This is a genomic window from Bacillus sp. CDB3 (genome assembly GCF_002081505.1).
Lineage (GTDB): Bacteria > Bacillota > Bacilli > Bacillales > Bacillaceae_G > Bacillus_A > Bacillus_A cereus_AT.
Genome location: NZ_ALBR01000068.1, coordinates 1 through 57,671 on the forward strand (window position 1 = coordinate 1; position 57,671 = coordinate 57,671).

Sequence of the window (57,671 nt, forward strand, 5' to 3'; positions counted from 1 at the left end):
GATGCTTGCTTTCCTTTTTCAGCGTCATCTACATACCAAATGAATTTGCCTGTATATCCGTAAATAACTGCCAAAATTAATGAAACAAAGCTTAACCACATAAACGGAACGTATGAGAACGTTGCTACACCTAAAATACCAGCCATAAAAATACCATTATCCGACCACGGAACCATACCAGATGTTAACGTTCCACCTACTTCTGAGTTACGCGCTAATACACGGCGGTCTATTTTTAATTTATCATAGCTATCTTCCATAATTTTCGGTGTTAAAATAAGTGAAACGTACATCGCACAACCAAATATATTAGCTAAGAATGCCACGATTAATGTAGACAATGTTACATTACCTGCAGAATTTAATTTCTTCTCAAATTTTGATACGATTACTTTTAAAACACCTAGCTTTTCAAGTAGTCCACCAAAACCTAACCCGAAAATAATAACGGCTACTGAACCAAGCATACCGTTAATTCCACCACGGTTTAATAACTTATCGACAAACTCGACACCAGATTGAATTGAGAATCCGTTATACGCTGTTCCAATCGCCTCTCCTAAGTTCATTCCTTGGAAAAGAGTTGCCCAAATTGCACCAATTAAAGCTCCCATTGCAATTGTTGGCATAGAAGGTTTCTTCATCGCTAATAGTGCGATAACAATGACGGCCGGAACAAGCATCCATATTTTAATATCAAATTCCTTTAATAAAGCTTCTTTTAAAAACTCTACTCGATTCAAATCTACATTATCGCCGCCATACATCCAACCAGCTACAGTAAACATAATGCTAGTAATAATGTAAGCCGGAACATCTAATACGAGCATAGCTCGAACGTGAGCAATAACATCTACTTTCGCCATAGAAGCTGCAAGAACTGTACTATCAGAAAGTGGTGATAATTTATCGCCGAAATAAGCTCCTGAAAGAACTGCACCAGCAACAAGTGGAAGTGGTAAGCCAAGTCCTTCACCAATCGCCATCATAGCAATACCTGCTGTTCCTACTGTTCCCCATGATGTTCCTGTTGCGATAGAAGTTATCGAACAAATAATTAATGTTGCTAATAAGAATATGCTAGGGTGAATAAACTCTAATCCATAATAGATTAATGTTGGTACAACGCCACCAGCAATCCAAGTTCCAATTAAAGCACCTACTGCAACTAAAATCAGTATTGCTTCTAATCCGTTAGAAATCCCTTTCGTAATTGCATCTTGCAATTCTTGATAACGAAATCCTAATCTTAATCCAAGCGCAATTACTAAAAACCATGAAATAAATAGCGCTAATTGAATTGGGAGATCAAAAATCGTTTGGAAGGAAAAGACAACAGCAAGAAATAGTAATAAAAGAACTATGATTTCTAGCATCGATGGTAATCTTACACTTTTCATTTTTTCTCTCCTTACAAGTCGATAACATGACGTATGTCGTCTTACATGTATGTAATATACAATTAGCGAAGACAAAACAAAATTTTCATATTATTTCGATTTATTTTTCCAGTATAATATATTGGACACCTTTTCTATTGTAAAAGTAGATGTTACTTTTCGCAATGGAAAATATAAAAAATGTTACATTTTTATTTAGATAGAACAATTCAAGAATAACTTTTTTAATATTTGCCACAATAAGATTTTTTACTATTATCCTCACCTTTTAAGGACTACCATTTTTCTCCACAAAAAAAAGCACACATCATTAAAATGATGCATGCTCCACTTTTATTTATACATATTTTGTATTTCGTCTTTATTTTTAAGTATTTCAACAAACTTATCGCTACAACCTTTCGGAAATAACACTCCGAGTCCATATGAATGCTCAAACTGAAAATGAGGGTGCTTCGCTTTAACTTCTTCCCAAAATTTATACACGCCGAAGTCTCGAGTTTTAACTTCAATATCATGAAATAAAACGATACCGTTATCCGCAAGTTTCGGTAACCATGTTTTATAATCATGAGAAACTGCTTCGTACGTATGATAGCCATCAATATGCAACAAATTTATCATTCCATCTTGAAATCGATCCACAGCCTCGTCAAAAGTAGAGCGAATTAAATTACCTATATTAGGATAACTCATATCTACTACTTTATTTACTATTTGAAAAACACCTTCCCCATATGGACCTGTATGCTCATCTCCTGTCCAAGTATCTACAGCAAAACATTTTGTATCTAATCCTTCATCTTTTGCCCCTTGACAAAAACTGAAAAAGGAAGCCCCTAAATGTGTACCTAACTCAACTAATACTTCTGGCTTTTCAAACCTTACTAAATCATATGCGAAATCTAAATGCCCAACCCACGCCGTATTCGCCCGAATAAAATGACTATAATTATCAAATTCAAATGTTGGTTTATGGGTAACCCAGCTCATCACATATCTCCTTCTACATATATTTTTAGCAAATCAAATTACTCTTATCTTTATTTTTTTATCCTCTTGATTATGATTTAATTTTATAATTTTACCTTGCTTTATTTAACGTACTTCCTTGTATTGTAGACCTAACTACACCTTATACAATTTCCACTTAATAAAATCAGAAATTTCAATTTATAATTCCCCCATTCTGTGATATATTGCATATTGTATCCAATATATACTTTGGGAAGGAGGACTATATACCTTATGGATCCAAATCGATTAAAAGGAATTATAATGGTCATAATCGGCGCTTGTTTATGGGGGTTGTCAGGAACAGCAGCGCAACAACTTTTTCAATCCGAAAACGTTTCTACTGAATGGTTAGTTACCATTCGTCTGCTTATATCCGGCGTCATATTGCTCATTATTTCATCACTCGGAACGAGTAGAAAAGAGATATTCGGCATCTGGAAACAAAAATCTGATGCTAATAAAATGATTTTGTTTGGCCTATTCGGTATGCTTGCTGTACAGTACACGTATTTTGCTTCTATTAAAGAAGGAAATGCCGCCGTTGCAACATTATTGCAATATTTAGCTCCTATATTTATTTCTGTATACTTACTTTTCAAATGGAACGTTCGTCCATCAAAAATTGATTTTATTTCAATTACACTTTCATTAGTAGGGACTTTTCTATTACTAACAAACGGGTCTGTTCATAATTTGGCTGTTTCTACACCAGCTATCGTTTGGGGCATTTTATCTGGATTATCTCTCGCATTTTATAGCTTATATTCAAAGGAATTGTTAGAAAGATGGTCTTCATCCGTTATCGTTGGATGGGGCATGATTATTGGGGGTATTGGTGTAACGATTCTACACTTTATTTCTACAAACGAATTCATTTTATTATCGACTATGAAATATGTAAAACTAAGTACCCTACCGCTCATCACATTTGTCGTCATTTTCGGGACACTCATCGCATTTTATTTATACTTAGACAGCATACGATACCTTACTCCGAAAGAAACGACATTATTCGGTTGTACTGAACCACTCGCAGCTATTATTTCTTCTGTACTTATATTGCACGTACCGTTTCAATCTTTTCAGCTATTAGGGGCTTTTTGTGTCATTGTAATGGTGCTCATATTAAGCCAAAAACCGGATGAAGGGAAACCGAAATTAAAGCTTGTGAATGCGAAAAAGAAAAATATACAGTGAAAGGATTGAATTCACTATGCCTGTCCCTCAAAATTATAAAAAACCAGGAAGAGTTTCAGCAAAATCAATCGTTTTAAATCAACTACAAGATTGGATTATTGAAGGTGTTTTACAACCTGATGAAAAAATAAATGATGGGGAATTGGCGGAAGCACTAGGGGTTAGCAGAACACCTGTTAGAGAAGCTTTGCAAATATTAGAGCTTTCTGGGTTAGTCGAAATGATTCCCGGTCAAAAAACGAAAATTACTCCTATTAAATTTGAAGATGTATCTATCATTTATGAGACGATGGCTGGTCTTCACTCACTTATAGGAAAACAAGCACTACAAAAAATTACTGATGCTGATATTACACTACTTTCCGGGATAAATGATGCTTTTCAAAAATCTATCAATGAAAAAGATTCAAAACAAGCTTTAGATCTAGATATTCAATTTCACAATACCATCACCTCTATTGCTAAAAATCGATATATTGAACCTTTTCTAGAAAATATGCAGCTGCACGTTTTACGCCTTGAATATTTGTTTTTCCAAAACTTTGTTCCTGCGAGTCAGTCTATTGCAGAACATCACTCCATAATTCAAGCCCTACAAAAGCAAGATGAAAAACAAATGGAACAAATGATGTCTCAAAACTGGCTCCGTCCAATGAAAGAAATACAAAAAATGATTTCTATGAAATAATAATAGAGCTGGTTACACAAAAACGTAACCAGCTCATCTTTTAGTAATCTATATAGCTATGCCTGAATATCTGCATAATCTTCCATGTCTTCGTACTCTTTTTCCAGTTCCTCTAAAGACAGCTCGTATAATTGTCGGTCACGAATCTTAAACACACCTGCTCCAATTAACTCATCAATTAAATGCCTCTTACGATTTTCAACAGCAAAACGGAGTTGACTACTCATCTTTTAAAAAACTCCTTTCTACGATCATTGAAAATGATAATCTTTATCAATTACCACTTTTGATTATAAAAGATGACTCTTTATAAGTAAAGTAATTTCATGAAATATTTACCTTACAAAGTATTTGTGGCCACATTATATATATGTATGTCGTGCGAAAAATGTTATGACACTTTTTCTTATCCTTTTTCTTTCATACTTTGCAAGTTGTCTCACTATGATTAAATTCACCATCCATTTCTACTTGAATGGTGACATGTTCTACATGAAACTTCTCTTTTAATACATCCGTAGCCTCTTTTAATACACTTTGCGTTTCACTACCTTTAATAATCAAGTGGCAAGTTAATACTTGAAAATCCGATGTAACAGACCATATGTGCAAATCATGAACTTCTTTTACAATCGTAATATTTAATAAAGTACTTTTTACCTCTTCAACATTTATGTGTTGTGGTACACCTTCCATTAATATATGAACCGTATCACGTGTTACACGCCATCCACTAATAATGACTAAAATAGACACAAGAATACTAGCAATCGCATCTGCAGCAGTCCATCCGAAAAATTTAATAAATAGCGCAGCGATAATCGCTCCGACCGATCCTAATAGATCGCCTAATACGTGTAAGAAAGCACTTCTTAAATTCAAATTCCCCTTCACATCTCCGCCTCTCATTAATATCCAGGCTGATAAAATATTAATAAGTAGACCAAGTACTGCAATAATAAGCATCCCATTACTAGCAATCTCAACTGGTTCTTTAAAACGGCGAATTGCTTCAATAAAGATGTATACTGAAATAACAATAAGAACGACACCGTTACATAATGCCGCTAACATTTCGACTCGCTTATACCCGTATGTTTTTGCCGTTGTTGCTGTTTTTTCTCCAAGCTTGAACGCAAGTAAACTTAACGCTAAGGATACTGCATCACTTAACATATGTCCCGCGTCAGATAATAGTGCTAAGCTATTTGTTACAAATCCGCCAATAACTTCAGCAATCATAAAGCTTGTCGTTAATAGGAAGGCAATTAATAACGCTTTTTTATTTTTTGAATGACCGTGATCATGTGAATGTCCCATACTTATACTCCTTTAAGTGCAATATCTGTATGTTAGTATGAAACAAACTCCCCATCTTTATCCCGAATTAACGGGCAGTAAGACTCCCACTTCAAAATTCTGCTAGAGCAAAGAAGTTAGGTGGGAGCCCTGCTGCCCGTAAACGCCCGATTGGTGAAGGCTAATAATCAGTGGGGAAGAACAATACCCCCACCGATTAAAGTTTCACTTTATCCCGCTTCCTCTGTATACACACTTCGCTACTTTTCAAACAAGTCCTTTTTCTCAACAAAAAATAAGACTACTTCTTTTTCAGCTTCATATTGTTTACTAATGAAAGAATTTTTAAGGAGGTTACTAAAATGAAACGTTTATTTCTCTGTATGGAGCGTGAACTTGTTGTAGTGAAAGAACAATATGGTCACTTTGAAACAGCGTATCACTTACAAAATATGCAACCTACTTGTATCGCTGTTGATCCATTTCAAAAGAATCGTGTATATTGCGGCACATTTGGACGAGGCTTATGGTTAAGCGACGATGGCGGAGATTCGTGGAAACCGATTGGAGATTCATATCGTTACTTTGATTTCCCTAAAGAAGATGGTATTTTACATTCTTCGATTACTTCCATAACGATAAGCTCAAATGAACAAGTTAACGGCTATGGCGTCGTTTATGTCGGCACAGAACCGAGCGCTTTATTCCGTTCAGAAAATGGCGGTGAAACGTGGACTGAACTTAAAAATATGAAATCATTATTATCTTCTTATACGTGGGCTTTCCCACCTAGACCTTTTACCCATCACGTACGCTGGATTACAGTGGATCCAAACAATCCAAATACAATCCATGTTTCAATTGAAGCTGGTGCTGTTATTCAAAGTAATGATAGAGGGCATACTTGGATTGATAAAAAATTCGGTGCTCCTATCGATGCTCATCAATTACTCATGCACCCTGAAGCTCCAAATCGCCTTTATGCATCATGTGGTGACGGATTTATGGGTGGACCTGATCGTGCATACCTTGAAAGTTATAACAGTGGAAACAGTTGGATCTCATGCAGTGAAGGACTTGAACACCATTATTTATACAGCATGGCTATCGATCCGGCTGATTGCGATACAATTCTCGTTTCTGCCGCACCGAGTGCTGATCTCGCTCATCACCGTATCCCTTATGAATCTTATATTTATCGTAAAACGAAAGATACTCAGTTCCAGCAAGTACAGCAAGGACTACCATCTGCAATCGGTACAGTCATTTCAATGTTTGCAACAAATCAAGCAGAACCACATACGTTTTACACTTTAAATAACAATGGCGTGTTTCAATCCAATGATAGCGGTGAAACGTGGGAACAACTAAACATTACATGGAAAGAGGAATATAAAACGCAGCATCCGCATGCATTGCTCGTTACTAGTTCTTAACAAAAAGAGACTGCCTTCATTTAAGGCAGTCTCTTTATTTATTTCTTTAAATCAATGACAATATCATCTAACACTATATCTTTACTCTTCGCTTCTTTTTTCGGTACTTCTATTTTCTTCTCTTTCCCATTCACATACTCCACTCCACCATGATTTTCAGGTGTATGAACTTGCAAGTGCACGTGAGGTGTAATGATAAGCTTTGTGGCATTTTCGTTTAACTTTTGGAATGTAGCACTCCATCGAATATTGTAAGGATCTTTGCCACTTCCCCCATTTCCTTCACCCGAATAATCATTCCCTAAATCATCCTTAACCGTCAATTCAACATCTACACTATCCCATTCTTTCCTCGCACCCTTAGAAACTTCTTGATTGTAATAAAGAATAAATGAAACCGGCGACATTGCGACCTTTTCCATATTTACTTTTATACCTTCTTTTTCCGAACTTCCACCAATTGTTCTTTCTTTACTATCCACTGATTTTACAGTTAACGCAAAATTCCAATTTCCTTGTATTGATTTTTTCTTATCTGGCATTTCTATTCTCTCTATATTCCATCTAAAGTTTACTTTGTCCTTTTTATTACTATCATGATGCGTCGTTGTTACCATACCTACATACTTTTTTTCAGTAACTTTAGTCATTTTTCCACTTCCTGAACTACCATGAGCGTCCATTATATCCAATCCGCCTAATATGATAGGATCATTCCCTAAGTCTTGTTCACTTTCTAGTGAATACGTTATAGATACTGTTCTGCCATCAGAAATTACATCATTAATTGTAACCTTAACCCCATTACTCTCTCTCGTCATATTCAATTCAGTCGAAAACTCTTTATAATTTTCATATAATCCTGTTCTACCGTTATCTAAAAAGCGGAATATGTCACCTACAATTGGCAATCCTCCAGCATATGTAGGAAATCCGATACCGAGCGTTGCAACTGATAACCCTACTAAAATAGATGCAGCAGCAACACCCTTCTTCCAACTTTTCATCTTTTTCTTCGTACGTATCGATTGTTTTAAATTACGCTTCACTTTTTCTTTTTCAATTTCAGAAGCCTCAATTTCCTCAAGTTCTTTTTCATCTATATCAATATCATTTAATAGTTCATAAATGTCTTTCATATTGCACTACCTCCAAAACTAATATTCGTAGCATTTTGTTGTAGTTTCTTTTTCCCCCGGTACACTCGATTATCGATCGCTGCTCGAGTTAACCCTAACTTGTCACCTATTTCTTCTGTCTTCATACCGAGGAGATATTTCATAACGAACACCTTTTGATCTAAAGGTTCCAATTGATTAATAAGCTTCAATAACTCTTCCCTATCTTCCATAAGAATTAATTCGTCTTCTGCCGATTTTTCCGTAGTTATATGAAACTCATCTGAAATGATTTCTACTTTTTTAGTCGCTTTCCGGTAATAATCAATTGCCTTAAACTTTGCAATCGCTGCAATCCATTTTTTAAAATCACTCGGCTCTCCATGAAACTTATTTGCGTTATTCCAAATGGAAAGAAATATATCATTTACACATTCCTCTATCAATCCATCATTTTGAACTGGAAGAAGTACTTTGTGCGTTATCCCCTTTATGAGCGGTAAGTATGTATCGACAACAAATTCTAGCGCATCTTCTTTTTGCCGCTGTAATCTTTTTATAAAATTTTTCTCATTTGATTTCATGTAGCGATTCCCCTTATTTTTTTGTAAAAGCTTTTACACCCTATATAACGTTTTGGAAATTTTTTTCTCTCATCTTTTTTTATTTTTTGTATGTAATGGGATACTTTTCCTTAGCCATTGTCTCATATAAATATAAGCTTGAAGAAAATTTTCTCAAGTCTGTAATTCAATTAGTGTAGTACACTATTTATGCAGACACTCTTTAACCTGGTGTACATTTCATTTAATTAATCTACTTTTATAATTTTAAATTAGGAGATGAGATATGTATGTGTGGAATTACAGGTTGGGTAAATTGGAATAAGGATCTTTCCAATGAACATGTTATTTTAGAAAAGATGGCAAATAGTATTCAGCATCGCGGTCCGGATGCTGAAGGATTTTGGTTTTCACCTCGTGCGGCTTTTGCACACCGGCGTTTAATTGTTATTGATCCAGAAGGTGGGACACAGCCGAAGACATTTCGTGCTGGTGATTATACGTATGCTCTTACTTATAATGGAGAAATTTATAATTTCCGTGAGCTGAGAGAACAACTTCAAAAATGTGGTCATGCATTTGAAACGCATTCGGATACAGAGGTGTTACTACATGCTTATTTAGAATGGAAAGAAGACTGTGTACAACATTTAAACGGCATTTTCGCTTTCGCCTTATGGGATGATCAGAAGCAACAACTGTTTTTAGCACGCGATCATTTAGGCGTAAAGCCACTCTTTTATACAGAAAGAAATGACAGTATTATTTTCGGATCTGAAATTAAAGCATTATTAGCGCACCCATCTGTCCCTGCTGAAATTGATGCGGATGGCATAAATGAAATATTTGGATTAGGTTTATTTCGAACTCCAGGATGTGGTGTCTTTAAGCATATTCAAGAAGTTCGTGCTGGACATTCTATAACATTTACACGTGATAAAAAAGTAGTTAAGAAGTATTGGAATTTAGAAAGTAAGATTCATACAGACTCTACCAGAGACACATCTTCGCATATTTTATCTATTTTACAAGATACAGTGAAAAGACAATTAATTGCCGATGTTCCTCTCGTTTGTATGTTATCAGGCGGATTAGACTCTAGCGGTATTACTGCACTAGCGGGTAAAGAATTTGCAGTGGAAAATAAAACACTTCATACGTATTCCGTTGACTTTGTAAATAGCGCAAAAGATTTCGAGCTGACATTTGCTCGCACTGGTTTAGACGCTCCTTGGGTAAAACGTGTTTCTGAACATGTAGGGACATCGCATCATGATATTATTGTGAATGCTGAAGAATTAGCAAATCACTTATTCGTTCCCCTCCGTGCAAAAGATTTACCAAGTGCTGGCGAAATGGAAACTTCACTATATTTACTATTTTGCGAAATGAAAAAAGATGCAACTGTTGCTTTATCTGGAGAATCTGCTGATGAAGTATTCGGGGGATATCCTTGGTTTCATCAAGAAGAACTATTATATGTAGATAAGTTTCCATGGTTAACAAACTGGAAAAACACATCTTCTCTATTATTAAGCGACGTAACAACTCAATGTAATCCTGAGCATTATATTAATAAAAGATTCCATGAAGCTGTTCTTGAAGTCCCTACTCTTAAAGGTGAAAATAAAAAAGCAGCGAAACAACGTCAAATGTTTTATTTATTTTTAACCCGATTCCTTCCGTTCTTACTCGACCGTAAAGACCGCATGAGTATGGCTGTAGGATTTGAAGTTCGTGTACCGTTTTGCGATTATAGATTAGTTGAATATTTATGGAACGTTCCTTTCAACATAAAGAGCATTGATAATATTGAAAAAGGCATTTTACGTAGAGCACTGAAACCTGCTTTACCTGACGATGTACGCAATAGAAGAAAAAGTGCTTATCCAACTTCACAAGACCCACATTATTTACAAACGATCCGTAATTTATCACTCGACATGTGCAGTAATAAAAACAATCCTATTTTCTCACTTATTAATCATTCCACATTACTTGCCATTGCCGATCAAAGTAATAAAGAAATTAACAATTTTGAAGCAAGAAGTGCTATGGAATACATGCTTCAAGTAAATGAATGGTTAAAAACGTATCACATCCATATCGCGTAACAAAAAGGAGTTCAAGGATAAAAACCTTGAACTCCTTTTATATTAATTAGCGCATTGTTTATTTTCAGTGTCAATGGACCATCCAATAATTGTGGCACAATCTCTACCTTTCCACTGCAGTACATTTGTTAATACTGGTTCAATCTGCAAGCTATTTCCGTCGTGCAATATTTCTACTAAAGATTGATCATCATCAAACCTTCGTTTATCACACTCTAAAATACCGTCCGTTGCCATTACAATGTGATTCATTCCTTTTTCTAATCCCCTTACACCTGACGTAAAGCAAGGTGTATTCGCTGCAAAAATATTTTTCCTACCAATATATTCATAATTCTTCCGTTTATTTAATCGCTCTTTTCCATTCTTCGTTTTCTCAGAATGGAATAAATATGCGAAACAATCACCAACTGATAGCCAATATAAAAATTCGCCTTTTCGTAAACAAATTAAGCATGCAAGTTCCTCATCATCTTGATCACATTTTTCAATAAACAGCTCATCTGTAAATAACGCTAATAAATACATATGCGTATGATGAAAAGCTAAATGTATAGGATATGAAAACAACTCTTTTAGTTTTTCTTTTCTTTCTGAAATCGCTTCTATTATATAATGTATATTTTTCGTTTTGTGATGTGTATCAAAAATCATAACAAATTCAAATTGTAATTCAGGATCCCACCAAGCAAGCACTGCATCTCCTCGTTCATATGCATCACTCTCTTGATTTCCCCCATATACGCCGACTGAAAGAGGACCACATTTTTCAACATGTATTTCATCTACATACATCTGTTCATGACTCATCCATTTGAATGTATTCACAGCTATCATCCTCTCTCTTGCTAAATGTATACCTTTACACATAGATTACCTTATATTTCAATAAAAATAAACTTTTGCAACATTTTTTATCCAAATAAAAGGATTTTATTTCTATATCCACGAATATATCTTGTTATACGATATAAAAATAGGGGGATTTATCATTATGAAAGACATCAATCAATACTGGGAGAGCATTTATTATCACTTACGATATGAATATGAAGACAACCTTTCCCACCAAGCTATTCGTATTTTACAAATCGTTTCTCGTGAGAAAGATATAACAATTGGAAAAACTGCTTCTGAACTTGGTTTATCTCATAACACAGCGTCCGAACATGTAAAACGCCTTATTCAAAAAGGATTTATCATTAAAGAAAGAAACAAACAAGATGAAAGAGTTGTGAACCTTACATTAACGAAAGAAGGCATTGAAATATTAAAAAAGCATACTTTACTAGATAAAGAAAAGATAAAAATATTAGAATCACAGTTATCGAAAGAAGAACAACAATTAATTGAAAAAGCTTTTTCGTTATTAGCGAAGGAGGCAAAATATGCATTTCCTCGTTAAAGTAATCGTTTCGGCACTTATTATCGGCGTTATTACTGAAGTCGCTAAACATTATAGTACGATAGGTGGCTTTATTGCTGCCCTTCCTCTCGTAAGTTTACTGAGCCTATTTTGGATTTCTTTCGAAGGCGGGAATAAACAAGAATTGAGTCAATTTGCTTTAGGTGTATTATATGGATTTCCTGCATCCGCACTACTATTATTTATTGTTTATATCGGTTTAAAGAACTCCTTTTCACTTAGTACATCTATACTCTTCGGCATATGTGCCTGGTGTATCGTCTTTACTTGCCAAAAAGTATTTCAAGCTTAGGGGGAATTACTATTAATAGATCAGTAGAGATATTTGGACAAACTATAGAAGTATATAGGAGAGGTAGCAGTAAACAAACTGTAGTCATTCAAACAGGAATGGGATGCTCATTTTATGATTGGCTTCCTATTATAGAAAAGCTTTCACAAAAATTTACAGTCATTTCATATCATCGCCCAGGTTACGGAAAAAGTGAGCTAGGAACTAATCCACGTACAACAATGCAAGTCGTAAAAGAACTACATATGTTACTACATGAACTAGATATTTATGAGCCAATCATTTTAATCGGTCATTCCTATGGAGGTTTATGCGCACAACATTTTGCAATGTTACATGAAGATAGGCTGCAAGCAATTCTTTTAGTTGATTCTACTTCCATGAACTTACACCGATTAGATGAACTGCATTTACCGGTTTCTGATCAAACTGATTCTGATGATATGTGGCTACAAAAATATCATACTTACTCCAACATGGATGCAGAAGCACTTTATAATGAGCTAAAATCTATGCTCGTCAATACAACAAAACAGCATATCAAATTTTCTACATCTCCTTCCTTATATAAAGCGATAGCTTCTGAACTATCCGAGTGGAAAAATTGTTCTCGCTCAATAAAAAAACAACATAAAACATTAGAAATACCATTAATCGTTATCGGTAGAGATCCTCAATATTCTATTGCCCAATTGATTGAGGGCGGTATGCCAAAAGAAGAAGCTACACAACTTGAAGATATGTGGCAAGAACTTATTCGTGAACAATTAAATCTCTCAATAAACAGCCAGTACATTTTGGCTGAAGATGCTGGTCACGGTATAGAAAATGATCGCCCAGATACTATCATTGACGCCATTCACTCATTGTAAATAAAAAAGGAAGCAACTGAAGTTGCTTCCTTACTTATCTATTCATAGTCTTCTTCGTCATCATCAACTTCTTCATAATACGAACTCCCATTGCTTACATATATAGGACCATTCGCAACATCAATACGTAATACCCATGCCCATGGCACAGCTAAACGTTTATGTATTGCTCTCCAAAAATTCATTGATTTTCTTTCGTACTCCTGGAACTCCTGAAGTAATTCTTTATAGGAGGAACCGTCTAACTGAATATTTGCTTCTAATAAACGAGAATGGGCATAGTACTGTAACTCTAGTTCAGCAGCAATCTCCATTTCTTCTTCCGTTGCCATACCTATAATTGCTCCATCTGCTGGTGCGATTTCATATACGTTGTGAACTTCAATAAGCCCTTCTTTCTCTTTCTCAAACATGTAAACAGCCTCCTTTAACATATATTTTTTATGTTACAAAGTCATACTTCTACAATACCTTCTCTCTTTCCTCTTTTTTTGATAAACTTTTACAAAATATTTATCCGATGACCTGTTTTCTCTATTCTTTCAGCAGAAATGAAACGATTATTATCAAAAGTTAATTTATACACATCAGGCATGTGAAGTGCTTTCCAAAACTGAAAATCATATTTCGAATCAAAAAAATTCATCAGTAAAACCATAATATTCCCATGAGTACCTATTACAATATTCTTCCCCCTATATTTTTTCAATATATTTTGCATACATATTACAGCACGCCTTTGCGCTATATTACTTGATTCCCCGCCTTCGTATGCAAAAGTCCAGTCTTCCCACACTTTCTGAATAGCATCATTAAAATCATGTACCGGCTCTGTACTTAATAATCTTTCACGTAAATCTTCTTCTATTTGTATCGACAAAGTATATGTATTCGCAATTCCTTGCACAGTTTGAATCGCTCTTTTATATGGACTAGAAATCACAACATCAACCTTCTCATCTTTTAACAAGCTTGTTATGTTTTGTGCATCTAACCAGCCCTTCTCAGATAAGGGGCGTTTCCTTTCTTCCTTTGTATATGTAGAGTGAGCATGCCGCACGAAATATACTGTAGTCATTATTCAACTTCCTTTCTTAGTTTCAATCTATATTCCATGCAGTAAATAGGAAATCCTGTATCATGAATAGAAAAGAGCGCCTTTTAAAAAGCGCTCTTTTGTTTACATAATAAAATTATTCCGTTATAATTTATTTCTAAATTCTTCGCTTATGACAATATCTCGAATAAAGTAATCCATATTACTTAGAAGTTTTTCAAATTCTTTCTCACTTAAATTGTTCATCATAAAGACAATCTCAATCTTATTCCCTTTTTTATCAGTACCATAAAAACTATTTGCTAATACAAATGCCGTAGAACCACCTTTCTGTCCGGCATATTCGAACATTCCACCCCCTACTGTTCCTTTAAATATATTTTCAATCTCACTTTGCATTTGTTGTGTAAAATAGTTTCTGTTATTTATCTTTTCCATTAAACTCATGTAATCTTTCGCATTTGCACCTACTAACCGATCTGACCAAATACGTTGGGAGTCCATATCGGCTTTTAACAATATCTCCCGTTTCCCCCATTCTTTCTCGTCTTTCATCCATTCATGTATTTGCCATACATGCTTAACATATTCATCATTAGACATATTACGTAGCTTGTCCAATGCTTTATTTTGAGGAATATGCATTTCTTTTTCAGCATACCCCCTCATATACAATGCCGCTGTATACGCCGGATAAAATTCCTCGTGACTATTTAAGCCTAACTCTTTCAAACTTTCATTCACACGTGCTGTTCCAAGCTTGTCCAATAAATATGATGCGTTCGCATTCGAACTATATTGAATCATTCCTTTAACTACTTCCTCTAAAGAAGTTTGCCCATTGTTCACTAACCCTCTAGCTTTTACATCATCTAGCCATACAGGGTGTGCACCACCATCAGTATTCTTCACGTAGTATTTTTCTAATTCTTTCAATGAAATCTGCTCGTCTTTTCTTACCTTTCCTTCGGCCACTTGCTTAGCATATTCAATTGCTATAACGATTTTCGACATACTTGCTAGTGGTAATTTTTCATTTTCATTTAGTGATGTTAATATCTCACCATTTCTTTTAACGATTAAAGAAGCTGTTTTATCATCCTTATGTTCTTTTATATAATTTAGCACATAATTAGGATCTTCTTTTGAATTGACATATTCCTTCACTGAAAAGAAAGCTATATAGCCTACTATAGTAATTCCAGCTATAATTCCAACAACTTTTAACCCTCTCATAATACTCCCCCTAAAATAAACATATTATATATTATACTAAATAAATTTCCCTTTTTAAGTAAGAATTAGAGTATTTATACAAAAACGTTTCTTTTCTTAAAAAACAAAAAACATGCCTTCATTACGAGAGCATGTTTTGTGATATTTTTCACATTGTTTAGTTAAAAAATAAACTTTTTACTTACCATGATGTAACATTAAATCACTGAGTTCTTCTTCAATGTGATTTAATTTCGCAACGCCTTCTTTCCATTTATGAATATAACGTGAAACCCCAACGAAAAATAAAATAATAATTGTGGAAAGAATAATACCATACACGATAGCTACAGTACTCATAGTTACACTTCCTTGTAATTAGTTATGTTTTTATTATAAACCCTTTTCTTTTAAAATACTTCGATTTCAACTTTTTGTAACAAAATTGATTTTTCTAACATTTCGTTCATAAAAATGGCATATTTTTCACAAATTATACAAAACTTCACCATATGTACTATTACCATATGAGTTATATTGTTAAATAGGATAAAGTGAAATTTTAGTCAGTAAGGGGTATCTATCCCACACTGATTATTAGCCCGCACCAACCAGGCTTTTACGGACCGTTACTGTGAGATAAAGGGGATGAAATACTATGACAACTTGGTTTATTGTAATGTTAGTTGTATTTGGGGCATTTAAAATTATCGTTTCTAGCCTTCCTAACTCTGTTATTGAATCCATTATTAGCAAGTACGAAACACATCCACAACTTGAAGAAGAGAATGTGACTGTTACAATCAATGGAAATAACTTAGAAGGCGAAAAGAAATCCAAAATTATTCATGATTTTAACGAAGGTTTATTTTTAGATCGCTATTATGCACCACCACACAATGAGGGCACTCCTTTAATTATCAATGCAAAACGTGGCAAAAAAGATTTTATCTTTTATATTTATAGTCATGAAGAACATGTCGACGTTGTAAAGCAATATAAAAAGAAGGTAGTTGCTTATAGTTTACGCTCTAAAAACCTTCAAAATAATGATATGTTCGTATCAGCTGATTTAGCTTAATACTCATATATTAGAAAAAGGAATCCATATGTCTACGGATTCCTTTTTTCCTATACATGTTAAGTCAATTCTACACATTCCATTGCAAGTGAATATACATTTTCATATCCTGCTATGCTAAGCTTTTTCTGTAATCGATCCGTATCCTCTTTCAAGGCGTGTACTAGCACCGTATGTTCTGGTAATAATTTATTTAACATCGCCTTAACATCACTTATACTTTGATGAACCTTATACGGAACTCGTCCCACTCTACATCCTATACCTACCTGCTCTTTCATAACCTTTTCTGCAAAACTCCCTTTAGCAATATGTCCCGTAAAGATAATAGAATTTCGTTCTTCATGCCGAAGTTGTTCATAATATAACTGCGCTCGTTTCGTTTGCATATTCGCATCACTCATTACAACTATTCCGTAACTATTTTGCATACAAATGTCATTATCCATAACTATTATGTTTTCTTTTAAACTTTCCATAATCCACTCAAGTTCTTCATTATTTTTCATCCAACTTTTATATGTGAACATCTCTTCAAATCCAACCAATATTTCTTTATCTACTATAATTGGAAGTTCTTTATATCTTTCATATAAATACAATACGATATCTTGCGCCCTACCTAGTGGGGGCAATGGTAGTAATGCTATCCCTTTATTTTGTGCAACTCGTTCAATTTCCGCACATAGTTCGTCTACCCGTTCATTTTGCGAAACATCATCAGTGTGATAAGCAGCATCTACGATTGCAATTTTTATATCGCGATACAATTTCTCAGGTAAATTAGCTCGTAGTATATTAGACTCTGCTGAATAATCACCAGAATAAAATACGTATGTATTACACATATCCACTAAAAACCAAACAGCTCCTAATACATGCCCACTATAGCCCCATTGAAACCGCAATGTAGGAGTAACCTGTATCCATTCATTTGGATTACTCATCTCATCAATACATACATAATTTAAATCTTTAATATTTTGATCGTTATAAGGTAAATTCCGCCCTTGTGTCAGATTGTAGTCTCTCCATTTCCCATAATAAGTTGGAAGTTGCTCCTTCGTATAACGAGTCGTCCAAATTTTTTTCTTATATCCATACTTCGCTAATAAAGGTAAACCCATCGTATGATCTTCATGAATATGTGATAAAAATACCGCATCTAAAAATGGAACAATTTCTCTCTCTATTTTTGGATAACTATCCACATATGATCGATTAATACCACAATCAAATAATATTTTTGTCTCTTTATTTTTTATAAAATAACAAGAGCGGCCGTATTCTCCTGCTCCTCCCCATACTTCCATCCTCATCATGCTACCCCTTTTCGTTTTTGCTCCATATGTTGCAGAAGTAATAAGCACATTGTTGTAAGTCCAACAGAAACAACGGCCATCGCCATTCCTATAGATACTTCCCCTTGTTCAAATTGAGCAAAAATAAACGTTGCTGACGTTTCTACTGATGGAGGTAGTACGAGAAGCGACGCTACTAACTCTCTTATCGAAATCGTAAATGTCATCGCCCACCCAGCAAGAATTCCTGGAATAATAAGAGGCAATATTATTTTTCTAAAAATATAAATATAATTTCCAGAAAAAACGCTTCCCGCCTGTATAAGAGAATCATCAATTTGTCCGAGCGAAGCTTTTACATACTGCACCGTATAAGGTAGAAAAAGAACCACATACGTTACGATAACCATGACAGGTGTATTGTAAATTGATATAGGCATATATGGTGAATTCCAAAATAAAATAAGCCCTACAACCATCACTATTCCTGGTACCATATTCGGTAACATACCGCACATATCAAGCCCTTTTTCAGAGGGATTTTTCCCCTTTCGAATCATAAGTGCCAAAAAGACCCCAACAATTACAGCAACAATCGCTGTTACGAGTGAAAAAAGAAAACTGTTCCATAAAGCTTCTAGTCCTGGAGACCCAATTGTAAACAATGCCTCATAATGGCTTGTTGTAAAGTTATTTACATGTAAGCCACCGCCTCTTAATTTTGATAACGAAGCAATCAGTATAGAAAAGTATGGGATTCCAATTGATACTATTAATAAACCAATTACATAAACCCACGCTACAACACGTGTAACTATAGACAAAGTATATCTTTTAGATTTCACACCTTTTCCACTAACCATTGCATATGAGTACTTTCGGTTCAATACATTTTGCATATACCAAATGAGCATACAAGCACTAAGTAATAAAGATGATAATGCTGTTGCACTACTAAAATCAATTGGCCAACTCGAAATAAATTTATGGATTTCTGATGTTAGCACATGAAATCCTATTCTACGTCCGAATGTAGCCGGTGTTCCAAATTCTGCAATCGTCTTTACGAAAACAAGTAAAGCACCCATTACATAACTTGATACTAATCACGGTAATATTATTTTTCTTAAACGATAGAAAAAACTTCCGCCATGAACCGCTGCCGCTTCCTCTTTACTACTCCCAATCTGAAGTAACGTGTTTTTCAGCATGAAATAAAGGAATGGGAATAAATGCAGACTCATAATTAAAACCATACCTCCTAAACTAAAAAACGATGATGAAATCGTCTTTAGCATCGGAAAAAATTGTTCAAAGTAGCCGTTAGGTTGCATAAACAAAATCCAGCCCATCGATCCGATATAAGGCGGCGTCATAAATGGAATCATAAAAACAATATCCAACTTACTATACTTTCCTACATCTGTTTTGCTCATAATGAACGCTAATGGAAATGCAAATATGGTAGCTCCTATTACAACGAGTACACCTAGAACCATCGAATTCAGAAAAACCCCAGCTAATCCACCACTCTGCATCACTTCAAAAGGCTTTAAAAAATTCCAACTGCTATTTTCATATACACTAGAAAATAAAATGAGAAAAAGCGGAATGACGATTAACATCGCCACAAGTAACAACGCTACCGTCATTCCAACTTGTCTTACTGATACGAATCGATTTACCATGTAATCACCATCTTATTGAAATACTTTCTTAAATTGTTTTCCTATTTCATCTTGTTCTTTCTCAACTGTTTTCCAATCAATATTTAATACTGGGATTTCTTCCACATTCGGTCTATTTTCAGCTTTTATATCTGCTCTACCAGGCAATAAATATGCTTTAGAAACTTGTTTCTGTACATCATCTGATAATAAATAATCAATAAACTCTTTTGCACCTTCTACATTTTTACTATCCTTCATAATCCCCGCTGCACGTGGACTAATGACTGTTCCGCTTTTCGGATAGACAATATCAACCGGTTCGCCCTTTGCTTTTGCACTGTACGTCATATAATCAACGCCAGCAATTACCATATCTTTCGCACCTGTTACAACTGGATCTAACGCTTCTTGGTTTGCCCCTGCTACTGTAACTTCATTTTTCTTAAGCTGTTCAAATAAATTCCATCCATCTTTTCCATTCTTTTTCACGTATCCTGTTACAAAGTCTAAAGCCGATCCTGAAAGTGCTGGATCTGGAAGATTCACTTTCCCTTTCCATTCTCCTTTCGTTATATCGCTCCAATCTTCCGGCGCTGTCTTCACATTTTTTGTGTTGTACACAATTCCTAATGCTGAAGCACTATACCCGAAATAATGTCCTTTATCATCCGACCATTCTGGACGAAGCTTATCAGCTTGTTTCGCTTCTTTATAAGCTAACGTTTGACCATCTTTCTTTAATCCTTCCATCGCTGGTAAAGAAGCGAGTACGACAATGTCAACGACTGGATTTTTCTTTTCAGCTTCCATTCTCGCTAAAATCTTACCAGTTGTTCCTTGAAACATTTCTACTTTTATACCGCTTTTCTTTTCAAAGTCCTTTTGAATTTTTTCTGCTAATCCTTTTGGCCCTGCACTATATACAACAATTTTCTTTTCATTAGTATTTTTACTTTTTGCATCTGCATTACCTGTCTTTGAACTACAACCTGTTACTACTGCAGAAAATAGTAAAGTGCATACAAATAAAGACTTAAGCGAACTGAATTTCTTCATACGATTCTCCCCCTATATGATGAATACATTTTTTTGGTACATGTAACGATACCAGTTTACCGACGCTTAGCTTACTGTTGTGATAAGCTGTCCATACACCTAATGTCCCCATATTTACTTTTACTTCATAACGTTCTCCTACATAAGTAACGTGCTGAATTTCACCTGTATACGTATCGCACACTTCATTTTTTGTCCAGTTCACGTGCTCTGGACGAATCATTTGTTTATTCTCTACAAGCCAATTTGCCTTACCAACAAATTTTGCAACAAATTCATGAGACGGTTTCACATAAATATCTTCTGGTGTTCCTTTTTGTAATACTTCTCCTTGTTTCATAACAATAATTTGATCTGACATTGACATAGCTTCTGTTTGATCGTGAGTTACATACAATGCCGTTAAACCAATGGAATGAACGATATCCATAAGTTCTAATCGCATTTCTTCTCGCAAAATTGCATCAAGTGCACTAAGCGGTTCATCGAACAAAATAAAATGAGGTTTTGTTACAATTGCTCTAGCAAATGCGACACGTTGCTGCTGTCCACCAGAAAGTTCATGTGGATATCTTTTCTCCATACCTTGCAGGCGAACTCGCTTTATCGCATCCTCTACCTTTTCTCTTAATTGTTTCGTTTGCTTTGTAGCCCTTAAACCAAATGCAACATTTTCAAATACAGTCATATGCGGCCATAAAGCAAAATCTTGAAATACCATACCGATATTCCGTTCATGAGGAGATGTTTTTATTTTTTTTGTCGAAGAATACATGCACTTATCTCCAAAATATATTTCACCTTTATCTGGTTCTTCAAGCCCTGCAATCATTCTAAGTAAAGTCGTTTTCCCGCATCCCGAAGGTCCTAAAAGTGTAGTGAATTCTCCTTTTTTCATTACAATCTGTAACGGCTTTAACGCCTGCGTTTTTCCAAATGCCTTTTCTAATCCATGAATTTTAATATCCATCGTTTCACCTCTATCCCCTCATTCTTAACCTGCTTTCATTCTATCTGGAAGATTTATACTGAATGTTAATGTACTGTAAAGATTAAATTAAAAAATCTCTAATAAACTATTTATTTCTATAGATTTTTTCTATAGTTAGAAGAAAAAGGGGTCAATTTATCATGAATCTCTTAAAATTAGAAATTGTAGTGCTTATTAAGAAATACAAAAAGCTTACGATTGTTGCAGAAAAACTTGGTGTTAAACAACCTACTATTACCTTTCATATAAAAAGCTTAGAAGAGGAACTCGGTGTGTCTTTATTTGAATTACGTTCTGGAAGATATTTCTTAACAGAGGCTGGAGAAGCATTGCATCATTATGCTTGTAAAATAGATGCACTTATGAAAGAAGCTAGGCGGGTCACACAAGAGTTTAAGGATTTTAATAAAGGCGCTATAACAATTGGTGCTAGTTATGTACCAGCGACTTATCTTTTACCAGAAGTTGTACACCAATTTCAATGCGAATTTCCCAATATAAAAATAACACTCATGGTAAAAACAGCTCCTGAAATTCGAACGATGCTACAAAATCATGAAATTGATCTCGGGATAATTTCTGCTGCACCATTTGATGAACCACTTTTAAAACAAACGAATATAATACCTGATACACTTGTTCTTGCTTTTTCCAAAGAACATCATTTTTCTAAAAAAGAAAATGTATCATTACAAGATATCGAGAAGGAGCGTATACTATTGCATCGTAACCCATCTACAACGAGAGATTTACTTACACAATGGACGTTAGCACATAACATTACATTCCAATCTGAAATTGAATTAGATTCATTAGAAACGTTGAAACAAATTTTAAAATATGGTAATGGTGTCGCCTTTATTTCTAAACTTGCTATTGAACAAGAAGTACAGCGAAATGAGCTATGCTATATACCGATCCCTGATTTTGAATTTCAGCGTAATATTTATACCATTCATCATGAGGACAGGTGGAATTCTAAAATAATTTCTTTTTTACTACATAGCATTACTTCTTTTACAGAAAAAAATTAAAAGGCTGTCGTTATACACGACAGCCTTTTAAACTATAACTCTATTTATTTTTCTTTTCCTCAATTTTTACTTGTGCCTCTTCAGCCTTATCTAATGCTTCTGAAACTTTCTTCTCTTTTTCTTTTACATCATCTATACTATCAACAGCTTTAATCAATTTATCGATTCCTTCTTCATCTACCTTTTTTCGTTTCGCTACTCTTTCATTTACTTTTTCTTCAACATCTTTTGCTTTTTGAAGCATATTTTCTGCATTTGATTTCACAGCTTTCTCAAGTGCATCGTCTTTTTTCTTTTGCAACACTTCATTTGCAATGTCTTTCGTTTCTAAATACTTACCGTCTTTTAATGCTGTCGCACCGTGATCCAATAACTGAGCGACTTCTTTATATGCCTTCGCTTCATTTCCTGATTTCTCTTTTTCCGCTTTTTCAAACCATATAATCGCATCACTATATTTTTCATTTTTCAATGATTGCATACCTGTTTCAATATACGTGTCATAATTGCTACATCCAGTCATTACGACTAACAGAAAAAGCATAACAAAACTTAATTTTTTCATGATGTTTTCTCCTTTTCTTTGCCTGCTCACTTTACTTTAACATACATGAAAAAGAGTTTCAAAAACTAAAATACTAATTTGGTCATTTTTATTTTATTAAAATTTTCTTTTAAGCTGACACATTCACTTTTCTTTTCGCCATATGCTGCTTTACTCCAACTAATACAACTAACAATAATCCTCCACCTATTGTCATCATAACAATGCTAGTAGGTAACATATCTAATAATAATCCATATACAATCATACCGAGCGGTGCGATTGCAGTAGCAATTGTTTCAAGTAGGCCGAACACACGCCCTAAATAGCTCGGATCTGTCGTCTTTTGCATATGTACTTGCATCGGAATATTTACAATCATAATTGATATACCAGTTAACATCATAAAAGCAATATAGTAAATAAAACTTGCTACTTTCGGAATGGTAACTAACAATGGGAAGACTGTACATAAACTCAAACCCGCAAATAAAAACAGTCCACTATAAATAGAACGAAACGGATTATTCACTTCTTTACGCACTGATAAAGCAATCGCACCCATTAACATCCCGACTGCTAACATTCCCTCTACAGTACCGAGTTGCTTTGAAGATAAATGCAATGTATGGACGATAATGTATGGAAGTGCAACTGTTAGCCCACACGCAAAAAAGTTTACCCACAATGCTATTTTCATTAAACCATATATTTCATGCTGTCGTTTTACATATGAAAAACCTTCTTTTATACTCGTCAAGAAATGCTCTTTACTCTCAGCCACTTCTTTTTTATATAAATCAAATACAATAAATAATTGCAAAATAACCGCTAAAAAGAACGTAATACTATTTAACAAAAAGAACGACTTAATTGAAAAGAAACCAAATACAACTCCACCAATAATCGGACCTAAAATATTTGATAAAGAAGCTGCCGTTTGATTTAAAGCACTCGCTTTTTGAATACGCCCTTCATCTACTAAACTCGGAATAGACGAAGTTAATGCAACAGAATAAAAACTTGCACAAATTGATAATAATGCTGCTGAAATATAAATAAAAAGAAGTGATGGTCCAAATATAGTAGCAAGAATAAACATAATAAGCATCGTTAAGCTACTTAATAAATCAGTGCCAATGACAAGCCATTTTCGATTAACACGGTCTGCTACAGCACCTGCAATCGGACCACAGATCATCCTTGGAAGTGATCCGCAAACGAGCGTAGTAGCAAACCCCATCCCTGAACCAGTTGTCTTTAATACGTATAACCCCATTGCGAACGTATAAATACCTGCCCCTAGCAAAGACGTCATCTTTCCAATCATCATTAAAATAATATTTCTCGTTGCAATCTTCATTTTTGAATCATTTGGAACTATACTTACATCCCCCATTATGACACTCTCCCCTTAAAAGTTAAATTGTGTTAAACTTATTATATAATTAACTTTCCAATTTTTACAACAAAAAGTTAAATTGTATTTAACTTTTTTAATTATAAAGGAGCAATACTATGGCAACTCTCGGAGAAAAAATTAAAGCATTACGAAAAGAAAAAAAACTTACACAAACAGCACTAGCAGGTTCCGAATTGACAAAAAGCATGCTTAGTCAAATTGAAAATGGAAAAGCTACACCTTCCATGAAAACATTACAATATATCGCTGAAAAACTTGAATGTGAAACGAGTTTTTTACTAGAAGAAGATGATGCAGAAATTGCAGAACTTATTCAAAAAATGGAGGAACTAATAAAGACAAATAAATGCGATGAAGTATATGATACTTTACTACCTATCGTTCAAAAAGAGCTACCTTCTACTTTAAATACGGCTCGTATATATAAACAGTTCATAACTGGAGCAGCTATTATGAACGATTATAATATTGAATATTACGTCGAAACCGCTATTTCTATATTTGAAAAATATACTTTATATCGAGAAAGCACTGAAACGAAACTACTGTTTTACTATATGCTCTTCAAACGTAAAAAATATAAAGAATGTTTACAGATGATTACCATTATTCGTGATGAATATAAAACGAAGAATTTAGAAATGGATCTTATTACACATATACAGTTATACTTAAAAGAAGCAATTATTTTACTCGCATATGGCAATTATGAAAAATGTGAAAGAGTCATCTTAGATGCACTTGCCTTTTCCAAAAAACATCAAGTGTATTATAAAACAGATGATTTTTATCGTATTTTATCTTATCAAAAAATCATTACGGCGGATAAAGAAAGATATTTATATTACATAAAAAAATCTGAGCAATTTGCCATTTTTACAGAAGATACTTTATCCGCTGCAAATATAGATATATTAAAAGCTTATTACTACAATACAATTACGAATGAATATACAATCGCATTAGAACATTTAGAACAATTTCGAGAAAAACTAAAAGATGAACCAATTTTTCAAGACGATGGATTATATTATCTTGAAAAAGGAAAATCTTTGTATGGTTTAAAACGTTACGAAGAAGCTTTGGAAACATTACAACGCGCTATCATACCAGATTATATGAGCCATCCACTTGATCAATCATGGTTATTAACAGCTGGATCTTATCGTGCCCTTTGCTATATAGAACTTCAAGATAAAAAATCTGCCCTGAAAGAAGCAAAAGAAGCAGTTCAAGCGATAGATAGCTATCCGGATTCCATCTTTTCTTCTTTTATTAAAGAAACATTACAAATAATACAAAAACTTTAAGAATGTCTCGAAATGGTATATTATTCCTCATTTTTTAGCAAAGATAATAATAATGGGAGGAATATAAATGAATATACAACGCGCAAAAGAGCTTTCAGAGTCATCAGAAGAAGCCAATGTCAGTTTTCAAGGCATGCCTGTTATGATTCAACACGTTGACGAAAGTAACGAAACCGCCCGCATATATGAAGTACAAAACCCAGGACGCGAATTAACAGTTCCAGTTAATAGCTTAGAGGAAATATAAGCAATGCCACTTCAATTTTTTGAAGTGGCATTTTTTTTAATTAGTATAAATAAGATGAAACTTTAATCAGTGGGGGTTTATCCATCCTCCACTAATTATTAGCCCACAAATAGCTTGATAAAAATAGGATTTCTCAATTATAATTCTGTGAGAAATCCTATAGCACATTCATTTCAACATTTAATTTTTCCGTTCCCCATAAATTAACAAACGATATTTACTTGATGTATACGGTTCACATGTTAATAATGTCGCTCGGTCTTTTCCTTTCGTGATGGAAAGTTTCTCCGTATCATTTGGATAAATTACTTCTTGCCCTACTACTTCATAAGTTAATTTCTTACCAAGAATATTAATATAAAATTCATCTCCTTTTTGTAATTTATTAATATATCGAAACATTGTAGCACCTTGATAGCCACGATGCCCTGCTAATACCGTATGTGTACTTTCACCACCAATAGGCAAGGATGTTCCTTCTATTTGTCCTACCCCTTTACTTAAATTCTTCTCACTTGCCCCCATATAAATAGGTAGTTCTTCATTAATTTTTGGTATCGTAATAGAACCCAGTACTCCATCTGTACTATTAATTTTTTGCACATATGTACTGCTTTTAGTATTGTTAGAAAATGGATCTTCCATATGAAAAGTCGTTCCTTGTAACGATTGATTATATTCATTCATTTTTACAAATTCTCTAGAAACCTCATCCAAACTTAATTTACTCACTATTTTTTCATAGTTTGTTACTTTTGTACTATACAAATAATGATTCATATAATTTGTAATGATTGGATATAAAAATATTCCTAATCCACAAACAAACAGTATAATACTAACAAGTACCCTTTTCATACTTTCACCACACACTATTTAAGTTTGCTTTTTCTTTTTATTTTTATTTTTATATAGATTGCGAGTATAAATAACAACACGATTGCTATTGCAACATACATTGTCCAATCTTCTTGTGACACAGGTTTAGAGCTCTCTTCTTTTTCCTTTACTTTCGCATCATACGGGATTTGATGTCCTCTCACTAATAAACGATGTGTATTTGAACCATATGGCGTACATGTTATGAGAGTTGCATAATCTTGACCTTTCACAACTAATAAGTCATCCGTTTCATTCGGTAATACAACTTTAATTTGATCGACTTTATAAGCAAGTACTTTATCTAATGAATGGATATAAAAAACATCTCCGTTTTCTATTTTATCTAAATGCGTAAATAATAACGCCGATGGTAAACCTCTATGGCCAGTTAAAACAGTATGTGTACTTTCACCACCTACAGGTAAAGATGATTTGGAAAGATGACCTACTCCACGGCTCAGTACATCCTCAGAAGTCCCTTCGTAAATGGGAAGTTTCACATCAATTTTGGGGATTTCTATATACCCCATCGCGTCACCAACATTTAACACATCTACATATGAATTAGTATTTTCACTTTTCTCTTCACCGAATGGATCAGCAAATGTTTGGCTAGAACTTTGAACCGCTTTATTATATTCTTCCGCCTGTTTTTTCTACGCTCAATTTCTTTTTGCTGAAGTTCTTTCACTTTTTTATCATACGTGCTTACTTCTGAATAATGCGCTCTTGTTGCTAACCAATTACTCAAAGTAGGATATAGAAATATACCAAGACCTAATAGAAAAATGCATCCAAAAATAATGTTACGTTTCATAGCATACCCCTTTAAGTAAAATGAAATATAGAAAAGAGGAAGTAATTCACACTTCCTCTTTTCATTTCAAGCCACTATCATTCTACAAAACTTATTTTACAGCTTTTCTTCTAAAGAATACAAACGCCGCCATAAGCATTAATCCTAGACCGACTACTGTAAATAAAATTGTTCCCATACCACCTGTTGCAGGAATAATCCAACCGTTCTTATTATTCTCAACCGTTAATTTAATCGTTTGTTGATCCGCATTAATTTTCACTTGAATTGGATCTCTCAATAGTTGGTATGACCCAGTTGTTCCATCTTCTTTTTTATAAGTAGGCGCCTTTGTTTCTACAATTTGGTACTCTCCGTATGGAATGTTATTCCACGTAATAACACCATTTTTATCTGATACACCTTTTACTTCTTTCCCTTCCACTACAACTACTTTTCCGTCCTTATCTCTTAATTCAAACTCTGCACCTTCTAATACTTTATTCGTTCCTGTTTCAACCTTTTTCAATGTAATACCACCTGTTGTAGGTGTAACAATAACTGGTTTTGTTTCTTTTTCTCCCGTTACATCTTCATTATTTATAAAATCGATTTTTGCCTTATTCGGAATTTCTACTCCTGTTTCTACTCCCTCTTTAATTTGTGCTTTAATTTGTAAATGAAGCTCTTTCTTTCCAACTAGTTCTGCAAAATTTTTAACAGTTGCTGTTACTTTTTGTCCGTCTACAGCAACTTCTACAACACTTGAATCAACTTCTTTTCCATCAATTTTCACAATCGGTTTTCCTTGAATTACTAATCTACCATCTAAATTATCCGTTACAACATACTTCTTATAAGTTGTAATATCTTCTGGAATTAACGTTTTAACATCATAATTAAAATCTGTTTTCGGATTGATTGCTAATTTTTCTAGTTCACCATTAATCTTTTTATCAATTGTTGGTTCAAGTTCATTTTTTACTTTTACGCCTTCTACTTTACCTGATTTAATTGCCCCATCTTCACTAATTGTTCCTGACTCTGTAATTTTAAATTCATATGTCTTCTTAATTAACACGTAACCATCTGGCGCCTTAGTTTCTTGGAAATAATACTCACCATACTCTAAACCTTGTACACGGATCGCACCATCTGTACCTGTTACTAAACCTGTCTTTACTACAGTGCCATCTTTCTTAAACAAACTAAATTCCGCACCTTTTAATGCTTTGCCTTGATCACCTATTTTAATTAATTCTACTGCTCCACGCTTCGTTTCATTCTTTGGATAAATATGAACATCATAGTTTAAAACTTTACCGTCTTTGTTTGTCATTGGAATATCTACTGTATACGTATTTTTATTTAAATTAACGTGTGCTGGACCAGCAACTTCTTTTACTTCATAACGCCCTAATTCAAGATCTTTAAATGCTACAATTCCGTCTTCACCTGTTGTTATTGTAATTGGGGTTGCATCCTTAACTTCCTTTACAGCCTCTTTTACAATCTCACCATCATTTGAAATCTTTTCAAATGATAGAATTTTTTTAATTTCAAATGTTACACCCTTTAATGGTTTCGCTCCATCAGGAACTTTTTGACCTGGCTGACCATTCCCTTCCTCAGCTGGCTCGGTTCCTTTTTCTTGCTCATACTTATGAATTGTTAAAGATCCTGTTTTTGATGATTCCGCCTGCACAAATAAGTTCGGTATTGCAGAAAAAGCTAGTAAACAAATTAAAAACATATGAAACACTTTTTTCATTTTTTTGTCCCCTTTTCTAAAAACTTATTATTTTTTATATGCTGCTAAAGCTTCTTCTTTTTTCGCAAAAATAACCATACAGTCACTAACATCAACATTCCACCAATTAAGTAAAAAATAGTCGTTCCGGTACCTCCTGTTTCAGGAATTTCCCATTCATTCTTCGTATTTTCTACTCGTATTTTTTGGATTGGTGTTTTTGCTGTGATTTCAACTTCAATTGGATCCCTTAAAAGCATGTAACCTTCTGGTGCCTTAATTTCTTTGATTGTATATTTTCCAAATAACAATTGATTGAAAATCGCTTTGCCATTCTCATCGGTTGTTAGCGTCCCTATTTCTTTTCCATCCTTATCCAAAACTTGAAATACTGCATTTCTTAATTTCTTATTCGCGTCTTTAGCATCCACCTTCTCAATTTCTAATTGACCAATTGGTGGTACAACTTTAGCCTCATTTGAAACTGTAGACTTATTGTCAAACAATAATTCCGCCTTATTCGGAATTCCACCTTTCACTACATACTTTGAAATTTCTTCAATAGATGCAGTTACGGAAATTTTCGATTTAATATAGAGCGTATAAGTTTGACCAGCTAAATACGCATAACTCTCATCTTTCTTCGGTAATTCTACTATTACTTTCTTTGTCTTCTCATCAATTTGTGGCTTTACATCCACCACTTCTCCTTTTGTATTAAAGAGCTTTACTTCTATAATATCTAGAATATCTTCTACATCATCTTGTAATACTATTTTCCCTAGCTTTGCAACATCATTACCAAACTTATAATTTACATTCCATGTAAACTCTTCATCTTTAGTTTGTAGCGTGGCTTTTTCTACATTTTTTTCATCTAGATCTGTAACAGTTTTTGTTACTTCTGGCTTTTCTGTTGGCGGGACGACTTTTACCTCATTTGAAACAAGAGCGGTATTATCTAATCGTAGCTCTGCTTTATTCGGCACTCCGCCCTTTACTAAGTATTTCGCTATTTCTTCATCAGACGTACTCTCTGCAATTTTTGATTTAATATAGAGTGTGTACGTTTGACCAGCTAAGTAGGAATAACCTTCGTCTTTCTTTGGTAATTCTACGGTTACTTTCTTTGTCTTCTCATCAATTTGTGGTTTTACTTCCACCACTTCTCCTTTTGCATTGACAAGCTTCACTTCTAAAATATCTAAAATATCTTCTACATCATCTTGGAGTACTACTTTCCCTAACCCTGCAACATCATTACCAAATTTATAATTTACATTCCATGTAAACTCTTCATTTCGTACTTTTAATGTTGCTTTCTCTACATTTTTTTCATCTTTATCTGAAACTGTCTTACTAACTTTTGATTCTTCCTTTGGCGGAACTACCTTTACTTCATTAGAAACGAATGGTTTATTATCTAACACTAATTCCGCTTTGTTCGGAATTCCACCTTTTACTACATATTTCGCTATTTCAGAAGGTAATACATTATCTCCAATTTTAGATGTAATCTGTAATGTATACACTTCACCTGTTAAATACTTATAACTACTATCTTTTTTAGGGATTTCTACAGTTACCTTTTTCGTTACCTGATCGATTTCCGGCGAAATATTTACTACTTCCCCTTTTTTGTTAACAACTTTAACATTAACAACATCCAAAATATCTTCTACATCATCTTGTAAAACAATTGAATTAAAGCTACTTGGATTATTTCCAAATTCATATACAACATTCCAAGTGAACTTCTCCTGCAAATTAGATAACGTTGCCTTCTCTACATCCTTTTCATCACTATCAGAAACAGTTTTACGTAATTTCGGCTCTTCAATCGGCGGAATTACTTTCACCTCATTGGAAATCGTTGGATTATTATCCAATACCAATTGTGCGGTATTCGGGATACCACCTGTTGTAATGTATCGTTTTAAAACTTCAATACTTGTTCCCTGTTTTATTTTCGCTTGAATTGTTAATTTATATTGTTGTCCAGCTAAATATGCATAAGAATTATTTTGCATTGGTAAATTGTATATCACATTTGCTTTCTCTTTATCTATTACCGGTTGAACTGGAATTGTTTCGCCTTTTGCATTTGTTAATTTTGCACTTACAATGTCTAAAATATCTTCTAAATCATCCTGCAAAACAATCTTCTTTTTCGACTCGACATCATATCCAAAATTGAAATTCACATCATATGTAAATTCTTCATCAATAGTAGTTAATGATGCACTGTCTACTTGTTTTTGATCTAAATCAGATACTTTCTTTGTTACTTCATTTAAACACTTCGTTGCATTGGGATTTCCTTTCGCTTTTGTAGATGGAATCGTAACTTTCTGATCATATGACATAAAATAACCGCTCGCTACATCAAAATCTTTTGTTTGTGGTTTACTTTCTTTTACCTTATAGGTAAGCGTATATGAGCCTTCCGGTTCTCCATCCAAATCCCAGACTAATTGATTATCTTTTAATATAGGTTTCTTCGTATATCCATTAGGACCAGATACATTGAAATCTAACACTTGTAAATCCTTATTAAAATCTAGAACCATTCGATCCTTTTCTTTTTTCGTAACTTTCGTCACTGTTTCGATTAAATTCTTTGTAAATTCTTCAATATCATTTGATAGAACAAACCATTCTGGTTTCGTTGCCATCTTTTGTAACTCTTGTCTTGCATATGGTCCTACTTCTTTATCGTATTTATCATAATATTGATTGGACGCTGATAAGAATTTCTTATCCTCCCAAAAAGCCGTCACTAATTTATAACCTGCATTTTTCACCTTTTGAGTCTCATCAGTTACTTCTTTTAAAGCTCCTGCATAATCTTGCCTGTACTCATTTGATGTGACATTACCATAAACCGGATCCGATACTTGATTGGATAACTTATAAATATAACCATCTTTTCGAATGTTAGCCACACCATCTGTAATGAGTAAAAAAACAGTTTCTCGGTCTGGATCATTTGGGCCTTTCGCTTTTTCATACTCATTTAAAGCGAATTGAACGCCACTTGCAGTTGGTGTACCACTATTTGGATTAATTCTATCAATACCAGCCTTTGCAGAAACAAAATTATTATTTAATTTCGCTTGCATAATTGTTTTAATCCCATTACCTTTTTGTTCCAATACTTTACCAGACATATTTTTGTAACCAACATAATCTTGATAACTTGTTACCATAACGCGATCAGTTTGAGGGTCTAACTCATCAACGATATTTTTTAGTGCATCTTTTACCTTACCTATCGTATTTGCAAAACTCCCACTAGCATCTTGCACAATGACTAAATCCACTTTCTTTTTAATGTTAGGCCATTGAAATGTTAACTTTCCTTCATGTTCTCTTAAACACATATTTGCTGTTTCTTTTGTTGTTATGCTGTGATTAATATTGTTTACTACCGTTAAAGCAAAGGCATTTAAACCTGGTATCAACAACTGCAGCAACAGTAGAAGTGTTAAGATAACAGGCATTTGCTTCTTCACTAATTATTTCTCCCCCTTCCCTAATACAAAATTTTCATAGCATAATACTCACAAATGTTTTCAAGTAAATTCATCTCCCCAAAACCGCGAAACCTTCCTCCCTTATTAAATCCAAATTATTGAAAACATCTATATAATTGAAAATTATACCAACACAATCTAATAATTCAATGTATTCAGAAAAAATCGCATATTAAGATGCATTAATCATACAATGAAATAAAATAGCGGCTACCTAGCCTTTGCTATCCTAAAAAACATGTTCTTTCATATGTAACTATATTTTTACGTGAAAAAATCTATAATACAGTTAAGTCTTAAAAACTATATACTATATAAAAAAAATTTCACTCTTCTTCCACATACAAAAAAAGAATATTTATTCACTTATATTTCTTCAAATAAACACAATTATTTTTCTTATTTTTCCTAAACCTATTTTGGTGAAAATATATTGTAAACAAAATTAATCATTATAAATTACGAATAGTCAAGTTAATTTTTCATGTATATCACTTACTACTATAAATAAAATTATCCTTCTATCATTCTTTACTATAATAGTATATTTGATGGTGTTTCTAATCATTATGGATATTTTTGATTATAAAACAATACATTTGATAACCATATCTTTTCATAATCAACAACATCCTCAATATGATAAACTTATTAAAAATCTATAAGGGGGACAATTATAATGAAAAAGGGGCAATATAATAGCGATTCTTATTATGCAGTCATCTTCACTTCAAAACTATCAAGTGATACAACAGACTATAATATTGTTTCAGAAAAGATGGAACAACTTGCACAACAGCAACCTGGATTTTTAGGTGTAGAAAGTGCACGTGATAATTCGGGACTCGGAATTACTATTTCTTATTGGGATTCACTTGAAGCAATTGAAAATTGGAAAAAAAACGCCTTACATAAAGAAGCAAAAAAAAGAGGCCATGAACAATGGTATGAAAACTTCCACCTGCGTATCTGCCTTGTTGAGAAAGAATATAAGTTTCATAGAGGTACCTTGTAACTTATGAAGAAAAAATTGGCTCTCGTTGTTGTTCATGAAATATACGGTGTGAATGATCATATGCAGCACGTTATAGACCACTTCACATCATCTAATACAGATGTATTCTGTCCTAACCTTCTACAACTACAAAATTCATTTCATTATAGTGATGAAGAAAAAGCATATCAATATTTTATGAATCACATTGGATTTGATTATGGGAAAGAACAAATTAATGAGGTAATTTCTACCCTTTCAAATGATTACACGCATATAGGACTTATCAGCTTTAATGTTGGGGCTACCATCGCTTGGCTCTGTAGTAACAATCCAAAAATGGATTTTATCATCGGATGTTACGGTTCACGTATACGCGACTATTTACAAACAAAACCTACTTGCGCTACATTACTTATTTTTCCTGAAAAAGACAATACCCTCCTTGATCAAAGCATTACATCAACAAGACAATCCATTATTAGAAATAAACAACTACATGGTGATCATGGATTTTTAAATCCGTACACTGAAAAATATAACAAGCAATCTACAAAGCACATATACAATATAATAGATTCGATTCTTATGAAAACTATCTTATAAAGAAAGGAGTTCTATATGTCGCTTACACTACTATTACTTATATTCATAATAATTCCCTTTTTTTCAGCATTAACCCTCATTTTTATGACAGTAAAAAAAGGGACATTTTTAAACCGACCACACTTACAATCATTCATTGTATGCACTCTATTCTTTGCAAATTGGATATTATATTTAACAAATTTTTATTCATTACTACCTGAGAAATTTAGTCAATTTATATTCCTACCTATTTGGTTTTTCCTTTGCGTTTTAGGTTTAATCGTTTTCGCACGCGAATGGAAAAACAATCGTGTTTTTTCCATATCTATCGGTTTTCTTTCTTTTATTAGTTTTCTATTTGGATTATTGTTATTAGTGCTTTCGGGAATGTAAAATAGAAGAAAGAAAAGCCAAACATCAACTTTTCTTCCTTCTATTTTTATCTTTAGATTTCACTGTCACTGATTCACAAGGTGTATAATAAATTTGAGGTGTCGCCTTATCAACAAACATCATAAACGTAATGAAGCCGACAATAAAGAAAATAAATAACGTTAATAAAATTGCTCCTATCGTTAAAAGTATCATAACACCACCCCTATATGTTTCATATTATTACACTGTTCGCTATTATATGAATGGAATCCTTTTTAGAAAAAGAAACGTAACAAAATAATCACAATGACGCCTGTTAATACTGTTCCTAATAGACTACGAGTATATATTGCAACAAGAAATGTTGGAATTGCCGCAATAATATAATCCCACTGCACTGTCTCGTGCATAAATAGTACTTGAGCTAAAAGTGCTGCTAATATCGCAATTGGTATGTAATTTAACCATTTTAAACCCCAGTCTGGAATTTGTAGTTTACTAAATACGAGAAGAGGTAAAATACGCGGCACGAGTGTGACAGCTCCTGCTGCTAGTAAAAGTAATAATACGTCTAATCTCATTTCCATTTTTCAATCACCACTCCAATCGTCGCAGCTAGTAATGTTGCGATAATAACTGCTATACTATCTGGCATAAACAAGTGTGAAACGTATGCAATAATAATAGCTACAATTGCAACGGTAAGATGAATTGCTAGTTTCGGTTTACTACTTATTAGCTGAAGAACAAATAATCCGATAAACATTGCTGGTAATGCATAATCCATCCCGTACGTATGTGGATCTGGTATCCATTCACCAAAAAGTCCACCGATAATCGTAGCGATAATCCAATTTAAATATGCTGTTACATTAAGCCCCATCATCCATTTCTCGCCTAAATAGCCTTTTTGCGCTGCTTGTTGCACTGCAACACCGAAAGTTTCATCTGTAATTTGCGAACCAATTATTAAGTTTTTAAATAGAGGAATCTTTGTGAAGTAAGGTGCGAGTGCCGCACTCATTAATAAGTGGCGTAAATTAACAAAGAACACGGTAAAAATAATTGCGGAAGCAGGAGCACCAGCTGCATACATACCAGCTAATATAAATTGGGCAGAACCTGCATAAATTAAAGTGGACATAAAAGCAATTTCAATGATGGAGAAACCTGCTGTTTTTGCAATAACACCAGCTGCTATACCAATGCTCAAATATCCAAATACAGTTGGTAAACAATCCTTTACGCCTTGTTGAAATGTATCCTCGCTCTGCAATGTCATATGTGCCTGAGCTTTATTCACCTTTCTCTCCCTCCATTTCTTCCATACTACGTTTTCCTGTTACGACGTGAACTAAATCTATATTTTCTCGCCATAACGTATCTAACTTATCAGCTCCAAATTCCTTCGTAATCTCTTCCACCATAATGTCATGCCGCACATACTCCGTAGCAACGAGAACTAAAGCTGGGTCGTACGTTGTAACGGCCCATGAAGTGCTATCATTTGAGAAGTTAGCAATTAACACTTCTTCCCCATCACGTGCGATAACAGTTAACTGACCACCCATTCTCTTTTCAACAACGTGAGGCGTCATATAATTATGATGAAATGTCGCTCCTATTTTTGTTTCTGGGGCACCAAATAAGATTGAAAATATATGTACTCCTTCCGCTTCCTTTGTATGAATAAACGGTTCAATCTCATGCACTTGATCTTCCCATACAGAAATCCATAACTCTTCCTTTGCTCTACTAATTATATTGCATATTTCTTTCAAAACACGATCATTTGAGCGAATATGCGAAATTACATCAATTTGTCGCTCCTGCTCTAAACAATTTAATTTTTGGTCTAAAAATTCAAATGATTTTTCAAAGTCTTTTCGCATTCGATCCATTAATTCGGTAGCTGGTACTGGTACATATTTCACTGGTTCAGAAGGAACTAAATGTACTGCACCTTTATCCATCAACTTGCCAAGTACTTCATAAATCATTGAACGGGGTACACCTGTTTGTTTACTAACTTCATAACCTGTTACTGGATAATGTTTTAATAATCCAATGTACGCTTTGCATTCATATTGGGAAAAACCTAGCTTTTGTAACTCTTTTATTATTTCATCCATCGGTAACCCCTCACAATCTAAATAGCTCTCATTTTAAAACGATGCATTCATTTTATATTAGTAGTTATTATTATACCTACTAATATAAAAAAGAAGACCTCTAAAGTCAATTGATAATTCTGAAATTTCAACACAAAAGAAAAAGCCTTCTTATGAAAGTCTTTTTCTGCATACTATTCTACTTATTTTAACAGCAAAGTATTTGATAAAGTCCCCTCTAAATGTTCACGCAAAGTTGAACCTGTATACTCTTCCCTAAATACACCCGCTTTCACAAATAACGGAATAACCTCACTAAAGAATAGATCCAATGATTTCTGAGGCCCACCTGGAATTGCAATAAATCCATCTAGTGCTCTTGCTTCAAATCTTTCCATAATTTGCTGGAATACGTCTTGTGGTGTACCAATCGCAACCCAATGAGCAGAACCAACAACTTCTGGTCGTTCTAGTATTTGATCAACAGTTGGTTCATTTTTAATGATGAAATTCCGTAATAATTCGGCATGTGTTTTACTACGTACAGTTTTCTCCCTGCTTGGCAGCATATCTTCAGTTACCTTACTTTCTAACGGAATCCCTCTAACGTCTAGTCCGAGAACCATTTCAAGTAAAGCGTATCTCTTCTCTTTTGTGAGATGTTGATGAGCTTGCCTGTGCATTTCTAACGCTTCTTCATATGTATCGCCAATAAAGAAATATAAACCAGGCAATACACGTATATCATCTTTCGTTCGGCCATGTTGCTCTGCTCTTCTTCTCAAATCTTGACGAAGTTCAATTCCTGACCCTACATCTGGCATTGCGGCGAAAATTGCATCCGCAACAGAAGCAGCGAAATTCCGACCAGGCTCTGAGGCACCCGCTTGAAATAACGGCATTTCTCCAGAAATGTGCTGTGGGACATTAAGTGGACCTTTCACCTCAAAATGCTCACCACGATGCTCAATAGGCTTTACCATCTCTCTAATTACATCTGCGTTATCTTCTTTCAAAACCTCATAAGGATGACTCCTCCAAAGTTTTCTTACTAACTCTGTACATTCTGCCGCTTTCGCGTATCGTTCCTCAGATGGTGGCATCCCTGCCTCACCAAAGTTTTCAGCACCGTCAATTGATGTGACAATGTTCCATCCTACTCGGCCATTGCTAATCCAATTTAAAGATTGTAGTTGCCTCGCTAGTATGTATGGTGGATAAAATGATGTTGAAGCTGTCGTAACAACTCCAATTTTTTCTGTTGCATACGCAATAGCAGTAAATAATAATGCTGGATCTAAAATTACATTCCCCTTATTACGAGCAATTAAATCTGGATGCGCCACTAAATAGTCGGCTTTAAAAACAAAATCTAACTTCGATTTTTCTGCTTGTTTCGCTAACTCTACTTGTTCATCAATTCCCGAATTAAACTCACTCTCTTGCTCTTTCTTTCTAGAAATTAAACATAATCCAATGCAAAGTTGTTTTTTTGTAGACATATACACACCATCCCCTTGTTTTTAATTCACTTAGTTAAGCAAATGTTGCTGTCATTATGAAATTCCATTCTTGTGAAAATAGATAAAATGATATTGATAATCATTATCATTTTATGATGTAACTGTAATAAAAGCAATAATAAAAAAGGACTTCCGTTAACGGAAGTCTCCTATTTCAATATTTCATTTGCTTCTTTTTCATAAATTTTATCAAACGAAGTCATAACACGCTGCGATGCTTGAATCATCTTTTGACTCGTCATAAGATTTGCCATCTCTTTCGTCATATCTACATTTGAATTTTCTAGCATATGATTTTTTACTGCCCCTGTTCCGTTCGGTAAATCAGCAATGTTTCCTTCTGCTAGTGTAAAGCTTTTGTTCTCTCTTTGTACGAGACGTGCATTCGCTTCTGCATCTACTGTTTTTGTTTGCAACTGTGCAATTACTATTCTCTTAATATCTGGTTTTTGCAAAGTTCCATCGTTAACTTCTTTATAGATTTCTCCATTATTAGATACGAAGAAATCAACATTTTCAGGAATACGAATACGTTCATTATTTACATCCATAACATAGGCACCAGATGATGTTTGCAGGTAACGATCACTATTTAATGTAAAACTACCATCTCTCGTTAAAAACGTTTCATCATTTTTAGATGTAACGAAAAATGATGATGTTCCGGCCGTACCGTCATCTAAAAAGAAATCTGTAGCACTATTTGTCATTTGTATATTTCCTTGTACTAAGTTCACATGCGTTGCGGCTGGTACTACAGCGTAATCGACCGAACCGATATTTGTCACAGCCCCATCTCCGCGGCGATATGTGTCTTGTACATCAAATACTTTAGAAGTCATATTTTCTGCTTTAAATCCTGTCGTTTGAGCATTTGCAACGTTATTCGAATGAACATTAATGCGCTGCATGTAATTCATCATACCCATAGAACCTATATAAAGACCGTTCATACTCGTTTGAATAAGGCAGACGCCTTATTCTTCACCTCTTTTCTATGATGTTTGCAACATTTGTTTTGCTAAATGTTCAGCTGTAGCGATATGTATATGTTGCTTCACGTCCTGTCCATCTGTCATTAATACAATGGGAGCCGATGATACCGCTGGAATTTTCAACAATTCACCACTACTCGCTGTTTCATCAAATTTCGTAAACACGATACCATCTATATGAATATCTTTAAAGTTCGTAATGATTTCAATCATATCTTTACTCTTCATAGAAGCTGATAACGTTAAACAAATATAATCTGGTTCTACTTGTCCCATCGTTTCAATCATTTCTTCCACTGTATCTGACGTACGATAATTTTTCCCGGCTGTATCTATTAAAATATAATCGACGCGTGCTTCTTCTTTAAAATACGTAAGTGCTCTTGTCATTGCAGCTTCATCACGCACAGCGATTACTTCTGATCCAATTGTCTTTACGTAATCTTGCAGTTGCTGTACTGTCCCAATGCGCGAATGGTCTGTCGTAATAAAACCAACCGTTTTTTTCTTACCGTGAAATTGCCATGCCATTTTCGCAAGTGTCGTCGTTTTCCCAACACCAGTTGGACCGATTAACGCAATGGTTTGTACTTCTTTTTCAAATACGTTTTCCGTATTGAAATGAGATCTCATATCTTCCAATATGTATCCGATGACTTCTTCTTCTGTAATCATCGTTGCATTTTCAAACTTCACTTTTAATTTTTCAGCATATGCATGAATGAAATATTGTTCCACATCGTTTTGTTCTAGCATCCGAATTAATTTTTGAATAATAAACGGTACAGATTCTTGCTTTTCTTTTTTTACAAATACTTCTTCTTTCTTTACAGGAATAGCTCGTTTCACAGCAGGCTGTTTTTTCGTTACTTTCGTCGCTTCCGTATGTTTCACAACGACGATTCCTTTTTCACACAGCTTTAATAGTTTCTCTTTCTTTCTTGCCCATTCTTCACTATTTCCTGTTTGCATCGCTGCGTACGGCATAGAAGTCGTTACGTTTTCTAAATTGTGCAAGACCGATTGAATTCCATTTACCTTCACAATTTCTTCAGAAGGTTCATTTACAACATTCATTAATTGGTCATGAAACTCGGCTATGCCTTCTTTACTTTCTTCCTTTTTATCTTCAGGAAAAGCGACTAGCATTTCATAATTCTTCTTCCAAAAAAACGGGATATTTCGTTTTACACTTTCATCGACAACGTAGTAATAATCTGTACCATATTGGTCAAATAACTTTCGATACAATTCATTTTTCGAAGCTGCTTTTATTCGCATTAACGCTTCTTTTTTTTCTGTACTTTCCATTACTTCACCCCCTACTATTCAATATAAGCAATTTGATCTACAACAATTTCCGGTGCTAATTCGCTAATACAAAGTACTTGCGCTTCTACTTGATAACGCTCAAGAAGTCTTACAATCGCAAATCTGAAATCTTTTCTACGCGTTAATAAAACTGGTTCTCTTCCCATTAAACGAGCTTGTTTAAAGACACGTTGTACTTGCTCAACAACACGTGTTTCTAAATCTAAATCCCAGTTTAATAAGTAGCCTTGGTATGAATTATTCACAACATCCGCATCTAACTCTATTGAATCAGAGAAAAGCGCTGCATATATTTTACCGTCAGGATTTTTCGCATTTTCACAAATAACTTTTGAAATACATTCACGAACGAATGACGTTACACCGTCAACATGGTTTTGATAAATTTCTTTTCCATCAATAATACCTTCGATAATGGTTGGTAAATCACGAATAGAAATACCTTCTTTTAGCAGTTGTTTAATAACATTTTGAACGAGTGATAAGTCAATTTCCTTCTTCTTAATCTCTTCTAATAAAACCCCGTTATCATTTTCAAGCGAGTTAATTAAGTCTTTTACATGTTGACGCTGAATTAACTCATGAAGATTACGTCGAACGACAACATCTAAATGCGTTATTAATATGCTAAGTGGCTCTAATACTTGATAGCCTTTCATTTGTGCATCTTGTACCATATGCTCTAAAATCCAATATCCATCTTCACCGAAAATCGGATCTTTCGCTGGTTCTGCATCTAAATCGGCCATTACATTCGGTGTTTTCAGTGCTAATAAGTAACCTGATTTTAAAACACCTTCAGCTGCCTTCGCACCTTTAATACGAATAATGTAACGTCCACGTGGTCTAAAACTCGTATTATCTTTAAAGTTAATTCCAGGCACGTTAATACCAAGGTCAGTAATAATCGACTTCCTCATCAGAACAACTTTATCACGAGCTGTTTCCCCGTTAATTTTCTGCTTTACAAGTGCCGCTAAATCTAAGCCGAGTTCTACAATAATTGGATATTTATCTGTAAATACTCCGAATGAATCTTCCACTTGTTGGAGTTGCTCATCTTCCCCTTGAATCATTTCTATTTCTTTTTGAAGCTCGTCTTCTTTTTCTTTCTTTATTCGGTTTTTATTACGAATTCCTAAGAAGATAATTGTTCCACCAACGAGTGCGAATGGTAGGAACGGTAGTGGAGTAAAAATACCCATTGCGATAAATAAACCACCAAGCGCATAGACAACTACTTCATGCGCTAATAACTCTTTAAAGATACCTTCTGTTACTGTATCCGGTGAACCGTCAAATACACGTGTTACGATAATACCAGTTGAAATCGCAAGCATTAGCGATCCAATTTGGTTTACGATTCCGTCACCGACAGTTAACTGTGTATAGTGAATAGCTGCTTCAGCAAAACTCATGCCTTGCTGCATCATGCCGACAATTAAACCGAAAATAATGTTTACGAATAAAATAACGATACCGAAAATAACGTCCCCTTTAATGAACTTCCCGGCACCATCCATCGCCCCGTAAAACTCTGTTTCCATATTTAATTTTTTCGTTTTGCTTGTGCATCTTTCTCAGTAATAATGCGCTGGTTTAAATCAGCATCGATAGACATTTGTTTCCCTGGTAAAGAATCAAGTGTAAAACGTGCTGCAACTTCAGCTGTACGAGATGCACCGTTTGCAACGATAAACTGGAATATGATTAATACTGTAAAAATAACGATACCAATTAATAAGTTCCCGCCAATTACGAACTGGCCGAACTCTTCAATAACATGACCGGCATTTCCGTCTGTCAAAATCGCTCGCGTCGTCGATACGTTAATCGATACGCGGAAAATCCCGATTAATAACAACATCGTTGGAAATGACTTTAATTCATCCCACTCGTTAATACTTGTCGCTCGCATATAAATAAGCACTGACATACTTAGTAGAAAAACGATAATAATATCAAGTATAAATGGTGGAAGCGGAATTAAGAGCGCCACTACGAATGACGCTGCTAAAAAGATAGAAAAATAGGTTCTTGCAGAATCTATCTTAAACAAAGAGATCTCCTCCAAACGCGCTATTATACTTCAAGTTCATTCGTTTGAATTAAATAGCGCATAACTTCAATTACAGCTACGTATAAATCTTCTGGAATCGTCTCATCTTCCTCGACTTGATAATATAAAGAACGAGCGAGCGGACGGTTTTCCACCATCGGTATTTCTTGTTCACGGGCAAGCGTTCGTATGTATAATGCGAGCTCATCTTCCCCTTTTGCAACGACAATTGGCGCCGCATCAACTTGTTTATTGTAACGAAGTACGACTGAAATATGCGTCGGATTATTTACAATAAACGTTGCACCATCCATCTTTTTTGCAATGGTCCCTTGCAAGATGGCTTGCATAAAGTTTTTTCGTTTCCCCTTTACTTGTGGATCCCCTTCATTATCTTTATGCTCTCGTTTTACTTCTTCTTTTTTCATTTTAATATCTTGTTCGTACTCCCACTTTTGATAAATGAAATCAATAATGGAAAGAACGATTAAAATAATTAAAATAGCTAAAAAGATAAATTTAATTTGCCTAATAATTTCAGTAAGTGACGCAGTCCAGTTAAATCCAATCATACTCACGATCTTCTCTAAATTCTTTTTAAAAAGAACGTACGCAACGTAACCGATTAATCCCATATAAAACAGTGATTTCAAAATATCTACTAAACTTTTACGACTAAATAGTCTCGTAAAATAGTTTTTCGGATTTATACGTGATGCTTTCGGCTTAATGACTTTAGAAGAAAATAAGAAACCGACTTGAATCATATAATTGAATAAATGAAAAGCGTATACGAGTATTAATATAGGAGCCGATACTTTTAGTAGCAAAATCCCCATTAAATAAAAATACTCGGTCGAATCTGTATTTTTTCCGATTTGATCAAACAGCACCGCTACGGAATTGGCAATCTCATAACCGAGCCAATCCCCAAAGAAATAAACGACAACTGCTAATACGAGAATGGAAAATAAATTATTTAAATCTTTACTCCGGGCAATATTCCCTTCTTCACGCGATTTTTTACGCTTCTGCGGGGTGGCCTTTTCTGTTTTATTATCCTTTGCCATACGCGTCCCCCTACTTTGTTAAGAAAAAGTTAAATAGAGTCGTATACTCTTCCAGTAATACATCTGTCATATTTTTAAACACATAACCGAGCATCGGTACACTCATCGCAATAAATAAAATACCACACGTAATTTTAATCACATACGCATTCATAAAAACGTTTAATTGCGGTGCATTTTTTGCGATTAAAATTAGGACGAAATTAATAATGAATAAGCTTCCCATAAGCGGAAGAGCAATTTCAACCGCTGATGTAATCGCAAATAATAACGTTGCGAGTAGACTATCTAAAAAACTAGTCGTCAGCAATTTTGAAATCGCCTCTGTATATTGAAACGACTTTAAAATCGTGGCAACGAAATAATTAATGCCGCCAAGTGAAATAAAAATAAGAAGAAAAAATATATCAAAAATTGTTGATAGTAAAGTAGACTGTGATCCTGCATTCACATCAAATAAACTTGCCTGTGATAAGCCGATATCAAAGTCTAAAATATGCCCGGCCATTTTTGGAATGTTCCACAGCATTTCTACAATTTTTGAAAGTGATAATCCAATTACAATTTGCGTTCCTGCATAAGCAGCTACATCCCAAACTGTCTTTATGTGAGAGACATCAATTTGATCTGCCACTGTAATCGAAAGACCTAGTCCAAATGTAACCTTTGCCATCGCTGGAATCGATCGACCTGAAAAAAACGGTAAAAAATATAAAAATGAAGTAATGCGGCAAAACGCAAAAAACGTCGCCGCCCATAATTCCATATTCATTTCGGTTCACCTATCTTAATACGAACGCAAGAGCGATGGAATTTTATCAAATAAATCTAAAATAAGCGTCGTTAACTCTTGAAACATCCACGGACCTAAAATGATAATAACGAGTACAATACTCGCCATTTTCGGTAAAAACGTCAGCGTTTGCTCTTGAATTTGCATCATCGCCATAATGACAGCGATAATAATAACGACAATCATACTTACACCGGCAACCGGCATTAAAATCATAACCCCTTTATAAAAAAAGGTTTGAAAAATATCTATAATTGGTGACGTATTCATTTATATGACTCCTATCACATAGCCTCAAACGCTTCAGGCGACCGTTTTAAACATAATATCGACGATTTTTGTATATCCACCTAAATATACGAAAATAAGTATTTTGAATGGTAAACTTAAAATCATCGGCGGTACCATCATCATCCCAAGGTACATTAAAAGTGTACTAATAATTAAATCAATAAAGACAAACGCTAAATAAATGAACATCCCTGTAAGTAACCCTTTTTGAATTTGCGTTAATGTAAAGGATGGCACAAGCGTAAATAGTGAAAGATCCTTCATGTCTTTCGGCAACTCTTCTCCGCGCACTTTCAGCATCATTTTCAAATCATGCTTATACGTATGCTTCGACATATAATCTTTCATAATTGGAGCTGTCGTCTCCGCAGCTTGACTTACTGTTATTTTTTCTTTTGTCATCGGGTCCCACACATCACTCTTTAACTGTCCAAGTACTGGCTGCATCGTAAATAGTGATAAAAATAATGCAAGTCCAACAAGCACTTGGTTTGGTGGTAAATTCATAACCCCAAGTCCTTGACGAGTAATCCCAAGAACAATCATGAAATAAGTAAAATGCGTAAATAAAAGAACGATAGAAGAAGATAATGATAGAAGGGTAACGAGTGCGAATAGTTGTACACTTGAATTACTCGTAAACTCTTTTCCATTTTCGAAATTAATAAAACCGTTCGGGGCTGCATACGCTGGATTTACAAAAACAAATGAAAAAATAATAGAAAATACGAAAATAACGGCAAATAACGATAACTGTTTCTTTATTCTCATGATGGATCCTCTACTTTTTTCGTTTCACTCTTCACCGCGTCTTCTAGTGCTTGTTGAAACTGATTTCCTGCCCCTGTTAATTGCACAGATTGCACACCGTTATTACTAATAACAGTGAACACTTGCCTCCCATCCACTTCAAACAAAAAGGCGCTCGTTTGATGATTTAAATACACGCCGTCTTTCACTTGAATATGGCCATTTTCACCTTGCTTAAAAAACTGCTGTTTACGCGTCTTTTTCGTCATATAATATGCACCATAGCCGAGCGCACCAAACAGTAAAACGACTTGAAATAAGGTCGTCATATACGACATATGACTCCTCCTCTACTCTTTATCCTGCATTTGATTTTGTGCCTTCATAAGCGCTGCATGTTTCTTGTCAGCTTCAATTTCAGAAATAATAATGCCGAACTTCTCATCCATTACTATCGCTTCACCAATACCGACTTTCATATCGCTTAAATATACATCTACTTTATGTCCTAAATTTTTCTCTACTTCAAGAACATCGCCAATTTTTAATTGCTTCACATCACCGAGCGTAATAGATGATTTCCCAAGCTTTACACCAAGTTCAATCGAAATATCTGAAACGGTATCAATATGTGCCTTCCCCGCTTCATTTCGCTTTCTTGCAAATTCTTCCAACCCCATTAATGACACAGGAGATACTTCATGTTTCATATGGATCCTCCTACTCTATAAAACTTTTAAATAGAAGCGCCTTACGCGTTCCATCTTTCCCTATAAAACAATTAAATTTATGTTTTCCATCTACATAACCACGTAGTTGGTCTGTTACTTTCGTATGAAGCGGAATTATATCGCCTTCTTCAATTTGCTCAATCTCGCCCATTGTCATCTTCTGCTCACCAATCGCAACGTGTACAGACTTATACACTTGATTTACTTTCACTTCTACTTCAGATGTATACTTTTTACGCTTATCCGAAGAATGTTCGACAATATTTTCAGACGTTAACTTATCCATAATTTCTTCAACAGATAAGAATGGAATCCCGATACGAACTGTCGTATTCCAAAAATCTGTTTTCATATTTACGTTCAGTAATGAAATAATATCGCTCGCTGTCGTAATCTTCAGCGCATTTGGATCTGTCTCCGTCGTTACAAATTTCGGCTTTATCGCAACAACGCTTTCAAATGATTGTTGTAAATTTTTACAAAGAAGAGCAAATATATTATCAAGCGTTAAAAACTCAAACGCAGTTAACGGTCTGCGCATCGTAAAATTACGCTTACTATCCCCGCCAAGCCAGCATTCATGAATATAAATAACGAACGCTAAATCAATTTCAATTACAATTTCTCCAAGCTCTGGAAGGCCGAGATCAATAACGCAATATAAATAGTAATCTTTCGGCATTTTCTCCACATACTCACTCGTAAACGGAACTTGTTCAACAGTCGACGGCTCTAGTTCAATCGGAATACGCATACGAGCTGAAAACGTCTGTGACGTCTGTTTTCCAAAAGTCGACGCAATCGCTTGCAAACTACGTAAATGCTCAACACCGAACTTCTCCGGTCTATTAAAATCGTACTCTTGAAATTTATCTTGTTTCCCTGCTTCTTGTGCGAAAGCTGGCATTTCCTCGCCTTCATTTACCGCCTTCAGCAGGGCATCAATTTGCTCTTGGCTTAATTTATCGCCACTCATGAAAATCCCCTTCCCTACCTTTTCAATTCAACAATTTCAACGTACATTTTTCCATTCTTCGTCAAAATATTTCCGGTTCCAATCTCTTCATTCTCAAGCATAATAAGCACCGTATTTTTCTTTGAATTTTCAAGACGATACAATGTACCTTTCGTAATATGAAGCAGATCTTTAATTTTCTTTTTCGTATTTCCGATTTCAAAATAAATCGTTAACGGAATATCATCTTGTAGTTTCAAATCTAGCCAACTCCCATCTCATGTTCTCTATTTATATAAATGAAATTTCTTATTTCGAAACGTCTATATTCAATATTTTCTTTATATATCCTTGCGTTTCTTTAAATGGTGGTACGCCTCCGTACTTTCTCACATTACCAGGACCAGCATTATAAGAAGCAAGTGCTAGTACGAGATCACCGTTATTTTTCTTTAAATAACCGCTTAACTCTTTCACACCACCTTCAATACTTTCAGCTGGTGAAAATGGATTTTTTATACCCATCTCTTTCACATTTGCTGGCATAAGCTGCATCAGCCCCATCGCTCCTGCATGTGACACCGTTTTCGGATTAAAATTAGACTCTACTTCTATCATTTTTTGAATTAACGTTTTCGGAATTCCATATGTACGACTGGCGCGATCAATAATATCCTCGTACTTACCTTTATTTGAATAACGTATCTTTTGAATATTATACTTCTCCGTTAATCCCCACGTATCAGCAGACTCATTTTTCGTTTCTGGTAAACGTCGCTCAAACTCTTTTTGTGCGACTTGCACTTCATCCACTTTCTTCGTTTCAGCTTTCTCCGTCTCCTCAAGCTTACTCGTTTCCTCTACTTTAATAGGCCCTATCGGTTTATTAACAACCGTTTCTATTTTCGTAGATTGTACCGGCTGACTCATATCCTCTACTTTTGCCGCTTGCGGAGTAACCTTCGTCTCCTTCGTGGGTTCACTCTGCAATTGATCTTGAAAACGACTACTAACGAACGCCTGCGGACTACTTAACTTTTGCTGAATTAGTCCTTTTTTATACGCAAGAACTTCTTTTACAATATTTCCAACTACCATAATATCACCTTTTCCGTAAATAAAGATAATCTAATATTAGGGTTTTTTAAAAAAGTTTGCAATAATCCTTTGTAATAAAAAACAACTAAATTGTTAAATTGTTATTTTTTATATTTATTAATTCAAATTTTCAGTTGACACTTGATATAGCAAGACTTACAATAAATTCGAAATCGATTTTTTCGCATATTACCATTTTTAAATTTGCAGAAAAATCAATATAAAAAAATGGGGGTTCTTCACATGAGAATCAATACAAACATTAATAGCATGCGTACGCAAGAATACATGCGCCAAAATCAAGACAAAATGAACGTTTCTATGAACCGTTTATCAAGCGGTAAACGTATTAACAGTGCAGCTGACGATGCAGCTGGACTCGCAATCGCTACTCGTATGCGTGCAAAAGAAAACGGATTAGGTGTTGCATCTCGTAATACACAAGATGGTATCTCTATGATTCGTACAGCTGATTCAGCAATGAACTCAGTATCTAACATCTTACTTCGTATGCGTGACCTAGCAGTTCAATCTGCCAACGGTACAAACACAAACGAAAACCGTGGTGCACTAGAAAAAGAATTTTCTGCATTAAGAGATCAAATTGATTACATTTCAACAAACACTCAATTTAACGGAAAAACATTATTAAATGGTGATAATGGATCTATTAAAATCCATAGTTATGATGATGGGCAAGCCAAAACTGCTGCAAAAACACCAGCAGCTCCTGTTGCTGATTCTGGTACTACTGATTCTGGTACTACTGATTCTGGTGCTACCGATTCTGGTACTACAAAACCTGCTATTAACGGCACTATCGATATCAAACTAGCAAATGTTACCAGTTCTAATTTAGAAGGTGATGGAAAGAAACTTAACCAAATTTCTATCTCAGCAACAAACGCAGGCACTGACGGAACAGCTGCCGCTCCATCAGCTGATACTGAAGGTGATAGTGATACTGCTGCTATCAATAACGCTAACAATGCAATTAAAGCTATCGATGGCATGATCGCATCTATCGCAGGTAGCCGTGCTGATTTAGGTGCTACATTAAACCGTCTAGACTTCAATGTAGAAAGCTTAAATAACCAAGCTTCTAACATGGCATCTTCTGCTTCTCAAATCGAAGACGCTGACATGGCGAAAGAAATGTCTGAAATGACTAAGTTCAAAATCTTGAACGAAGCTGGTATTAGCATGCTTTCTCAAGCAAACCAAACTCCTCAAATGGTTTCTAAATTATTACAATAAACCATTTGAGTTAGTTTCATGAAAGAACCTCTCTATTTATAGATAGGTTCTTTTTATCTATATATATAAAATAATAATTTTTACCTTGTCGCTTAAGTAGAAACTCCATCCATGCATAGAAGCAGGCAGTCCCTACTTTCCCCCTCTGTAGTAAAAATTCCATTTTTGTTTTCGTACCCTTTTAATAACTTTAAAACAATGACTATATCAATTTATAAAAGAGCATATTTGGCAGTCCTTGTATAAGAGTGAAAGAATTCGCATTTAATTGTTCTTAATGTAGTTTCACAAAACAATTCTAATTTACTACAACCGTAAGCACTTCATAACTCATGTAATCATTCATAAAAGACAAAAGAGAGATACATATACGCTATGTATCTCTCTTTTGTCTACTAGTCTTCATAATAAACAATATCCTCCGCTAAAGAAGTAAACACCTCTCCAACGAGTGAATCTTCATCATATACACATGAGCCATTATTTTCTTCACTTTTTGCAAACGGTATTTGGGCGATTACTTCTGTTTGCAGTTGTTCCGCTAACAGTTCACCACCGCCCTTTCCAAAGAGGTAGTTTCTTGAACCATCTTGTTCTTCGTAATATGCCATGTTTTCAACGATACCTAAAATATCGTGTTTCGTATGTTTTGCCATGACTCCTACTCTAGATGCGACAAATGAAGCTACATTATGAGGCGTCGTAACGATTATTTCCTTCGCTTGTGGGATCATTGCAGCGACATCTATCGCAACGTCTCCTGTTCCAGGTGGTAAATCAAGAAGTAAATAGTCTAATTCTCCCCAATGCGTGTTCGCAAGAAAGTTTTGAATCCATTTGTTTAACATTGGTCCGCGCCACATAACGGGATTATTTCCTTCTGTGAAGAATCCCATCGACATAATTTTAACACCGTGACTTACGACTGGAATCGCGGTTTGATCAATCATTGTTGGCTTTTCATTCGTTTCCATCATAGCAGGGATACTGAACCCGTATATATCTGCATCTAAAATTCCAACCTTTTTACCCATACGTGCTAAAGCAGTAGCAAGGTTAATCGTCACAGTTGATTTACCAACTCCTCCTTTTCCACTCGTTACAGTAATAAAACGCACACCTGAATCAGGTCGAAGCATACTAGGCATTCCTGTTTCTGTTCTAGCTTCTTTCTTTAAAGACGCTGTTAATGCCGCGCGTTCTTCTGGTGTCATAGAACCAAATGTTAAGGAAACTTTCGACGCTCCAATGTTTCGAAGGGAGTCTTCAATATCTTTTTGAATTTTTGCTTTCAACGGACAACCTTGAATTGTTAAAACTACTTCTAGCCCAACTTCGGTACCATCTATTTTTATATTTCTAACCACATTTAGTTCCACAATACTTTTGTGTAACTCTGGATCTTCTACATGGCTTAACGCGTTCATAATCTGTTCGTGAGTAATCATCATATATATTCCTTCCATTGTAATTATTTTATCTTGTGAAAAGAGTCTCCGCTTTCCCCACCCGTTTTTTGAACTAAATACGTTTCTTTCATGACCATCGTTTTATCAACTGCTTTACACATATCGTAAAAAGTAAGAGCTGCAATCGATACGGCCGTTAATGCTTCCATTTCTACTCCTGTTTTCCCACTACATTTTACTGTCGCTCTTATGATTAACTCATAGCCATCAGTTGTCTTTTCATAATGAAACGTAAAGTCTGTTCCTTGGATTAATATAGGGTGACACATAGGGATAATATCCGATGTTTTTTTAGCACCGATTATGCCAGCCACTTGTGCCACTTGAAGCGGGTCGCCTTTTTTCAACCCACCACTTTGAATTGCTTCAAATAGTTCATTCGATAATGAAATTGTACTTTGCGCAATAGCTGTGCGTGTTGAAATATCTTTTTGAGAGATATCAACCATTTTAGCTCTTCCTTCTTCATTCCAATGCGAAAATTCACTCATAATGATCCTCCTTAACATATAAAAAAAATTGATATTCTAATAGAAAGAATTAACCTCCACTTACAGGCGGGATAAACGCTACGATATCTCCGGCTTTTACAATATCTTCGTCCGTTACAAATTCTTCATTAATCGCAACCATTACTTTATCTAGCGTCTGTAATTGATAGTTATCTTTCAGCCATTTTTTTAATTGATGAACATACATCTCTCGTTTTTCTATTATTGCTAATTTCTCTGAACCGACTTCTTCTCGTAAATTTGCGAACAGTAAAATTGTAATCATCTTCTTATTCTTCTTTCTTCGGTTTTCCTTCTGGATATGGAGTATTTTCGAGCTGATCTCCAATCCACTCCGTTCCATCTTCCCAGAATTCTTTTTTCCAAATTGGGACGATTCTCTTTATACGTTCAATTGCGTATTCATTCGCTTCATAAGCTACTTTACGGTGCGGTGACGATACTGCAATGACAACTGCGACATCCATTATTTCTAATCGTCCAACACGGTGCGTGATTGCTATTTTTGCATCTGGCCACTTTTCCTTAATTTCTTCTCCAATTTCAGTAAGCTTTTTTACTGCCATCGGCTTATATGCTTCATACTCAAGGTGTAACGTTCGCTTTCCTTTCGTTAATTCTCTAACCGTTCCAATAAAAGTTGTAATTGCTCCTGCTTCTCTTCTTGCCACTTTATCCGTTACTTCTTCCACTACAATCGGAGTATCTACAATTTCAAATCGTGCTTGTCCCATCAAAACCTCTCCCCACTTTACGTAATGTCCAAGGCCATTCACTACCTTCGTTATCTTCTAGTAAGAGAACGTCTACAAACATCCCTTTCTCATATCCTCTCGTTCCGCCTAGTAGTACGATAAAAATGTTTGATTCTGCTAATGAAGAAACGGAACTAGATTTATCAAATCCTGATGGATAAGCGATTAGTTGTCCTCCGTTATACTTCAGCTTCGCTCGTACAAATCTTGTAAATGGATTCGGTTTTAGAAAATCTTCTCCGAGTATTGCTTTTTCTCGCTTTACATGCGGCTTTTCACTAAACATATACGTACGAATGCTAGGTTTTACGAATAATTCAAAACCTACGTAACAAGCAGAAGGATTACCTGATAATCCGAATAATAATTTTCCTTTTAATTGCGCTACGGTGGTGACACTTCCCGGCCGCATAGCAACTTTGTTGAAAAGAACTGATGCACCTAACTTTTCATATATTGCTGGCAAATAGTCATAATCTCCTACCAAAACACCACCAGTTGTAATTAACATATCCACTTCACTTAACGCTTTTTTCATTGCTTCGTAGCACGTATTAAAATGGTCGCTAAACTTCCCAAAGTATTTTACTCTTCCACCTGCTCTTCGAATTTGAGACGATATCATATACGTATTACTATTTCGAATTTTCCCAGGTTGTAGTTCTGCATTTACATCGAGAAGTTCACTCCCAGTCGCTAATAGTCCAATAACAGGCTTTTTCGCTACTGGCACTTCGCTATAACCGAATGTAGCAAGAAGAGCAGAAATACCTGGATTAATGTAGCAACCCCTTTTTGCGAGAACGGTTCCTTTACGTGCGTCTTCACCTTGAAAGGATATATTGTCCCCTTCTTTAAATGAGCGTCTCACTTCCATATAGCTTTTTCCGATATTGTCATATTGACGATGACGAGTCAGTTCTAGCATGACGACCGCGTTACATCCTTTCGGAATTTGTGCCCCTGTCATAATTCGAACTGCTTGAAACGATCCTACTTCTGTAGGAAATACGGAACCTGCTCCAATTTCACCGATGACTTCAAATACGATCGGATTCTCACGACTTGCTCGCGAAGTATCTTCTGCCCTAATAGCAAATCCATCATATGGCGAGCGATCGAAGGAAGGAACATCGTGATCCGCTATTAAATCATCTGCTAATGTACGCCCGTATGCTAATTCCAGTGGTACTAGTTCTTTTACACCACAATTAGCAAATGCCATCACTTTATGAACAGCCTCTTCAACTGTAATTGGCACTCTTCTTTCCATCATTACCAATCCCTCTCTATTATCCTAATAACCGATAGTATAGTTGTTTCGCTTTTTGAATTTCATTCGTGCCATGAATAAATACACGACCATCATGAAAAATGACGATGCGATACTCTTCTAATTGGCAAGAGAGCAAATACGGATTCCGATCAACTTTCCCGTGGTTCTTTAATACTTTTTCTAACTCATCAAAGTTGTAATGTCTATTATGCGCCGGTCTAATTTGAACTGTATTTCTTCCACATAACACAGCTGTCTTCGTTTGATTTTCGTATGATAAATAAGGATAAGTTCTATTTTTTCCGCACGACGGACAGTCTTCCGTTTTGATTTTTCCTAGTTTGATAAAATGATGTTGGTTATTCCATATATCAAACATTAAAAATGTTTTCCTAACTGCTTCGTAATCTTCTACTAAAATTTTGAAAGCTTCCGCCACTTGATACGCTGCAACAATTTGAACGGCAGGACTAATAATTCCAACTGTGTCACACGTCGCTCCTGTAACAGGAACACTTTTCAACACACAATGTAAGCACGGTGTTTTCTTCGGAATAATTGTATAGCTCATGCCATAACTTCCGACACAAGAACCGTAAATCCAAGGGACATTGTGTTTTTGTGATATATCATTGATCACGAACCTAATATCGAAATTATCTGTGGCATCAATAATGACATCGACACCACCTAATAAAGCTTCCATATTATCTACTCTTGCATCCATTACAAGAGCTTGAATTTGTACTTCTGAATTAATTTGTTTGAGACGATTCTGTGCTGCGATTACTTTTGGTAACTTTTCTATCGCATCTTGTTCAGCATAAAGCTGTTGCCGCTGTAAATTACTCCATTCTACGTAATCGCGATCAATAATCGTTAATTTCCCGATACCTGCACGTACAAAAGCCTCGGCACTGGCACTTCCTAATGCACCTGCCCCTATTATTAATACATGCTTATTTCTAATTTTCTCTTGCCCTTCTTTTCCAATAGGAGTGAACAACTGTTGTCGTGAATACCGCTCTATCATGAGGTGCCTTCCTTTCAAATACTGTTATTTTTTCAATACATCTTCTTCAGTAGCACTTCGTTTCTGATAACAAGAAAAATAAGCGAATCCAACAAATCCAGCTCCGCCAATTACATTTCCGATAAAGACAGGAACAAAGTTTTTAGCAAGATCCATCCACGTAAGATGCCCTGCAAAAATAACGGCTGAAATGACAAACATATTTGCTACTACTTGCTGAAACCCAATTACGACAAATGCCATAATCGGAATCCAAATTCCAACAATCTTTCCAATTAAATCGTTCGTTCCGTACGCTAACCAAATCGCAAGGCAAACGAGCCAGTTACAGCCAATTGCTAAAATTAACGTTCTCCCGAAAGATTCATGTAACTTATCTTGAGCTATCGCTATCGTCTTATTTAAATAGGCACCCTCAGTTAACCCGCCGAGATGACCGAAACAATACGCTACGAAAAGTGCACCCACGAAGTTAGTTAAAGTGATCCACGCCCAATTGTTTAACACATGTTTCAATGAAATTTTCCGTGCATACAGTGCCATGGCCATTGACATCATATTTCCCGTAATTAATTCTCCTCCTGCTAAAACAACGAGCATAAGTCCAATAGGAAAAACTGCTCCTCCTATAAAATTGACTAAACTTCCCCACTGCTCTGGTACATTACCTAAAACACGAATATTAAGTAAAAATCCTAACGAAATGAATGCTCCTCCTAAAAAACCAAGAATGAGCATCGCGGATAGCGGTTGCCCCACCTTTTGAACACCGGATTCAATCACAAGCGCAGCAATTTGTTCCGGTTTATGAAATGCCATTAATCGATTCCTCCATTTTTCTAATCAAAAAAGCAGCATCAAAAAACCTTAACATCGTAAGGATTTTTGAATGCTGCTTAATCTCTCTGCATATGTCTTACAGAAATATCAATCATCATTTTTACTATACTCATAGAAAGTGTACAAAACTTGCACATTTCCCACTATTTACGTTAATAAAGAGTTTCTACATTCATAGTAGTTTCTCAGCCGCCGATATGCGACATTTCAATTTTCGGCATTGTTTTTTTATTTGTATTGCTTAACCGTTCGTCTGAATAATGGTCTGAACGATTATTCCAAATGTCACGAATAACATTAGTAATCTCCTCATCCGTATATCCAGAACGAAGTAATTCTTTAATATCGTTTCCTTTAGAAGCAAACAAGCATGTATACAATTTTCCTTCTGCTGAAATACGCGCTCTTGTACATGATGAACAGAACGAATCTGTTACAGATGAAATAATTCCTATTTCTTCATTACTACCGATATAGCGATAACGTGTCGCAACTTCACCAGGATAGTTCGCTTCAATATGTTCAAGCAGCATAACTTCATTAATCATCTTTAGTATTTCTTGCTTAGAAACTACTTCTCCTAATTCCCAGCCGTTAAAATTACCGACATCCATATATTCAATGAACCGAAGGATATGCTTATTCTCTTTAAAGTACTCTGCCATCTGAACGATGTCTTGCTCATTTTTCCCTTTTTGAACAACCATGTTCATTTTAATTTTCATTCCGGCTTCCGCTGCAGCCTGTATTCCTGCAAGAACAGTTTTCACTTTACTTCTATTCCCATTTAAATAAGAGAAGCGCTCTTCATTTAACGAGTCTAAACTAACTGTCACACGAGATAAACCCGCCTTATATAAATCAGGAGCAAATTTTTTAAGTAATGATCCATTTGTCGTTAAACCAATATCCTCTACTCCATCAATTTCGTTTAACCGTTGTATGAGTTTAGGTAGGTCTTTTCGTAGTAAAGGCTCTCCCCCAGTAATACGTAACTTTCTGACACCTAAAGAAACGAAAATACGTGTAATCCTTTCAATTTCATCAAAAGATAAAATTTTATCATTAGACAAAAAAGAATAATCACGACCAAATATTTCTTCTGGCATACAATATCGACAGCGAAAATTACAGCGATCAGTCACAGAAATACGTAAATCCTTTAAAGGACGATCTAATTTGTCTAATGTAACAGATTTCATGATTATTGCCTCGTTTCTACTTATTTTATATTTATAATCCGCTCTGGATGCGTATATACATTTAAAGATTTATTACGAATGAAGCCTATTGTAGTAATCCCTAACTGCTCCGCTAGCTCAAGTGCTAACTCAGTTGGAGCTGATTTTGACAATATTACTTCACAGCCAATTTTCGCAACTTTTAATAGAATTTCAGAAGAGATACGTCCACTAAAAACAATAATTTTATCACCAATAGAAATGTTATTTTTTAAACAATAACCGTAAATTTTATCTAAAGCGTTATGTCTTCCGATATCCATGCGACTTAAAATAATTCCACTCACATCACATAAAGCTGCATTATG

60 protein-coding genes and 3 pseudogenes (1 of these 63 running past the window's edge) are annotated in these 57,671 nt (G+C 34.9%); 15 read left to right on the forward strand and 48 right to left on the reverse strand.

From position 1 onward, the window contains the following. The coding region (gene nhaC / locus CDB3_RS15665; protein ID WP_097831584.1) for a Na+/H+ antiporter NhaC at nucleotides 1-1,400 on the reverse strand (1,400 nt) is incomplete at its 3' end. A 333-nt stretch (nucleotides 1,401-1,733) separates the two neighbouring features. Further along, nucleotides 1,734-2,393 carry a class I SAM-dependent methyltransferase gene (locus tag CDB3_RS15670; RefSeq protein ID WP_128855147.1) on the reverse strand — a complete coding sequence of 220 codons (660 nt, stop codon included), beginning with the start codon at nucleotides 2,391-2,393 and terminating at the stop codon, nucleotides 1,734-1,736. A 255-nt stretch (nucleotides 2,394-2,648) separates the two neighbouring features. Between CDB3_RS15670 and CDB3_RS15675 the strand changes: the two genes are divergently transcribed. Next, on the forward strand, nucleotides 2,649-3,614 hold the full coding sequence (locus CDB3_RS15675; protein WP_128855148.1) for a DMT family transporter: 966 nt from the start codon (nucleotides 2,649-2,651) through the stop codon (nucleotides 3,612-3,614). Nucleotides 3,615-3,630: 16 nt separating this feature from the next. Beyond that, nucleotides 3,631-4,302: a GntR family transcriptional regulator gene (locus tag CDB3_RS15680; protein WP_128855266.1), complete on the forward strand. Its 672-nt coding sequence runs from the start codon at nucleotides 3,631-3,633 to the stop codon at nucleotides 4,300-4,302. Nucleotides 4,303-4,358: 56 nt separating this feature from the next. Here CDB3_RS15680 and fbpA read toward each other — a convergent pair whose 3' ends face one another. After that, entirely contained in the window at nucleotides 4,359-4,529 is a 171-nt protein-coding gene (gene fbpA / locus CDB3_RS15685) for a Fur-regulated basic protein FbpA (protein ID WP_000098301.1), read from the reverse strand. A gap of 193 nt (nucleotides 4,530-4,722) precedes the next feature. Next, on the reverse strand, nucleotides 4,723-5,622 hold the full coding sequence (locus CDB3_RS15690) for a cation diffusion facilitator family transporter (RefSeq protein ID WP_128855149.1): 900 nt from the start codon (nucleotides 5,620-5,622) through the stop codon (nucleotides 4,723-4,725). 341 nt (nucleotides 5,623-5,963) lie between these two features. Here CDB3_RS15690 and CDB3_RS15700 point away from each other — a divergent pair, with 341 nt between their 5' ends. Next, a complete protein-coding gene (locus CDB3_RS15700; RefSeq protein WP_128855151.1) occupies nucleotides 5,964-7,037 on the forward strand; it encodes a WD40/YVTN/BNR-like repeat-containing protein in 1,074 nt (357 codons plus the stop codon). Between the two features lie 38 nt (nucleotides 7,038-7,075). On the opposite strand, the gene CDB3_RS15705 is transcribed toward CDB3_RS15700, so the two are convergent. Together CDB3_RS15705 and CDB3_RS15710 are read right to left on the reverse strand one after the other, a co-directional pair. After that, nucleotides 7,076-8,176, reverse strand: coding sequence for a DUF4179 domain-containing protein (locus CDB3_RS15705; protein WP_128855152.1), 1,101 nt, complete (start codon nucleotides 8,174-8,176; stop codon nucleotides 7,076-7,078). Further along, on the reverse strand, nucleotides 8,173-8,739 hold the full coding sequence (locus CDB3_RS15710) for a sigma-70 family RNA polymerase sigma factor (protein WP_128855153.1): 567 nt from the start codon (nucleotides 8,737-8,739) through the stop codon (nucleotides 8,173-8,175). The genes CDB3_RS15705 and CDB3_RS15710 overlap by 4 nt, the downstream gene beginning before the upstream one ends. A gap of 269 nt (nucleotides 8,740-9,008) precedes the next feature. On the opposite strand from CDB3_RS15710, the gene asnB reads away from it, so the two are divergent. Then, nucleotides 9,009-10,832 carry an asparagine synthase (glutamine-hydrolyzing) gene (gene asnB / locus CDB3_RS15715; protein WP_128855154.1) on the forward strand — a complete coding sequence of 608 codons (1,824 nt, stop codon included), beginning with the start codon at nucleotides 9,009-9,011 and terminating at the stop codon, nucleotides 10,830-10,832. A gap of 42 nt (nucleotides 10,833-10,874) precedes the next feature. Here the strand turns inward: asnB and CDB3_RS15720 are convergent, their stop codons facing one another. Continuing rightward, a complete protein-coding gene (locus CDB3_RS15720) occupies nucleotides 10,875-11,702 on the reverse strand; it encodes a PP2C family serine/threonine-protein phosphatase (protein ID WP_128855155.1) in 828 nt (275 codons plus the stop codon). Between the two features lie 124 nt (nucleotides 11,703-11,826). On the opposite strand from CDB3_RS15720, the gene CDB3_RS15725 reads away from it, so the two are divergent. The 3 genes from CDB3_RS15725 to CDB3_RS15735 are packed head-to-tail and all read left to right on the forward strand — an operon-like array spanning nucleotide 11,827 to nucleotide 13,422. Continuing rightward, on the forward strand, nucleotides 11,827-12,237 hold the full coding sequence (locus tag CDB3_RS15725) for a MarR family winged helix-turn-helix transcriptional regulator (RefSeq protein ID WP_128855156.1): 411 nt from the start codon (nucleotides 11,827-11,829) through the stop codon (nucleotides 12,235-12,237). After that, a complete protein-coding gene (locus CDB3_RS15730; RefSeq protein ID WP_097831594.1) occupies nucleotides 12,221-12,550 on the forward strand; it encodes a DUF3147 family protein in 330 nt (109 codons plus the stop codon). Before CDB3_RS15725 ends, CDB3_RS15730 begins: the two co-directional genes overlap by 17 nt. Next, complete coding sequence (locus CDB3_RS15735) at nucleotides 12,502-13,422, forward strand: alpha/beta fold hydrolase (RefSeq protein WP_128855157.1); 921 nt, start codon at nucleotides 12,502-12,504, stop codon at nucleotides 13,420-13,422. Before CDB3_RS15730 ends, CDB3_RS15735 begins: the two co-directional genes overlap by 49 nt. Nucleotides 13,423-13,460: 38 nt before the next feature. On the opposite strand, the gene CDB3_RS15740 is transcribed toward CDB3_RS15735, so the two are convergent. The 5 genes from CDB3_RS15740 to CDB3_RS15760 form a co-directional block, all read right to left on the reverse strand. Next, nucleotides 13,461-13,835 (reverse strand): hypothetical protein, encoded by a 375-nt coding sequence (locus CDB3_RS15740; RefSeq protein ID WP_000461761.1) that lies wholly within the window; start codon nucleotides 13,833-13,835, stop codon nucleotides 13,461-13,463. 89 nt (nucleotides 13,836-13,924) lie between these two features. Then, on the reverse strand, nucleotides 13,925-14,500 hold the full coding sequence (locus tag CDB3_RS15745; protein ID WP_128855158.1) for a histidine phosphatase family protein: 576 nt from the start codon (nucleotides 14,498-14,500) through the stop codon (nucleotides 13,925-13,927). Between the two features lie 123 nt (nucleotides 14,501-14,623). Beyond that, on the reverse strand, nucleotides 14,624-15,715 hold the full coding sequence (locus CDB3_RS15750) for a serine hydrolase (RefSeq protein ID WP_128855159.1): 1,092 nt from the start codon (nucleotides 15,713-15,715) through the stop codon (nucleotides 14,624-14,626). A gap of 177 nt (nucleotides 15,716-15,892) precedes the next feature. Further along, nucleotides 15,893-16,054 carry a hypothetical protein gene (locus CDB3_RS15755; protein WP_002158451.1) on the reverse strand — a complete coding sequence of 54 codons (162 nt, stop codon included), beginning with the start codon at nucleotides 16,052-16,054 and terminating at the stop codon, nucleotides 15,893-15,895. A gap of 50 nt (nucleotides 16,055-16,104) precedes the next feature. Next, entirely contained in the window at nucleotides 16,105-16,221 is a 117-nt protein-coding gene (locus CDB3_RS15760; protein ID WP_002075341.1) for a hypothetical protein, read from the reverse strand. Nucleotides 16,222-16,352: 131 nt separating this feature from the next. Here CDB3_RS15760 and CDB3_RS15765 point away from each other — a divergent pair, with 131 nt between their 5' ends. Continuing rightward, on the forward strand, nucleotides 16,353-16,775 hold the full coding sequence (locus CDB3_RS15765; RefSeq protein ID WP_128855160.1) for a YfmQ family protein: 423 nt from the start codon (nucleotides 16,353-16,355) through the stop codon (nucleotides 16,773-16,775). Nucleotides 16,776-16,834: 59 nt separating this feature from the next. On the opposite strand, the gene CDB3_RS15770 is transcribed toward CDB3_RS15765, so the two are convergent. The 4 genes and pseudogenes from CDB3_RS15770 to CDB3_RS15785 form a co-directional block, all read right to left on the reverse strand. Then, nucleotides 16,835-18,097 carry an MBL fold metallo-hydrolase gene (locus CDB3_RS15770; protein WP_128855161.1) on the reverse strand — a complete coding sequence of 421 codons (1,263 nt, stop codon included), beginning with the start codon at nucleotides 18,095-18,097 and terminating at the stop codon, nucleotides 16,835-16,837. Next, nucleotides 18,094-19,764, reverse strand: a pseudogene (locus CDB3_RS15775) (ABC transporter permease). The gene CDB3_RS15770 and the pseudogene CDB3_RS15775 overlap by 4 nt, the downstream one beginning before the upstream one ends. 12 nt (nucleotides 19,765-19,776) lie before the next feature. Further along, the gene (locus CDB3_RS15780; protein ID WP_128855162.1) at nucleotides 19,777-20,802 is read right to left on the reverse strand and encodes an ABC transporter substrate-binding protein; all 1,026 of its coding nucleotides are present in this window, start codon (nucleotides 20,800-20,802) and stop codon (nucleotides 19,777-19,779) included. Beyond that, nucleotides 20,780-21,772, reverse strand: coding sequence for an ABC transporter ATP-binding protein (locus tag CDB3_RS15785; RefSeq protein WP_128855163.1), 993 nt, complete (start codon nucleotides 21,770-21,772; stop codon nucleotides 20,780-20,782). Before CDB3_RS15785 ends, CDB3_RS15780 begins: the two co-directional genes overlap by 23 nt. 161 nt (nucleotides 21,773-21,933) lie before the next feature. Between CDB3_RS15785 and CDB3_RS15790 the strand changes: the two genes are divergently transcribed. Then, complete coding sequence (locus CDB3_RS15790; protein ID WP_128855164.1) at nucleotides 21,934-22,827, forward strand: LysR family transcriptional regulator; 894 nt, start codon at nucleotides 21,934-21,936, stop codon at nucleotides 22,825-22,827. 40 nt (nucleotides 22,828-22,867) lie between these two features. Here the strand turns inward: CDB3_RS15790 and CDB3_RS15795 are convergent, their stop codons facing one another. Together CDB3_RS15795 and CDB3_RS15800 are read right to left on the reverse strand one after the other, a co-directional pair. Continuing rightward, entirely contained in the window at nucleotides 22,868-23,392 is a 525-nt protein-coding gene (locus CDB3_RS15795) for a COG3014 family protein (protein WP_128855165.1), read from the reverse strand. 109 nt (nucleotides 23,393-23,501) lie between these two features. Continuing rightward, the gene (locus tag CDB3_RS15800) at nucleotides 23,502-24,770 is read right to left on the reverse strand and encodes an MFS transporter (RefSeq protein WP_128855166.1); all 1,269 of its coding nucleotides are present in this window, start codon (nucleotides 24,768-24,770) and stop codon (nucleotides 23,502-23,504) included. Between the two features lie 119 nt (nucleotides 24,771-24,889). Between CDB3_RS15800 and CDB3_RS15805 the strand changes: the two genes are divergently transcribed. Both CDB3_RS15805 and CDB3_RS15810 read left to right on the forward strand, forming a co-directional pair. Then, nucleotides 24,890-26,104 (forward strand): helix-turn-helix domain-containing protein, encoded by a 1,215-nt coding sequence (locus CDB3_RS15805; RefSeq protein ID WP_128855167.1) that lies wholly within the window; start codon nucleotides 24,890-24,892, stop codon nucleotides 26,102-26,104. A 67-nt stretch (nucleotides 26,105-26,171) separates the two neighbouring features. Then, complete coding sequence (locus CDB3_RS15810; protein WP_128855168.1) at nucleotides 26,172-26,351, forward strand: H-type small acid-soluble spore protein; 180 nt, start codon at nucleotides 26,172-26,174, stop codon at nucleotides 26,349-26,351. 180 nt (nucleotides 26,352-26,531) lie between these two features. Here the strand turns inward: CDB3_RS15810 and CDB3_RS15815 are convergent, their stop codons facing one another. The 4 genes and pseudogenes from CDB3_RS15815 to CDB3_RS15830 all read right to left on the reverse strand — a co-directional run bounded on the left by CDB3_RS15815 (nucleotide 26,532) and on the right by CDB3_RS15830 (nucleotide 33,294). Further along, complete coding sequence (locus tag CDB3_RS15815) at nucleotides 26,532-27,209, reverse strand: class C sortase (protein WP_128855169.1); 678 nt, start codon at nucleotides 27,207-27,209, stop codon at nucleotides 26,532-26,534. Between the two features lie 14 nt (nucleotides 27,210-27,223). Continuing rightward, a pseudogene (locus tag CDB3_RS15820) lies at nucleotides 27,224-28,050 on the reverse strand (class C sortase). A gap of 91 nt (nucleotides 28,051-28,141) precedes the next feature. Further along, nucleotides 28,142-29,800 (reverse strand): SpaA isopeptide-forming pilin-related protein, encoded by a 1,659-nt coding sequence (locus tag CDB3_RS15825; RefSeq protein ID WP_128855170.1) that lies wholly within the window; start codon nucleotides 29,798-29,800, stop codon nucleotides 28,142-28,144. 44 nt (nucleotides 29,801-29,844) lie between these two features. Continuing rightward, the gene (locus CDB3_RS15830) at nucleotides 29,845-33,294 is read right to left on the reverse strand and encodes an isopeptide-forming domain-containing fimbrial protein (RefSeq protein WP_128855171.1); all 3,450 of its coding nucleotides are present in this window, start codon (nucleotides 33,292-33,294) and stop codon (nucleotides 29,845-29,847) included. Nucleotides 33,295-33,994: 700 nt separating this feature from the next. On the opposite strand from CDB3_RS15830, the gene CDB3_RS15835 reads away from it, so the two are divergent. From CDB3_RS15835 to CDB3_RS15845, 3 genes are read left to right on the forward strand one after another with little or no spacing between them, the layout of a single operon-like run. Further along, nucleotides 33,995-34,330, forward strand: a complete 336-nt coding sequence (locus CDB3_RS15835) for an antibiotic biosynthesis monooxygenase family protein (RefSeq protein ID WP_128855172.1) — start codon at nucleotides 33,995-33,997, stop codon at nucleotides 34,328-34,330. A 3-nt stretch (nucleotides 34,331-34,333) separates the two neighbouring features. After that, complete coding sequence (locus CDB3_RS15840; RefSeq protein WP_128855173.1) at nucleotides 34,334-34,915, forward strand: dienelactone hydrolase family protein; 582 nt, start codon at nucleotides 34,334-34,336, stop codon at nucleotides 34,913-34,915. 15 nt (nucleotides 34,916-34,930) lie between these two features. Beyond that, the gene (locus CDB3_RS15845) at nucleotides 34,931-35,290 is read left to right on the forward strand and encodes a hypothetical protein (RefSeq protein WP_128855174.1); all 360 of its coding nucleotides are present in this window, start codon (nucleotides 34,931-34,933) and stop codon (nucleotides 35,288-35,290) included. 24 nt (nucleotides 35,291-35,314) lie between these two features. Here CDB3_RS15845 and CDB3_RS15850 read toward each other — a convergent pair whose 3' ends face one another. The 17 genes and pseudogenes from CDB3_RS15850 to CDB3_RS15930 form a co-directional block, all read right to left on the reverse strand. Next, on the reverse strand, nucleotides 35,315-35,485 hold the full coding sequence (locus CDB3_RS15850) for a DUF3951 domain-containing protein (protein ID WP_128855175.1): 171 nt from the start codon (nucleotides 35,483-35,485) through the stop codon (nucleotides 35,315-35,317). Between the two features lie 62 nt (nucleotides 35,486-35,547). Then, the gene (locus tag CDB3_RS15855; protein WP_128855176.1) at nucleotides 35,548-35,859 is read right to left on the reverse strand and encodes an AzlD domain-containing protein; all 312 of its coding nucleotides are present in this window, start codon (nucleotides 35,857-35,859) and stop codon (nucleotides 35,548-35,550) included. Beyond that, complete coding sequence (locus CDB3_RS15860; RefSeq protein ID WP_372708546.1) at nucleotides 35,850-36,554, reverse strand: AzlC family ABC transporter permease; 705 nt, start codon at nucleotides 36,552-36,554, stop codon at nucleotides 35,850-35,852. The genes CDB3_RS15855 and CDB3_RS15860 overlap by 10 nt, the downstream gene beginning before the upstream one ends. A gap of 13 nt (nucleotides 36,555-36,567) precedes the next feature. Next, complete coding sequence (locus CDB3_RS15865; RefSeq protein WP_128855178.1) at nucleotides 36,568-37,404, reverse strand: TrmB family transcriptional regulator; 837 nt, start codon at nucleotides 37,402-37,404, stop codon at nucleotides 36,568-36,570. Nucleotides 37,405-37,586: 182 nt separating this feature from the next. Beyond that, nucleotides 37,587-38,885 (reverse strand): NtaA/DmoA family FMN-dependent monooxygenase, encoded by a 1,299-nt coding sequence (locus CDB3_RS15870; RefSeq protein WP_128855179.1) that lies wholly within the window; start codon nucleotides 38,883-38,885, stop codon nucleotides 37,587-37,589. Nucleotides 38,886-39,055: 170 nt separating this feature from the next. Beyond that, nucleotides 39,056-39,859 (reverse strand): flagellar basal-body rod protein FlgG, encoded by an 804-nt coding sequence (locus CDB3_RS15875; protein ID WP_128855180.1) that lies wholly within the window; start codon nucleotides 39,857-39,859, stop codon nucleotides 39,056-39,058. Between the two features lie 42 nt (nucleotides 39,860-39,901). Further along, complete coding sequence (flhF, locus tag CDB3_RS15880; RefSeq protein ID WP_128855181.1) at nucleotides 39,902-41,212, reverse strand: flagellar biosynthesis GTPase FlhF; 1,311 nt, start codon at nucleotides 41,210-41,212, stop codon at nucleotides 39,902-39,904. A 14-nt stretch (nucleotides 41,213-41,226) separates the two neighbouring features. Further along, nucleotides 41,227-43,292: pseudogene (gene flhA / locus CDB3_RS15885) on the reverse strand (flagellar biosynthesis protein FlhA). A 23-nt stretch (nucleotides 43,293-43,315) separates the two neighbouring features. Then, nucleotides 43,316-44,362 (reverse strand): flagellar type III secretion system protein FlhB, encoded by a 1,047-nt coding sequence (gene flhB / locus CDB3_RS15890; protein ID WP_128855182.1) that lies wholly within the window; start codon nucleotides 44,360-44,362, stop codon nucleotides 43,316-43,318. 10 nt (nucleotides 44,363-44,372) lie between these two features. Next, entirely contained in the window at nucleotides 44,373-45,134 is a 762-nt protein-coding gene (locus tag CDB3_RS15895; RefSeq protein ID WP_128855183.1) for a flagellar biosynthetic protein FliR, read from the reverse strand. 15 nt (nucleotides 45,135-45,149) lie between these two features. Beyond that, entirely contained in the window at nucleotides 45,150-45,425 is a 276-nt protein-coding gene (locus tag CDB3_RS15900; RefSeq protein ID WP_001098085.1) for a flagellar biosynthetic protein FliQ, read from the reverse strand. A gap of 33 nt (nucleotides 45,426-45,458) precedes the next feature. After that, nucleotides 45,459-46,217 (reverse strand): flagellar type III secretion system pore protein FliP, encoded by a 759-nt coding sequence (locus CDB3_RS15905; RefSeq protein ID WP_128855184.1) that lies wholly within the window; start codon nucleotides 46,215-46,217, stop codon nucleotides 45,459-45,461. Then, nucleotides 46,214-46,534: a flagellar motor switch protein FliN gene (locus CDB3_RS15910; RefSeq protein ID WP_128855185.1), complete on the reverse strand. Its 321-nt coding sequence runs from the start codon at nucleotides 46,532-46,534 to the stop codon at nucleotides 46,214-46,216. The genes CDB3_RS15905 and CDB3_RS15910 overlap by 4 nt, the downstream gene beginning before the upstream one ends. Before the next feature lie 12 nt (nucleotides 46,535-46,546). Beyond that, the gene (gene fliN, locus CDB3_RS15915; protein ID WP_128855186.1) at nucleotides 46,547-46,906 is read right to left on the reverse strand and encodes a flagellar motor switch protein FliN; all 360 of its coding nucleotides are present in this window, start codon (nucleotides 46,904-46,906) and stop codon (nucleotides 46,547-46,549) included. Nucleotides 46,907-46,916: 10 nt separating this feature from the next. Next, nucleotides 46,917-47,903 (reverse strand): flagellar motor switch protein FliM, encoded by a 987-nt coding sequence (gene fliM / locus CDB3_RS15920; protein ID WP_097831620.1) that lies wholly within the window; start codon nucleotides 47,901-47,903, stop codon nucleotides 46,917-46,919. 14 nt (nucleotides 47,904-47,917) lie between these two features. Further along, nucleotides 47,918-48,142 (reverse strand): flagellar motor switch protein FliN, encoded by a 225-nt coding sequence (locus CDB3_RS15925; RefSeq protein WP_128855187.1) that lies wholly within the window; start codon nucleotides 48,140-48,142, stop codon nucleotides 47,918-47,920. Nucleotides 48,143-48,191: 49 nt separating this feature from the next. Then, nucleotides 48,192-48,980 (reverse strand): lytic transglycosylase domain-containing protein, encoded by a 789-nt coding sequence (locus CDB3_RS15930; RefSeq protein ID WP_128855188.1) that lies wholly within the window; start codon nucleotides 48,978-48,980, stop codon nucleotides 48,192-48,194. 243 nt (nucleotides 48,981-49,223) lie between these two features. Here CDB3_RS15930 and CDB3_RS15935 point away from each other — a divergent pair, with 243 nt between their 5' ends. Next, nucleotides 49,224-50,237, forward strand: a complete 1,014-nt coding sequence (locus tag CDB3_RS15935; protein ID WP_128855189.1) for a flagellin N-terminal helical domain-containing protein — start codon at nucleotides 49,224-49,226, stop codon at nucleotides 50,235-50,237. Nucleotides 50,238-50,632: 395 nt separating this feature from the next. On the opposite strand, the gene CDB3_RS15940 is transcribed toward CDB3_RS15935, so the two are convergent. The 9 genes from CDB3_RS15940 to fdhD form a co-directional block, all read right to left on the reverse strand. Beyond that, the gene (locus CDB3_RS15940; RefSeq protein WP_128855190.1) at nucleotides 50,633-51,688 is read right to left on the reverse strand and encodes a P-loop NTPase; all 1,056 of its coding nucleotides are present in this window, start codon (nucleotides 51,686-51,688) and stop codon (nucleotides 50,633-50,635) included. Nucleotides 51,689-51,708: 20 nt separating this feature from the next. Beyond that, complete coding sequence (gene moaC, locus CDB3_RS15945; RefSeq protein ID WP_128855191.1) at nucleotides 51,709-52,197, reverse strand: cyclic pyranopterin monophosphate synthase MoaC; 489 nt, start codon at nucleotides 52,195-52,197, stop codon at nucleotides 51,709-51,711. Nucleotides 52,198-52,246: 49 nt separating this feature from the next. Continuing rightward, on the reverse strand, nucleotides 52,247-52,483 hold the full coding sequence (moaD, locus tag CDB3_RS15950) for a molybdopterin converting factor subunit 1 (RefSeq protein WP_128855192.1): 237 nt from the start codon (nucleotides 52,481-52,483) through the stop codon (nucleotides 52,247-52,249). A gap of 4 nt (nucleotides 52,484-52,487) precedes the next feature. Next, nucleotides 52,488-52,952 carry a molybdenum cofactor biosynthesis protein MoaE gene (locus CDB3_RS15955; RefSeq protein ID WP_128855193.1) on the reverse strand — a complete coding sequence of 155 codons (465 nt, stop codon included), beginning with the start codon at nucleotides 52,950-52,952 and terminating at the stop codon, nucleotides 52,488-52,490. Further along, nucleotides 52,933-54,246, reverse strand: a complete 1,314-nt coding sequence (locus CDB3_RS15960) for a molybdopterin molybdotransferase MoeA (protein ID WP_128855267.1) — start codon at nucleotides 54,244-54,246, stop codon at nucleotides 52,933-52,935. The genes CDB3_RS15955 and CDB3_RS15960 overlap by 20 nt, the downstream gene beginning before the upstream one ends. A gap of 19 nt (nucleotides 54,247-54,265) precedes the next feature. Then, nucleotides 54,266-55,282, reverse strand: coding sequence for a molybdopterin-synthase adenylyltransferase MoeB (locus CDB3_RS15965; protein WP_128855194.1), 1,017 nt, complete (start codon nucleotides 55,280-55,282; stop codon nucleotides 54,266-54,268). Between the two features lie 24 nt (nucleotides 55,283-55,306). Then, a complete protein-coding gene (locus tag CDB3_RS15970) occupies nucleotides 55,307-56,101 on the reverse strand; it encodes a formate channel (protein WP_128855195.1) in 795 nt (264 codons plus the stop codon). Between the two features lie 206 nt (nucleotides 56,102-56,307). Beyond that, nucleotides 56,308-57,324, reverse strand: a complete 1,017-nt coding sequence (moaA, locus tag CDB3_RS15975; RefSeq protein WP_128855196.1) for a GTP 3',8-cyclase MoaA — start codon at nucleotides 57,322-57,324, stop codon at nucleotides 56,308-56,310. A 20-nt stretch (nucleotides 57,325-57,344) separates the two neighbouring features. Beyond that, nucleotides 57,345-57,671: the final stretch of a formate dehydrogenase accessory sulfurtransferase FdhD gene (gene fdhD / locus CDB3_RS15980; RefSeq protein ID WP_128855197.1), read on the reverse strand. 471 nt of this gene lie beyond the right edge of the window; only the last 327 of its 798 coding nucleotides appear in the window; its start codon lies off the right edge, out of view — the gene reads right to left on this strand; its stop codon occupies nucleotides 57,345-57,347.

Bases quoted from the DNA above. Each gene is read 5' to 3' on its own strand.
- CDB3_RS15670 (WP_128855147.1), bottom strand. From the start codon at position 2,393: ATGAGCTGGGTTACCCATAAACCAACATTTGAATTTGATAATTATAGT.
- CDB3_RS15675 (WP_128855148.1), top strand. From the start codon at position 2,649: ATGGATCCAAATCGATTAAAAGGAATTATAATGGTCATAATCGGCGCT.
- CDB3_RS15680 (WP_128855266.1), top strand. From the start codon at position 3,631: ATGCCTGTCCCTCAAAATTATAAAAAACCAGGAAGAGTTTCAGCAAAA.
- fbpA (WP_000098301.1), bottom strand. From the start codon at position 4,529: ATGAGTAGTCAACTCCGTTTTGCTGTTGAAAATCGTAAGAGGCATTTA.
- CDB3_RS15690 (WP_128855149.1), bottom strand. From the start codon at position 5,622: ATGGGACATTCACATGATCACGGTCATTCAAAAAATAAAAAAGCGTTA.
- CDB3_RS15700 (WP_128855151.1), top strand. From the start codon at position 5,964: ATGAAACGTTTATTTCTCTGTATGGAGCGTGAACTTGTTGTAGTGAAA.
- CDB3_RS15705 (WP_128855152.1), bottom strand. From the start codon at position 8,176: ATGAAAGACATTTATGAACTATTAAATGATATTGATATAGATGAAAAA.
- CDB3_RS15710 (WP_128855153.1), bottom strand. From the start codon at position 8,739: ATGAAATCAAATGAGAAAAATTTTATAAAAAGATTACAGCGGCAAAAA.
- asnB (WP_128855154.1), top strand. From the start codon at position 9,009: ATGTGTGGAATTACAGGTTGGGTAAATTGGAATAAGGATCTTTCCAAT.
- CDB3_RS15720 (WP_128855155.1), bottom strand. From the start codon at position 11,702: ATGTGTAAAGGTATACATTTAGCAAGAGAGAGGATGATAGCTGTGAAT.
- CDB3_RS15725 (WP_128855156.1), top strand. From the start codon at position 11,827: ATGAAAGACATCAATCAATACTGGGAGAGCATTTATTATCACTTACGA.
- CDB3_RS15730 (WP_097831594.1), top strand. From the start codon at position 12,221: ATGCATTTCCTCGTTAAAGTAATCGTTTCGGCACTTATTATCGGCGTT.
- CDB3_RS15735 (WP_128855157.1), top strand. From the start codon at position 12,502: ATGTGCCTGGTGTATCGTCTTTACTTGCCAAAAAGTATTTCAAGCTTA.
- CDB3_RS15740 (WP_000461761.1), bottom strand. From the start codon at position 13,835: ATGTTTGAGAAAGAGAAAGAAGGGCTTATTGAAGTTCACAACGTATAT.
- CDB3_RS15745 (WP_128855158.1), bottom strand. From the start codon at position 14,500: ATGACTACAGTATATTTCGTGCGGCATGCTCACTCTACATATACAAAG.
- CDB3_RS15750 (WP_128855159.1), bottom strand. From the start codon at position 15,715: ATGAGAGGGTTAAAAGTTGTTGGAATTATAGCTGGAATTACTATAGTA.
- CDB3_RS15755 (WP_002158451.1), bottom strand. From the start codon at position 16,054: ATGAGTACTGTAGCTATCGTGTATGGTATTATTCTTTCCACAATTATT.
- CDB3_RS15760 (WP_002075341.1), bottom strand. From the start codon at position 16,221: ATGGTAATAGTACATATGGTGAAGTTTTGTATAATTTGTGAAAAATAT.
- CDB3_RS15765 (WP_128855160.1), top strand. From the start codon at position 16,353: ATGACAACTTGGTTTATTGTAATGTTAGTTGTATTTGGGGCATTTAAA.
- CDB3_RS15770 (WP_128855161.1), bottom strand. From the start codon at position 18,097: ATGATGAGGATGGAAGTATGGGGAGGAGCAGGAGAATACGGCCGCTCT.
- CDB3_RS15780 (WP_128855162.1), bottom strand. From the start codon at position 20,802: ATGAAGAAATTCAGTTCGCTTAAGTCTTTATTTGTATGCACTTTACTA.
- CDB3_RS15785 (WP_128855163.1), bottom strand. From the start codon at position 21,772: ATGGATATTAAAATTCATGGATTAGAAAAGGCATTTGGAAAAACGCAG.
- CDB3_RS15790 (WP_128855164.1), top strand. From the start codon at position 21,934: ATGAATCTCTTAAAATTAGAAATTGTAGTGCTTATTAAGAAATACAAA.
- CDB3_RS15795 (WP_128855165.1), bottom strand. From the start codon at position 23,392: ATGAAAAAATTAAGTTTTGTTATGCTTTTTCTGTTAGTCGTAATGACT.
- CDB3_RS15800 (WP_128855166.1), bottom strand. From the start codon at position 24,770: ATGGGGGATGTAAGTATAGTTCCAAATGATTCAAAAATGAAGATTGCA.
- CDB3_RS15805 (WP_128855167.1), top strand. From the start codon at position 24,890: ATGGCAACTCTCGGAGAAAAAATTAAAGCATTACGAAAAGAAAAAAAA.
- CDB3_RS15810 (WP_128855168.1), top strand. From the start codon at position 26,172: ATGAATATACAACGCGCAAAAGAGCTTTCAGAGTCATCAGAAGAAGCC.
- CDB3_RS15815 (WP_128855169.1), bottom strand. From the start codon at position 27,209: ATGAAAAGGGTACTTGTTAGTATTATACTGTTTGTTTGTGGATTAGGA.
- CDB3_RS15825 (WP_128855170.1), bottom strand. From the start codon at position 29,800: ATGAAAAAAGTGTTTCATATGTTTTTAATTTGTTTACTAGCTTTTTCT.
- CDB3_RS15835 (WP_128855172.1), top strand. From the start codon at position 33,995: ATGAAAAAGGGGCAATATAATAGCGATTCTTATTATGCAGTCATCTTC.
- CDB3_RS15840 (WP_128855173.1), top strand. From the start codon at position 34,334: ATGAAGAAAAAATTGGCTCTCGTTGTTGTTCATGAAATATACGGTGTG.
- CDB3_RS15845 (WP_128855174.1), top strand. From the start codon at position 34,931: ATGTCGCTTACACTACTATTACTTATATTCATAATAATTCCCTTTTTT.
- CDB3_RS15850 (WP_128855175.1), bottom strand. From the start codon at position 35,485: ATGATACTTTTAACGATAGGAGCAATTTTATTAACGTTATTTATTTTC.
- CDB3_RS15855 (WP_128855176.1), bottom strand. From the start codon at position 35,859: ATGGAAATGAGATTAGACGTATTATTACTTTTACTAGCAGCAGGAGCT.
- CDB3_RS15860 (WP_372708546.1), bottom strand. From the start codon at position 36,554: ATGACATTGCAGAGCGAGGATACATTTCAACAAGGCGTAAAGGATTGT.
- CDB3_RS15865 (WP_128855178.1), bottom strand. From the start codon at position 37,404: ATGGATGAAATAATAAAAGAGTTACAAAAGCTAGGTTTTTCCCAATAT.
- CDB3_RS15870 (WP_128855179.1), bottom strand. From the start codon at position 38,885: ATGTCTACAAAAAAACAACTTTGCATTGGATTATGTTTAATTTCTAGA.
- CDB3_RS15875 (WP_128855180.1), bottom strand. From the start codon at position 39,859: ATGAACGGTCTTTATATAGGTTCTATGGGTATGATGAATTACATGCAG.
- flhF (WP_128855181.1), bottom strand. From the start codon at position 41,212: ATGGAAAGTACAGAAAAAAAAGAAGCGTTAATGCGAATAAAAGCAGCT.
- flhB (WP_128855182.1), bottom strand. From the start codon at position 44,362: ATGGCAAAGGATAATAAAACAGAAAAGGCCACCCCGCAGAAGCGTAAA.
- CDB3_RS15895 (WP_128855183.1), bottom strand. From the start codon at position 45,134: ATGAATATGGAATTATGGGCGGCGACGTTTTTTGCGTTTTGCCGCATT.
- CDB3_RS15900 (WP_001098085.1), bottom strand. From the start codon at position 45,425: ATGAATACGTCACCAATTATAGATATTTTTCAAACCTTTTTTTATAAA.
- CDB3_RS15905 (WP_128855184.1), bottom strand. From the start codon at position 46,217: ATGAGAATAAAGAAACAGTTATCGTTATTTGCCGTTATTTTCGTATTT.
- CDB3_RS15910 (WP_128855185.1), bottom strand. From the start codon at position 46,534: ATGTCGTATATGACGACCTTATTTCAAGTCGTTTTACTGTTTGGTGCG.
- fliN (WP_128855186.1), bottom strand. From the start codon at position 46,906: ATGAAACATGAAGTATCTCCTGTGTCATTAATGGGGTTGGAAGAATTT.
- fliM (WP_097831620.1), bottom strand. From the start codon at position 47,903: ATGAGTGGCGATAAATTAAGCCAAGAGCAAATTGATGCCCTGCTGAAG.
- CDB3_RS15930 (WP_128855188.1), bottom strand. From the start codon at position 48,980: ATGGTAGTTGGAAATATTGTAAAAGAAGTTCTTGCGTATAAAAAAGGA.
- CDB3_RS15935 (WP_128855189.1), top strand. From the start codon at position 49,224: ATGAGAATCAATACAAACATTAATAGCATGCGTACGCAAGAATACATG.
- CDB3_RS15940 (WP_128855190.1), bottom strand. From the start codon at position 51,688: ATGATGATTACTCACGAACAGATTATGAACGCGTTAAGCCATGTAGAA.
- moaC (WP_128855191.1), bottom strand. From the start codon at position 52,197: ATGAGTGAATTTTCGCATTGGAATGAAGAAGGAAGAGCTAAAATGGTT.
- moaD (WP_128855192.1), bottom strand. From the start codon at position 52,483: ATGATTACAATTTTACTGTTCGCAAATTTACGAGAAGAAGTCGGTTCA.
- CDB3_RS15955 (WP_128855193.1), bottom strand. From the start codon at position 52,952: ATGGGACAAGCACGATTTGAAATTGTAGATACTCCGATTGTAGTGGAA.
- CDB3_RS15960 (WP_128855267.1), bottom strand. From the start codon at position 54,246: ATGGAAAGAAGAGTGCCAATTACAGTTGAAGAGGCTGTTCATAAAGTG.
- CDB3_RS15965 (WP_128855194.1), bottom strand. From the start codon at position 55,282: ATGATAGAGCGGTATTCACGACAACAGTTGTTCACTCCTATTGGAAAA.
- CDB3_RS15970 (WP_128855195.1), bottom strand. From the start codon at position 56,101: ATGGCATTTCATAAACCGGAACAAATTGCTGCGCTTGTGATTGAATCC.
- moaA (WP_128855196.1), bottom strand. From the start codon at position 57,324: ATGAAATCTGTTACATTAGACAAATTAGATCGTCCTTTAAAGGATTTA.